The sequence below is a fragment of the Massilia violaceinigra genome, from assembly GCF_002752675.1.
GTDB lineage: Bacteria > Pseudomonadota > Gammaproteobacteria > Burkholderiales > Burkholderiaceae_D > Telluria_A > Telluria_A violaceinigra.
On record NZ_CP024608.1, the window covers coordinates 4655885 to 4713555 of the forward strand.

Annotated in this window: 41 protein-coding genes and 1 pseudogene (2 of these 42 running past the window's edge); 21 read left to right on the top strand and 21 right to left on the bottom strand. The window is 64.6% G+C overall.

The annotated features are described in order from the left end of the window. Positions 1-686, bottom strand: partial view of an IS1380 family transposase gene (locus CR152_RS20390; protein WP_099875410.1) — the 5' portion only. 625 nt of this gene lie to the left of the window's left edge; only the first 686 of its 1311 coding nucleotides appear in the window; it begins with the start codon at positions 684-686; the stop codon falls past the left edge of the window. Between the two features lie 182 nt (positions 687-868). Here CR152_RS20390 and CR152_RS20395 point away from each other — a divergent pair, with 182 nt between their 5' ends. Next, on the top strand, positions 869-1153 hold the full coding sequence (locus CR152_RS20395; protein ID WP_099877786.1) for a hypothetical protein: 285 nt from the start codon (positions 869-871) through the stop codon (positions 1151-1153). A 77-nt stretch (positions 1154-1230) separates the two neighbouring features. Here the strand turns inward: CR152_RS20395 and CR152_RS20400 are convergent, their stop codons facing one another. Beyond that, entirely contained in the window at positions 1231-1575 is a 345-nt protein-coding gene (locus CR152_RS20400; protein WP_099877789.1) for a zinc ribbon domain-containing protein YjdM, read from the bottom strand. A gap of 201 nt (positions 1576-1776) precedes the next feature. Here CR152_RS20400 and CR152_RS20405 point away from each other — a divergent pair, with 201 nt between their 5' ends. From CR152_RS20405 to CR152_RS20415, 3 genes are all read left to right on the top strand, one after another. After that, complete coding sequence (locus CR152_RS20405) at positions 1777-2559, top strand: hypothetical protein (protein ID WP_099877793.1); 783 nt, start codon at positions 1777-1779, stop codon at positions 2557-2559. A gap of 103 nt (positions 2560-2662) precedes the next feature. Further along, a complete protein-coding gene (locus CR152_RS20410) occupies positions 2663-5677 on the top strand; it encodes a putative bifunctional diguanylate cyclase/phosphodiesterase (RefSeq protein WP_229413478.1) in 3015 nt (1004 codons plus the stop codon). Positions 5678-5737: 60 nt separating this feature from the next. Further along, positions 5738-6073 (top strand): hypothetical protein, encoded by a 336-nt coding sequence (locus CR152_RS20415; protein WP_099877798.1) that lies wholly within the window; start codon positions 5738-5740, stop codon positions 6071-6073. A 310-nt stretch (positions 6074-6383) separates the two neighbouring features. Here CR152_RS20415 and CR152_RS20420 read toward each other — a convergent pair whose 3' ends face one another. Then, positions 6384-7328 carry an SRPBCC family protein gene (locus tag CR152_RS20420; RefSeq protein ID WP_099877802.1) on the bottom strand — a complete coding sequence of 315 codons (945 nt, stop codon included), beginning with the start codon at positions 7326-7328 and terminating at the stop codon, positions 6384-6386. Continuing rightward, positions 7325-8029 (bottom strand): phosphoribosyltransferase, encoded by a 705-nt coding sequence (locus CR152_RS20425; RefSeq protein WP_099877805.1) that lies wholly within the window; start codon positions 8027-8029, stop codon positions 7325-7327. Before CR152_RS20425 ends, CR152_RS20420 begins: the two co-directional genes overlap by 4 nt. Before the next feature lie 213 nt (positions 8030-8242). Between CR152_RS20425 and CR152_RS20430 the strand changes: the two genes are divergently transcribed. Continuing rightward, positions 8243-8821, top strand: coding sequence for an HdeD family acid-resistance protein (locus tag CR152_RS20430; protein ID WP_099877808.1), 579 nt, complete (start codon positions 8243-8245; stop codon positions 8819-8821). Between the two features lie 37 nt (positions 8822-8858). Here CR152_RS20430 and fghA read toward each other — a convergent pair whose 3' ends face one another. The 4 genes from fghA to CR152_RS20450 are packed head-to-tail and all read right to left on the bottom strand — an operon-like array spanning position 8859 to position 11136. Next, a complete protein-coding gene (gene fghA / locus CR152_RS20435) occupies positions 8859-9698 on the bottom strand; it encodes an S-formylglutathione hydrolase (protein ID WP_099877811.1) in 840 nt (279 codons plus the stop codon). A gap of 51 nt (positions 9699-9749) precedes the next feature. Beyond that, entirely contained in the window at positions 9750-10331 is a 582-nt protein-coding gene (locus tag CR152_RS20440; protein WP_099877814.1) for a chromate transporter, read from the bottom strand. Next, complete coding sequence (locus CR152_RS20445) at positions 10328-10903, bottom strand: chromate transporter (RefSeq protein WP_099877817.1); 576 nt, start codon at positions 10901-10903, stop codon at positions 10328-10330. The genes CR152_RS20440 and CR152_RS20445 overlap by 4 nt, the downstream gene beginning before the upstream one ends. A 41-nt stretch (positions 10904-10944) precedes the next feature. Next, positions 10945-11136: a hypothetical protein gene (locus CR152_RS20450; RefSeq protein ID WP_099882572.1), complete on the bottom strand. Its 192-nt coding sequence runs from the start codon at positions 11134-11136 to the stop codon at positions 10945-10947. A gap of 252 nt (positions 11137-11388) precedes the next feature. Here CR152_RS20450 and CR152_RS20455 point away from each other — a divergent pair, with 252 nt between their 5' ends. Both CR152_RS20455 and CR152_RS20460 read left to right on the top strand, forming a co-directional pair. Further along, positions 11389-11616: a hypothetical protein gene (locus CR152_RS20455; protein ID WP_229413479.1), complete on the top strand. Its 228-nt coding sequence runs from the start codon at positions 11389-11391 to the stop codon at positions 11614-11616. Between the two features lie 481 nt (positions 11617-12097). Next, entirely contained in the window at positions 12098-14188 is a 2091-nt protein-coding gene (locus tag CR152_RS20460) for an ATP-dependent helicase (protein WP_099877820.1), read from the top strand. A gap of 79 nt (positions 14189-14267) precedes the next feature. On the opposite strand, the gene CR152_RS20465 is transcribed toward CR152_RS20460, so the two are convergent. Both CR152_RS20465 and CR152_RS20470 read right to left on the bottom strand, forming a co-directional pair. Continuing rightward, positions 14268-15179: a PAS domain-containing protein gene (locus CR152_RS20465; RefSeq protein ID WP_099877822.1), complete on the bottom strand. Its 912-nt coding sequence runs from the start codon at positions 15177-15179 to the stop codon at positions 14268-14270. Between the two features lie 316 nt (positions 15180-15495). Beyond that, the gene (locus tag CR152_RS20470) at positions 15496-16116 is read right to left on the bottom strand and encodes a phosphohydrolase (RefSeq protein WP_229413480.1); all 621 of its coding nucleotides are present in this window, start codon (positions 16114-16116) and stop codon (positions 15496-15498) included. 309 nt (positions 16117-16425) lie between these two features. Between CR152_RS20470 and CR152_RS20475 the strand changes: the two genes are divergently transcribed. Then, positions 16426-16713 (top strand): hypothetical protein, encoded by a 288-nt coding sequence (locus tag CR152_RS20475; protein ID WP_157778626.1) that lies wholly within the window; start codon positions 16426-16428, stop codon positions 16711-16713. Here CR152_RS20475 and CR152_RS34705 read toward each other — a convergent pair. Continuing rightward, on the bottom strand, positions 16710-16979 hold the full coding sequence (locus CR152_RS34705) for an EAL domain-containing protein (RefSeq protein WP_099877829.1): 270 nt from the start codon (positions 16977-16979) through the stop codon (positions 16710-16712). The genes CR152_RS20475 and CR152_RS34705 overlap by 4 nt on opposite strands. On the opposite strand from CR152_RS34705, the gene CR152_RS34290 reads away from it, so the two are divergent. Beyond that, positions 16973-18283: an IS1380 family transposase gene (locus CR152_RS34290; RefSeq protein ID WP_099875410.1), complete on the top strand. Its 1311-nt coding sequence runs from the start codon at positions 16973-16975 to the stop codon at positions 18281-18283. The two genes, CR152_RS34705 and CR152_RS34290, sit on opposite strands and share 7 nt — an antisense overlap. Before the next feature lie 174 nt (positions 18284-18457). Here the strand turns inward: CR152_RS34290 and CR152_RS34845 are convergent. Then, a pseudogene (locus CR152_RS34845) lies at positions 18458-21370 on the bottom strand (bifunctional diguanylate cyclase/phosphodiesterase); the annotation flags it as partial. Positions 21371-21503: 133 nt separating this feature from the next. On the opposite strand from CR152_RS34845, the gene CR152_RS20495 reads away from it, so the two are divergent. Next, the gene (locus tag CR152_RS20495) at positions 21504-22490 is read left to right on the top strand and encodes a sulfurtransferase (protein WP_099877835.1); all 987 of its coding nucleotides are present in this window, start codon (positions 21504-21506) and stop codon (positions 22488-22490) included. Here the strand turns inward: CR152_RS20495 and CR152_RS20500 are convergent. After that, positions 22399-23079: a YceI family protein gene (locus CR152_RS20500; protein ID WP_099877838.1), complete on the bottom strand. Its 681-nt coding sequence runs from the start codon at positions 23077-23079 to the stop codon at positions 22399-22401. The genes CR152_RS20495 and CR152_RS20500 overlap by 92 nt on opposite strands. 37 nt (positions 23080-23116) lie before the next feature. Further along, positions 23117-24100 carry a type II secretion system F family protein gene (locus CR152_RS20505; protein WP_099877841.1) on the bottom strand — a complete coding sequence of 328 codons (984 nt, stop codon included), beginning with the start codon at positions 24098-24100 and terminating at the stop codon, positions 23117-23119. 89 nt (positions 24101-24189) lie between these two features. Between CR152_RS20505 and CR152_RS20510 the strand changes: the two genes are divergently transcribed. The 4 genes from CR152_RS20510 (at position 24190) to CR152_RS20525 (ending at position 29594) form a co-directional block, all read left to right on the top strand. After that, positions 24190-24894 (top strand): glutathione S-transferase family protein, encoded by a 705-nt coding sequence (locus CR152_RS20510; protein WP_099877844.1) that lies wholly within the window; start codon positions 24190-24192, stop codon positions 24892-24894. A gap of 17 nt (positions 24895-24911) precedes the next feature. Continuing rightward, a complete protein-coding gene (locus CR152_RS20515; RefSeq protein ID WP_099877846.1) occupies positions 24912-25532 on the top strand; it encodes a glutathione S-transferase family protein in 621 nt (206 codons plus the stop codon). Positions 25533-25709: 177 nt separating this feature from the next. Beyond that, positions 25710-26765 carry an NAD(P)-dependent alcohol dehydrogenase gene (locus CR152_RS20520; protein ID WP_099877849.1) on the top strand — a complete coding sequence of 352 codons (1056 nt, stop codon included), beginning with the start codon at positions 25710-25712 and terminating at the stop codon, positions 26763-26765. Between the two features lie 18 nt (positions 26766-26783). Beyond that, complete coding sequence (locus CR152_RS20525; protein ID WP_099882578.1) at positions 26784-29594, top strand: cation-translocating P-type ATPase; 2811 nt, start codon at positions 26784-26786, stop codon at positions 29592-29594. Positions 29595-29689: 95 nt separating this feature from the next. Here the strand turns inward: CR152_RS20525 and CR152_RS20530 are convergent, their stop codons facing one another. Continuing rightward, positions 29690-30601: a CPBP family intramembrane glutamic endopeptidase gene (locus tag CR152_RS20530; protein WP_229413827.1), complete on the bottom strand. Its 912-nt coding sequence runs from the start codon at positions 30599-30601 to the stop codon at positions 29690-29692. A 115-nt stretch (positions 30602-30716) separates the two neighbouring features. On the opposite strand from CR152_RS20530, the gene CR152_RS20535 reads away from it, so the two are divergent. Continuing rightward, positions 30717-32012, top strand: a complete 1296-nt coding sequence (locus tag CR152_RS20535) for an SMI1/KNR4 family protein (RefSeq protein ID WP_099877852.1) — start codon at positions 30717-30719, stop codon at positions 32010-32012. A gap of 8 nt (positions 32013-32020) precedes the next feature. On the opposite strand, the gene CR152_RS20540 is transcribed toward CR152_RS20535, so the two are convergent. The 3 genes from CR152_RS20540 to CR152_RS20550 are packed head-to-tail and all read right to left on the bottom strand — an operon-like array spanning position 32021 to position 39653. Beyond that, entirely contained in the window at positions 32021-32836 is an 816-nt protein-coding gene (locus CR152_RS20540; protein ID WP_099877855.1) for a CheR family methyltransferase, read from the bottom strand. A 23-nt stretch (positions 32837-32859) separates the two neighbouring features. Then, on the bottom strand, positions 32860-37761 hold the full coding sequence (locus tag CR152_RS20545; protein WP_099877858.1) for a hybrid sensor histidine kinase/response regulator: 4902 nt from the start codon (positions 37759-37761) through the stop codon (positions 32860-32862). Continuing rightward, on the bottom strand, positions 37758-39653 hold the full coding sequence (locus tag CR152_RS20550) for a putative bifunctional diguanylate cyclase/phosphodiesterase (protein ID WP_229413482.1): 1896 nt from the start codon (positions 39651-39653) through the stop codon (positions 37758-37760). Before CR152_RS20550 ends, CR152_RS20545 begins: the two co-directional genes overlap by 4 nt. Before the next feature lie 474 nt (positions 39654-40127). Here CR152_RS20550 and CR152_RS20555 point away from each other — a divergent pair, with 474 nt between their 5' ends. Next, complete coding sequence (locus CR152_RS20555) at positions 40128-40844, top strand: helix-turn-helix transcriptional regulator (protein ID WP_099882584.1); 717 nt, start codon at positions 40128-40130, stop codon at positions 40842-40844. Here CR152_RS20555 and CR152_RS33135 read toward each other — a convergent pair. Beyond that, positions 40819-41109, bottom strand: a complete 291-nt coding sequence (locus CR152_RS33135) for a helix-turn-helix domain-containing protein (RefSeq protein ID WP_157778627.1) — start codon at positions 41107-41109, stop codon at positions 40819-40821. The genes CR152_RS20555 and CR152_RS33135 overlap by 26 nt on opposite strands. Before the next feature lie 142 nt (positions 41110-41251). Between CR152_RS33135 and CR152_RS20565 the strand changes: the two genes are divergently transcribed. After that, a complete protein-coding gene (locus CR152_RS20565) occupies positions 41252-41839 on the top strand; it encodes an acyl-homoserine-lactone synthase (RefSeq protein ID WP_099877861.1) in 588 nt (195 codons plus the stop codon). Between the two features lie 15 nt (positions 41840-41854). Here CR152_RS20565 and CR152_RS20570 read toward each other — a convergent pair whose 3' ends face one another. Together CR152_RS20570 and CR152_RS20575 are read right to left on the bottom strand one after the other, a co-directional pair. Continuing rightward, positions 41855-42877, bottom strand: a complete 1023-nt coding sequence (locus tag CR152_RS20570) for a hypothetical protein (protein WP_157778628.1) — start codon at positions 42875-42877, stop codon at positions 41855-41857. A 406-nt stretch (positions 42878-43283) separates the two neighbouring features. Next, the gene (locus tag CR152_RS20575) at positions 43284-45359 is read right to left on the bottom strand and encodes a prolyl oligopeptidase family serine peptidase (protein ID WP_099877866.1); all 2076 of its coding nucleotides are present in this window, start codon (positions 45357-45359) and stop codon (positions 43284-43286) included. A 210-nt stretch (positions 45360-45569) separates the two neighbouring features. Between CR152_RS20575 and CR152_RS20580 the strand changes: the two genes are divergently transcribed. The 4 genes from CR152_RS20580 to recD all read left to right on the top strand — a co-directional run. Next, entirely contained in the window at positions 45570-48614 is a 3045-nt protein-coding gene (locus CR152_RS20580) for a CHASE domain-containing hybrid sensor histidine kinase/response regulator family protein (RefSeq protein ID WP_229413483.1), read from the top strand. A gap of 144 nt (positions 48615-48758) precedes the next feature. Then, positions 48759-52172 carry an exodeoxyribonuclease V subunit gamma gene (gene recC, locus CR152_RS20585; RefSeq protein ID WP_099882590.1) on the top strand — a complete coding sequence of 1138 codons (3414 nt, stop codon included), beginning with the start codon at positions 48759-48761 and terminating at the stop codon, positions 52170-52172. Then, positions 52169-55813, top strand: coding sequence for an exodeoxyribonuclease V subunit beta (gene recB, locus CR152_RS20590; protein ID WP_099877869.1), 3645 nt, complete (start codon positions 52169-52171; stop codon positions 55811-55813). Before recC ends, recB begins: the two co-directional genes overlap by 4 nt. Next, on the top strand, positions 55810-57671 hold the 5' portion of the coding sequence (gene recD / locus CR152_RS20595; RefSeq protein WP_099877872.1) for an exodeoxyribonuclease V subunit alpha. The gene runs 67 nt beyond the window's last position; 1862 of the gene's 1929 nt are visible here — the first part of the coding sequence; it begins with the start codon at positions 55810-55812; its stop codon lies off the right edge, out of view. Before recB ends, recD begins: the two co-directional genes overlap by 4 nt.

Consider the following 57671-nt stretch of genomic DNA (forward strand, 5'->3'; position numbering starts at 1 on the left):
GAATCGCCGCGCACGATGATGCGGATGCGTGGCCAAGCCTGGCGCAAGCGCCGGGAGATCAATTTGATTAATGCGCTGAGGATACCGGCCGGATCGCGGCTGCTGGGCCGCAAGACGCAGGCGAGGATATCCTGGCCACAGAAGACGTACAGCGGCAAGTAACAGTAATTGTCGTAGTAGCGGTGGAAGTGGGACTTCTCTTGCTCTCCATGCAGCGGCATGTGGGTGGCATCGATGTCGAGCACCAGTTCCTTGGGCCGCTTAGCTTTGCTGGCGATGAACTGATCGAGCAGAACGCCATGCAGGGCGGCCGCCTGCGCGCGCGTGGAGGACGTTTCAAGCCGGCTCAGCGTCGGCGCCGAGGCCAAGTCATCGGCCCGGCCCACTGCCGTTTGCATGGCCAAGTCGCGGCGCAGCACATTGTGGTCACAGACGTCCTCCCAGCCACAGCACAGGCCGTACACGCGCTGCGCGAGCAAGTCGCGCATGCTGTGCGAAACGCTGGCACGACGGCGTCGATCCTCGAATACGCGCGCAATCGCTTTGCTTAAGCCGATGCGCTGATCCACTTGGCGCAGCAGCAGAACCCCGCCGTCGCTGACGATGTCGCCGCCGTCGAATGACGCCTCAACGACGCGCCGTCCAACCCTCCCCAACTTGATCGGTTCATTGGTACAATTTGGCATCGGCGGTCCCCGGTTGTGATTGGCGTCAGATACCAGTAACAACGCGCTTCGGCACGGGATCGCCGACCTCTACTCACGAAATATCCGGGCTAAGCCCGCTTTTGCCAAGTTTTTCTTTTTGCTGGCGCTGATCTCGCTGCCCCGTTCCTGCTACTGTTTTTCTGAAAGCGCGACGTGACAATGTGGGCGAGGTGTTCCTGCCGTATATCTTTGTTTTGAATGATGAGCGCCGCATGAGTAAAGATGATTTTCTGGGCTGGACCGGGCTCCTGAGCGTTATCGCAGGCCTGATGATGTTGCTGATGACCTTCGACCGGCCGGGGTGGGAGTGGCAAGCTGGCGGTGCGCTGCTGGTTCTGATCGGCATCTTGCTGATCTGGTACGGAAGGCGGCGCCGCAGCGACGAATATGGCGATGATCGCGATCTCGCCGGTCTCGATGATGTCAGCAACCTCGACGGCGACTAGACAATCCCCGATGCCGCCATGTCCGCCAACCTGACAGGGCGGCGGTTTGACATTGCTTCGTCTGGCGCTTGCCGGCACTATACTTTCTTGACGAACTCCGACTTCAGGCTCATGGCGCCGAAACCGTCGATCTTGCAGTCGATGTCGTGGTCGCTGTCGACCAGGCGGATATTCTTGACCTTGGTGCCCATCTTGACGGTGCCGCCTGATCCCTTGAGCTTCAAATCCTTGATCACGGTGACCGTGTCGCCGTCCTGCAACACATTTCCCGCCGCATCCCGATAAACCTTGGGGCCGTCATCGGCCGCCGTTGCACCTTCCTGAGCGCTCCATTCGTGGGCACACTCCGGGCACACCAGATTGCTGCCATCTTCGTAAGTAAATTCTGAATTGCATTTAGGGCAGGGTGGAAGTGCGCTCATAGGAAACGTCCTGTTTTGGCTTGAAAGGGCCAGAGTATACAGGGCGTCGGGCTTGAACGACCAGTTGCATGTTGATTTGAGGCAATGCTTCTCGTAAACAGTGATGTAAAGATGGCTCTTCTTCCAGCTTTGAATCCGATGATAACTCTGATAATTGCCTTAGAGAATCAATCGATTCCCACAAGAATGAGGAGCACGACCATGGCCAATATCGTTTTCAACAATACCCGTCAGCCGGCAGCCAATCCAGTCTTCAGCCGCGCCGGGGTAGGTGCCCCGGTCGCCATCGAATTGCTGCCCTTTACCGTGCGGCCGGTACGCACCGAGGCCGACCTGCGCAAGGCCGTGGCCGTGCGTCACGCTGCCTACGCCCGCCACCTGCCGGATTTCGCGCGCTCGCTGGAACAGCCCGAAGCGGCCGACTACGATGGCGACACCGTGATCCTGCTGGCCGAATCGAAGGCCGATGGCAGCGCGCTCGGCAGCACGCGCATCCAGACCAACTTTCGCCAGCCGCTGCATCTGGAAACGTCCGTCGATCTGCCGCTGTGGCTGGCCACCCAGCGCCTGGCCGAGGTGACCCGGCTCGGCATCGTGGAAGGACGCATCGGACGCCAGGTCAAGCTGGCCCTGATCAAGGCGTGCTTCGAGCATTGCGAACAGAGCGGGGTGGACACGGCCGTGGTCAGCGGCCGCGCGCCGGTCGACCGCCAGTACGAGCAACTGCTGTTCACCGATGTGTTTGCCAGCCGCGACCCAGTGACCCTGCGCCATGTGGGCAACCTGCCGCATCGCATCATGTACTTCGACATCGCCAGCGGCCAGGAACGCTGGGAAGCGGCGCGCCATCCCTTGCTCGATTTCTTTTGCAACACGCGCCATCCGGATATCGATCTCGGCCGCCAGGCGCCTGCTGCTTGGAAACATGGCTTGCCGCGCGGTCAGCAGGCGTCGGGCGCTGTTGTTGTTGGGCTCGCCGCGTAGGAAATCAAGCGGGACGGCGTGACAGTTACGATGTATGCTTTGACATGATTGCCGCCTAACAGCAACGAATGGCGGCGCCCAGTTGTGTAGCCGGATGCCGCTCATGTCAACGTCGACTTTTTCGTCCCGCATGCTGCCCGACAGCGTTCAGCACGCTCTCGAAGCGTTGTTACGCCTGCTCTCCTTTTATCTCGTTCCGCTGGGCATTGCGCTGCTCTCGATCGTGGCGCTCGCGTTCTGGAGCAACCAATACCGGGCAACCGCCGGCCAGCCGCTGGCGTTCCAGGTCATGTCGCACGACGGGAGTGAGGTCACGCCCGCACAGATGCGCACGCAACTGGCCGGACTGCCGGAAGTTGTCTACCGCGAAACGCGCATGTCGCCCGATCCGCTCTGGTTCAGCATGGCGCCCGCTGCGCAGGCCGGTACCGTGATCGAATTTCCTTCGCGTCATATGGTCGAGATTGCTTGTTGGGACAGCGACACTTTGCTCCCGCTGGGAAGTTCCACCCGCGCTGTCTCGACAGGTGCGATGGCGCCGCTGATGGCGGGGTTTGCGCTGACCCTGGCGCCGCCGCCCGCGCAAGGACAGGCACTTCCACAGACACAGCCGGGGCCATCGCAGGCGGACGTGCCGGCGCGCCTGCTGTGCCGCAGCGTGCTCATCGGCCCGGCACGCCTGTCGGCCACGCAATGGCAGGCTGGCGAACTCGCCGTGGCGGTGCAGCAGTACCACCGCAAGTCCGGCCTGCTCGACGGCGGCATGATCGTACTGACCTTGTTCGTGCTGACCACGGCCCTGATCAACCGCCAGGCCCTGTACGTGCTGCTGGCCGGCTGGCTGATCCTGAACCTGCGCATGGGGGCGCTCTCGGCCGGCTGGGATATCCAGTGGCTGGGCCAGATCGTGCCGGAGCGCTGGCTGCTGCCGTCGCGGGCGCTGACGATTGCCCTGTATGCAGTCTCGACCCTGACCTTGTACCAGACCCTGTTCCGCGAACGTCTGGCGGCCACGCGCTACCGTGCGCCGCTGCGTTTCGCCGAATGGTGCTGCCTGCCGCTGCTGGCGCTATCGGTGCTCTTGCCGTACCACATATTCCTGCCGGTGATGTGGGGCTTTGTTGCCTACGGACTGGTGTTGATGACGCTCGGGCTGGCCAGCCTGATGTCGCAATCGCCATCGCAGTCCCGGTCGCACACGCGGGTGGCGTTCTGGTTCGCCGCGTCGTTCGCGGTCACGATGATGGCCGGGCTGGTGGAAGTCATCGCGGCCGCGCTCGGTATTCGCGACCTGGCCGGCATGGTCAACAGTGTCACGGCCGCGCTCGCATCCAGCCTGCTGGCGGCGCTGGCGGTGGCCGAACAGATGCGCCAGGAAACCGAGCAGCGCATCGCGGCGCAGGCCGAACTGCAGCACGCCTATGAGGCGATGCCGGTCGGACTGTTCACCCTGGACCTGGAGGGGAAGTTTCTCAGCGCCAACCCGGCCTTGCAGCGGATGGTCGGCGCGGACGGCCCCGTCACTGGCGGCATGAATTTCCAGCATTTTTTCGCCGATGGCGTCTGGGGCACCTTGTTCGCACTGGTGCAGGATCAGGCCGATGCCGAACTGCGCATCGAAAACCGCGACGGCTCGCATTGCTTCGTGGTCCGCGCGACCCTGGCGCGCGGCAAGATCGAAGGCGTGTTGCAGGATACGACCGAGCAGCACAAGGCCACCGAGCAATTGCGCTTCATGGCCAATAACGATGCGCTGACCAAGGTCTTCAACCGGCGCGGCATCGAGCGCGTGTTCGAGAAAGCGTCGATGAAACCGCTGACCTTGGCCTATCTCGACCTGGACCGTTTCAAGCTGATCAACGACCTGTTCGGCCACAGTGCCGGCGATGAAGTCCTCAAGCAAGTGTGCGAACGGATTGGCGCCGTACTCAGCGGGGAACAGCAGATCGGCCGCGTGGGCGGCGACGAATTCGTGATCATCATGCCGGAAACGTCGATCCGGGTGGCGGCGCTGATTTGCCGCTGCCTGGTCGGGCGCATCGGCAACACCCCATACCGCGTCGGCGACAAGGCGTTCCACGTGCGCGGCTCGATCGGGCTGATCGAAGTGCAGCCCGGCATGCAGATGAAGGATGCCGTGTCGACCGCCGACCGCGCCTGCCGCGAAGCCAAGACCGGGCACCGCGATGGGCTGGTCGTGTACGAGCGCGATTCCACCGCCTTTAACGAACGCACGGCCGAGCTGGACCTGGTCGAGCGCCTCTCGGCCAACGATGTGACGGCCTGCATGGTGCTCGAAATGCAGCCGATCATGTCGCTGAAAATGCCGTACGACTCGATGAACTTCGAGGTCTTGCTGCGCATGCGCGAAGCGGACGGCAGCCTGCTGGCCGCCGGGCCGATCATCGCAGCGGCCGAAAAGAGCGGGCGCATGGGCGTGATCGACCGCTGGGTGCTCTCGACCACGCTGAGCTGGATCGAGCGCCACGCCGACATGCTGGTCAATACCCAGTTCGTGTGCATGAACCTGTCCGGCGCCTCGCTTAACGACGAACGCTTCATCCAGGACACCATCGACATTCTGCGCCGTCACCGCGACGCGGCCAGCCGGCTGTGCATGGAGATCACCGAAAGCGTCGCCTTGCACGACCTGAACAACACGCGACGCTTCATCGACCAGGTGCGCAACTTCGGCGTCAAGGTGGCGCTCGACGATTTCGGCGCGGGCTATACTTCCTTCTCTTACCTCAAGGAATTGCCGGCGGACATACTCAAGATCGACGGCAATTTTATCGTCAACATGAATGCGCATCCGGCCGACGTGGCTATTGTCGAAGCCATCGTGAAGCTGGCGGTTAACCTGGGCATGAAGACGATTGCCGAATGGGCCGAGGACGGCGCCACCGTGCAAACGCTGGCCGATATCGGGGTGGATTATGTGCAAGGGTTTGTGATTGCGTCGTCGATGGCGCCCGATATTCTGCTGACGGTCTCGTCGGCCGCCGGCTTTATCGTTGACGAGGAACTCAATCTGCTGGTTGGCTCGCTGGGCGGCGCCGCCAGCGTGCCGGGGCCGGTGGCGGCGAGGGCTGAAGCGCCGGTGGCGGGCCTGCACTGAACTGTTCGGCCCCGCGCCGGTCGAATTCTTCCGATGAACAGCCAAGCGAAGGGGAGCGGAATGATCAATCATGCGGTATTGGGAGTGTTTGATGAGTTCGAGAAGGCGGAGCAGGCACGCGCTGCCTTGCTCGCCGACGGCTTCGGTTCGGATGCACTTGAGCTCAAGGTGCATAACGACGAAGCGGGGCCGGTTGAAGGCAATTTTTTGGTGGGAAATACGGCGATCGAAAGCGAGGAGCATGTCTACGAGCGCAACTATGCAACGCCCGTGCAACGTGGGCAATGCATGCTGATGGTCGCCGCCGCCGACCCCGCAACAGCGGCGCGCGCATCGGCCATCCTGGCCGGGTTTGGCGCGCGCGATCCTGATCAATTGTCGGGTGCGCAGCGTTAAACGATCAAGGCTGGTTTTTCCCGGGAATGGCGCTGCATTCCGGGCGCCGTTGTCCTCTTTCATCTGTTCTTGCCCTTTTGCGCCTCGCGCTTCGATGTTGAACGTCGGTCACGATGCAGCCCCTCACCGCAGCCGGACGTGAACGCGCAAGCGGTACCTGCCGACGGTGGTGTGGCACACCGGTAGGCCGCCACTCGCGTGAATGGAAAAGTTTCGCCGCTAACCGCACTGATAGATCGGCTGCCACCCGCGTTAGCGGAATACCTCAGCCGCTATCCGCCTTGGTGGAGTAGTTCAGCCGTCTCCCGCACTATTGAAACATCTTGTTTTCGCTCGTTTGTTCGCCCTTCTGGGGCGGCGCGCCCTCAAGCAGGTTTTTCATGCGCACGAGGTCTTCCTCAAGTTCGTGTTTCGGGTCGGCGCCGAACAGTGTCGCTACCGCTTCGCCCACAACGCCGGCCGGAGGGCGGTAGGACAGCTTGACCGTGGCCAGCGTGCCGCCATGCGACGGTTCAAAGCGCACCGATCCCGATTGCTCGACTTCCGCCCCCGGTTCGCTGCGCCACGCCAGCCGGCGCGGGCGGACCTGCTCGGTCAACACGGCATCGAAGCTGAATTCGCTGCCAGCCGGTCCCTTGACGACCCAGTGCGAGCGGCGGTTGCCGAGGTCGCGCACCTCGATCACGTTAGCCATGAAGCGCGGGAAGTTCTCGTAGTTGACCCACAGGTCGTACACCTGCTCGGGCGCGGCGTCAATGCGGATGGTTTTTTCGATCTCCGTGGTGTCGCCCCGGCCCTGGTGCCGGGCCAGCCCGGGCAGGGCGCCGTTGTTGACGGAGCGCATCAGCAATGCCACGCCAGCGACGCCCATGAGCGCGGCGAGCGGCATGCGCCGGGTCATCATGCTGGCCAGGCCAAGGGTGCCGCCGCCCATCATGGCGGCACTGCGTGGCGATGAAGACCACAGCGACCGTAGCGGCGATGAGCGACGCTCCGCGACGTCCGCCGCCTGCCGGCCAGCGGACGCCAGCAGGTCTGAAGCGGATGCGTTGGCGCCGATGCGCTCGCCCACGTCGTGCACGACTTTTCCGAGCATGTCGCTGCTCTGGTGGCCCAGCTCGCGCAGCCGTTCGCCGGACCGGGCGCGTCGCAAGCCGCCCCGATCCGGGTCCATCATGTACATGGCGAGCGCGCCGAGCGCAGCCCCGCCCAGCCATTTACCGAGGTGAAGATCGTGTTTGGGCATGTGTTTCATGATTGTCTCCGTTCGCTTGCATTGGTGGATGAATGGTATGCGCGCGCCTGATCGCGCCAGGCGATGGCCAGCAGGTCCTGCACTTCCTCGTCACCGGTTTGCTCGAATTCCCGGTACCACCGGCCGACCGCGCCGAAGTTCGCCGGCTGGCTCAGGCAGACCAGTTCGTCAACCTGCGGGGCAAGCGCGGCGCAGCTGTCCGGCGCGCCAACCGGTACCGCGACAACGATGCGCGCGGCCCCGCGCTCGCGTGCCGCGCGCACGGCCGCGCACATGGTCGAGCCGGTGGCCAGGCCGTCATCGACGAGGATGGCGCTGCGGCCCGCGAGCTCGGGCTCGGCGCGCCCGCCCCGGTACTGGCGCTCGCGCCGCACAATCTCGCGCGCTTCGCGCGCGCATGCGTCATCGATCTGTTCGCGGCCGATGCGGTGTTCGCGGATGGCTTCCATGTTGAGCACGCGCACGCCGCCGCTGGCGATCGCGCCCATGGCGAATTCTTCGTAGCCGGGCAGGCCGAGCTTGCGAACGAGCAGCACGTCGAGCGCAAGCCCGACCGACCTGGCGATGACGAAACCGACCGGAACGCCGCCGCGCGGCAAGGCAAGCACCAGCGCATCCGGGCGGCAGGCATACGGCGCCAGTGCCAGCGCCAGAAGCTTGCCTGCATGCACGCGGTTCTTGAGTTGTCGGTGGATAGCCATGTAGCTTCGACAGGCGAAGCGCACTTCGGTTGCACATTTTTTGTCAAATACTGATGGCACACGCATAAGCGGAGCGGATCGCGCACGGCGCATGCCGCCGCAGCGCATTTGCGCAGTCTTTATGACGCACGATTGATCTATCACAGGCCTGGCGTGTGCGCGCCGATCAAAACCGGGCGGCCGCTGTCTGATTCAGCAGGGAGGAAAGATGCCATGAACGAAACGCTTCTGCGGAACTGGTGGCTGCTTGCCGCGCGCGGCGCCATCGCCATTGTGTTCGGCGTGCTTGCCATTGCCTGGCCCGCCGTCACGCTGCTCACTCTTGCGGCCTTGTTCGCCGTGTTTGCGCTGCTCGGCGGGGCGGTCTGGATATGCGGGGCCGTCAAGAACCGCAGGGACGATCCGCACTGGTGGATGCTGATGCTGTTCGGCGTGGTCAGCCTGGCCGTCGGCGTGCTCGCCACGTTCAATCCAGCGATCACCCTGCTGACCTTGATCCTCCTGATGGGGGCCAATGCCCTCGTCAGCGGCGTGCTCGATATCGTCATCGCCATCCGCGTACGCAAGTTCATCCGCGGCGAGTGGCTGTTGCTGCTCAGCGGCGTGGCGTCGATCGTGTTCGGCCTGATCGCATTGCTGTTTCCGCTCGGAGCCGGCGCGGTCATGCTGGCCACGTTCATCGGCGTGTATGCGCTCATTAGCGGTGTGTTGCTGTTGTGCCTGTCGGTACGCGTGCGCTCCTGGTCGCGCATCAACGCCGCACGCAGCAGCCCGGCGGCGGGCACGATCTGATCACGATCGCGCGGCCGCGCGCCGGCTGTAATGGCCTTTAGCCCAGCTGCGCCCGATGAAAGCGCAGATGGTCGTCCATGAAGGTGGAAATGAAGTAATAGCCGTGGTCGTATCCGGCATGGCGGCGCAGTTCGAGCGGCTGGCGCGTTTTGGCGCAAGCCGCTTCAAAGGCTTCCGGGTACAGCTGCTGTTCCAGGAACTTGTCGGCCAGACCCTGGTCGATCAGGATGCCGCCGGGGAAGGGCGCTTGCATGGTCAGCATCAGTTCGCTTGCGTCGTATTGCTTCCAGGTCTCGCGGTCTGTGCCTAGGTAACCGCTGAACGCTTTTTCGCCCCACGGGCAGCGGGTAGGCGCGGCAATCGGGGCAAAGGCTGATACCGAACGGAACAGGTCGGGGCGTTTCAGGGCCGCGACCAGGGCGCCGTGGCCGCCCATCGAGTGTCCGAAAATGCCGACCTTGGCGGCGTTGACGGGCAGTTCGGCGAGCACCAGCGCATGCAGTTCGAGCAGGTAGCTGAACATGCGGTAATGCTTGCTCCATGGCGCTTCGGTTGCGTCCAGATAAAAGCCGGCACCGGCGCCGAAGTCCCAGGCATCGGTTTCGCCGTCAATATTGGCGCCGCGCGGGCTCGTGTCCGGAGCGATCAGGATCAGGCCTTCGCGCGCCGCCGTGCGCTGGGCGCCGGCCTTGGTCGGAAAAGTCTCTTCGGTGCAGGTCAGGCCGGCCAGGTAAAACAGCGCCGGCAGGGTCTGGCCGGAGGGCACGGCCGGGATGAAGGCGGAAAAGCGCATCGGCAGGCCGGTTGCCGTCGAGGCATGGCGATAAAAACGTTGCACGCCGCCGAAACAGGCGTGTTCTGATAAAAGTTCGAGCATCGGTCGGTCCACGTAGTGAGTGATGGCGCAAGTATGCCTTGTCGCGCAATACTAAACCAGTTGCAGCCAGCCGAGCATGGCGCCGCCGGCCAGTATCCACAGCAAATGCAGTTTGGTACGCCAGATCACCAGGCCGCTCGCCACCGTCAGCAGCCATAGCGGCCAGTCGGTGGCCAGGTGCTGGCTGGCGCTGCCCAGGATCCAGCTGGTCGACAGCAGCAGGGCGATGACGACCGGCGCCATGCCTTGCTTGAAGGCGCGCACGGCCCGCAAATCGCGGTTGCGATGACCCCATTGTGCGGCGAAATAGGTCAGCACGGTCGAGGGAATCAAAATGCCGAGCATGGTCACCGTCACGCCCAGGAATGCGGCGCCGGTGCTGCCGGCGTTCATGCCGACCTGCCAGCCCATCAGCGCGACGAACAGCACGTTCGGCCCCGGTGCGGCCTGGGCCAGCGCAATGGCGTTATTGAACTGCGCCTGGGTCAGCCAATGATGCTGCTCCACCAGATAGCGATGCATTTCGGAAGTGGTGGAGATCGCGCCGCCGACCGACATCAGCGACAGCATCAGGTAGTGTCCGAACAGGCTGAACCAGTCGCTCCAGCTCAACACGATCTGCGGCGCGCTCATGGCCGCAGGCGCCGGTAGGTGAGAAAGCAGGCCAGTCCGCCCACGCCGAACAGGACGTACGCCAGCGGCACCCGGAGCAGCGCCACCAGCACGAAGCCGGTGCCGCACAGGGCCCAGCACCACAGCTGCGGCATCGGGTTCCTGGACAGCGCCAGCGACAGCTTCAGGCCGGTGGCGCCGATCATGCCGGCCGACACCGCCGCCATGCCGCGCAGTGCGCCTGCCACGCCCGGATGATCGACAAAGCGCGCATGGACCAGAGCCAGCAGCAGCACCAGCACCAGCGGCACGGCCAGCATGCCGGCCAGCGCCGAGAGCGCACCGGCCAGGCCGAAATAGCGCCCGCCGATCATCATCGACAGATTGACCACGTTCGGCCCCGGCATGATCTGGGCGACGGCCCAGTCTTCCAGGAATTCCTCATGCGTCAGCCATTGCTTGCGCTCAACGATTTCGCGCTGCACGACCGCGAGCACCCCGCCGAAGCCCTGCAGCGCCAGCAAGGTAAAGGAAACAAACAGGTCGGTCAGCGATTGCGGGCGCGGGCGGGCGGGGAGGGACGGGTCGGTCATGCTGCATTATCGCGCCGGCCCGCCCGCCTGTCCATGCGGGCTCAACCGCCACCAATGCCGCGCATCACGCGGCCCGTGCCGCCGCATTCGGTGCAGGCGCTGCCGTTGGCCAGCTTGCCCTTGCCGCTGCAGGCGTCGCAGATATCCTCGGCCGCGCCTAGCGTACCTGGTTCGGCTTCGTCACCCGGGTTGAGCGTGGGTTCCGTCGTAATCTTTTCAGTTGGAATTGTCATGATGTCCTCGGTCGGCATGGTGAAATGCGCACGCGCGCGTGGCATACGTGCGTGCCGCATTGTATGCCGCGTTGTCATGGGCCGGCGCTGTGTTGCCTCTTTAAAAATGGCACCGAAAAACTATGCCTCAAGCATATTTTTTGCCGTTTCGATGGAACCTTGACATTGACTTTGATCTTTATTGAGGGATACTCCCTAGGCAGTACTGGGTTCCCTTTGCAACGTTTCTGAATGCCTGTAAGGAATCACAAAATGAATCGACAGCAACGTCCCGACAGCGGCGGTCTCGCCCTGGCTGAACCGCCTTACCAACGCCACGACGTGCGCCAGCGCGACATCGTCAACCATGCCATTTCGGTCCAGGAGACCAGCAATACGATGTCTGCCATCGAGTATCTCAAAGCGCAGGATATTGCCCCCGATGTGATCGAACGGGTCTTGCTGGAACCGCAGCGCCGGCGTGGGCCGCTCGCCCATTAAGTGGTGCCGGGTGGTGATGCAGGGCCGGCGCAGTGCGCGCGAGCGATGCTGCAGGCATATCAGAATGTTATCGAACCACCCCTCTCGCGCTGCGTGCAAAACCGGCGGTTATGCACAAAAAAATCTTGTAGGAAATTTCTTAATATTTTTTACCGCCTTCTCCATTGAATTTGTAAGTGCTTGATTTATATGGGTATAATTTCTGCCTCACGAATGAGCATTTTGTTGAAACCCGCATCGTTACACGCTTGCGGACTGTCAAGAGGGGATTATCCACAAAGTTATCCACAGCGATTGTGGATATCCCAAAAAGTACTTTAGAAACGGCTACTTAGCGCGCATAAGGCGATTTTTGACCGCCGCTTTCATGGCTGGCATGAATCGGGGAGCGGTGGCGTGGCGGGAAACCGCCAAGTTTTTTACTTGCGCAATAATACTGGATAAATGTACAGTCATGTCAACCTCAGTTTGATTGCCCGATATGACCGCAGTTCCCCATGCCGCTTCCTCCGACGATCCCTTTGCCAGCCTCAATCCCGCGCAGCGTGCTGCCGTCGAGCATGACATTGGCGTGGCCGCGGGCAGCGCGCGGCCCCTGCTGGTGATCGCCGGCGCCGGTTCCGGCAAGACCAATACGCTGGCGCACCGCGTGGCGCGCCTGATCATGAGCGGCGCCGATCCCCAGCGCATCCTGCTGCTCACGTTTTCGCGCCGCGCCGCCAACGAGATGACGCAGCGCGCCAGCAACGTGCTGCACCGGATCATGGGTGCGCGCGGCGGCCAGCCACCGGCCAGCCTGCCTTGGGCGGGCACCGTCCACAGCATCGGTGCGCGCCTGCTGCGCGATTACGCCGGCCGCATCGGCCTCGAGGAATCGTTCACCATCCACGACCGGGGCGATTCCGAAGATTTGATGGGCATGGTGCGCCACGACATCGGCCTGACCCAGACCGAAAAACGCTTTCCCCTCAAGGGAACCTGCCTGGCCATCTATTCGCGCGTGGTCAACAGCCGTGACACCTTGGCGCTGGTGCTCCAGAGTACCTTTCCCTGGTGCAGTGAATGGGAAGCCCAGCTCAAGACCCTGTTCGGGGCCTATGTCGACGCCAAGCAGGAGCAGAACGTGCTCGATTACGACGATCTTTTACTGTTTTGGGCCGAGATGGCGGCCGATCCCGACCTCGGCGCCCACATCGGCGGCCTGTTCGACCATGTCCTTGTCGATGAGTACCAGGACACCAACCGCCTGCAGGCCGCGATCCTGATGGGCATGAAGCCGGGCGGCGAGGGTGTGATGGTGGTCGGCGACGATGCGCAGTCGATCTATTCTTTCCGCGGCGCCACGGTGCGCAATATTCTCGATTTCCCGAAACAGTTCGCGCAGGAAGCCTGCATCGTCACCCTGGACCGCAACTACCGTTCGACCCAGCCGATCCTGGATGCGTCCAACGCCGTGATCGGCGCCGCGCTCGAGCGCCACGCCAAGACCTTGTGGACCGACAAGGTGTCTACCGTCCGGCCGCAACTGGTGCTCATTCCCGACGAGGCCGAGCAGGCGCGCTGGGTCTGCAACCGTATCCTGGAGCACCGCGAAACGGGCATGGCGCTCAAGGCGCAGGCGGTGCTGTTCCGCGCGGCCAGCCACAGCGCCGCGCTGGAGTTGGAACTGATGCGCCGTAATATTCCCTTCGTCAAATTCGGCGGCCTGAAGTTCCTGGAAGCATCCCACATCAAGGATGTACTGGCGGTGCTGCGCTTTGCCCAGAATCCAAGCGGCCGGGTGGCCGGTTTCCGCGTGGTGCAACTGGTGCCGGGCATCGGCGCCGCCACCGCCACCCGGCTGCTGGACGCGGTCGGCGAGGCGGCCGAGCCGCTGCGCGCGGTCGAGCAATTTGCCGCGCCCGCCAGGAGCGGCGGCGACTGGGAGCAGTTTGTCGCGCTGTTTCGCGCCCTGCGCGCGCCAGGGCTGCGCTGGCCGGCCGATATCGAGCTGGTCAAGAACTGGTACCTGCCGCACCTCGAACGCATGTATGACGACGCCCAGGTGCGCGTGGCCGATGTGGAACAGCTGGCGCGCCTGGCGGGCGGTCATGGCTCGCGCGAAACGTTTCTGGCTGAGATCACGCTCGACCCGCCCGAAGCGACCAGCGACCGCGCCGGACCGCCCCTTCTGGACGAGGATTACCTGATTCTCTCGACCATCCATTCATCCAAGGGACAGGAATGGAAATCGGTGCATGTATTGAACGTGGTGGACGGTTGCATCCCGTCCGACATGAGTACCGGCAATGCCGCCGATATCGAGGAGGAGCGCCGCCTGCTGTACGTGGCCATGACACGCGCCAAGGAGCATCTTCACCTGGTGGTGCCGAACCGGTTTTTCATCAAGCAGCAGGCGCAGATGGGCGACCGCCACGTGTACGCGGCGCGCACGCGCTTCATCAGCCCGGCCATGCTCAAGCATTTCGAGGAAACGGTGTGGATGACGGCCGACACCCAGCAGAGTCGCACACCGATGCCCGACAGCGTGCGCATGCTGGTGCGCGAGCGGGCGCGCAATGCGTGGAAGTAGTTAAGCGCCAGCGAACCTGAGCACCTAAAGCTTGGGAGCCTGAAAGCCGTCGCTCGGCCGTTCGCGGCCGGACCCGTTATCACGCGCCTGGCGTGGGGGAGGGCTCGAACAGCGTCGCCACTGCCAGGTACTCGTAAGGCGCCCCGCCCGGTTCGCTCAGCGCCAGCAGGGCGCAGCGCAAGTGCAGGGCGCTGCCGTCGGTCGCCCGGGTCTGGATATCGCCCGACCACGCACCATCGCGCGCCAGGGACAGCTTGATGTCGTCCACCAGCGCCTCGGGGAACGTTCCGGTATGCAAAGCGTGCAGGTCGCGCCCGATGAGTGTGTCGCGGCGCCTGCCGGTCAGTTCGCACAGGCGGTCGCTGGCCTCGATGATGTGCCCTTTGGGGTCGAGCTTGAGCACCAGCGCCTGCTGGCCGAGCAGCGCCTGCACCTGGCGCGCTTTGTCGAGTTCGGCAGCCATCGCTGCGCGCTCGGCCGCTGCCGCCTGCAGGCTGGCATACGCGCGCAGCGAGGCAATGACCGTGGTGAACAGCTTGCGCGTGGTCAGGTCGGCCTTGCACCAGAAATCGTTGATGTCATAATCGCAAATGATGCTGTGTTCGAGTGCCTGGCCCGGCTGCCCGGTGCGCAGGACGATGCGTACGAGCTCGTTGTGCAGGGCTTCGCGGATCTGGCGCGCCACCCGCAGGCCGGCATCTTCCGTTTCCATGATGACGTCGAGCAGCACCAGTGCGATGTCTTGCGTGGCGCGCAGCGTCTCGATCGCTTCCTTGCCGCTGTAGGCGTGCAGGAAGCTCAGGCGCCGTCCCTGGAATTGGGCATTGCTGAGGGCGAACTTGGTCACCACGTGCACGTCGACATCGTCATCGACGATCAGGATGCGCCAGGGAGTAAGTTCGTGCGTCGGCGATGCGGATACGTCGGACGGGTCGTCGTCCTCGATGATCAGGTCGCCATTCGGGATGTTGTCGGTGGAGGAAGCGGACATGGCTCCACACTAAGCCAGCCGGCGCACTTTGTCAAAGACCACACGAGTTATCCCCCGTTTTGCCTGCTTGTAGGAATTTGCCACATGGACAGTTTGTATGCGCGGCATGGGGTGTTTTAAGTCCCTGATTTCATTCAACTTATTTTTTGCCTGCGGAACGGGCATTTTGTTGAAACCCGCTTAAACCCGGGCGTTAAGCGGCGCCCGCAGGGGCTTATCCACAATGTTATCCACACTTCTTGTGGATATCCTCAAAAACCCTGTGAAATCCGTGGCTTAGGCAAGGCGAGGCACGAGGCGAGCCGGCCGCTGGCGTTCAGACGCTGGCCTTGAGCCGGTTCAGCTCATCGAGAAAGCGCGCGCAGGCCAGCTCGGGCGCCCAGGGTTCCCACGGCGTACCGCCGTAAATGGGGAACAGGGGGTCGTCGATCTGGGGCTTGGCGGAAATTTTGAGGGTATTTTTCACCTCATCCCTGGTCCAGCCGGCCACATGCACCGCTTCGCTGGCGGCGGCGAGGCGGTCGGCGCGCTTGTGGGAAGCATGTTCCGTCATGGTCCAGCTGGGCAGGCCGTAACGCAGGAAGATGGCTTGTTCCAGGCGCAGGGTCAGGCTGCGGAAGGCATCGCCGAGAAAGGGCTTGATGACCGAAATGGCGTCAAATCCCAGCAAGCCTTCCTCGGCATCGTGCAGCAGCTCGCGCAGCTCGGTGAGCGGATCGAGCGGCCCGCGCGCTGCATTTTTTCTCAACTGCATGACGGCAATCGAATGCTGGGCGACCGACAGCGGCAGCGGCCACACCGAATGCCCGCCCCAGCGGTAGGTGCGCGCCAGTCCGATGGCCAGATCGGCGTCATCCCAGTCGAACGGCGTGGGGTTGAGCAGGTCGAGACGGCGGCCCGATGGCATGCGCACCCAGGCACGTGTTTCCCGCATCATTGACAAAGTCGCTCCTTCCATTGGTCGATCAGATCATGCGTCTCCTCCACATGGTGATGGCGTTATCTTACACATTGCCGCCGGCGTCCCGGCGCGAGATTGGCGGGCATGCCATGGCCGGCGCCAGCATGATCGCCGCGCCACCAACCAGGGCGCCTGGGCCGTGCCGCCACGATCACATAGTTGCCCGACCCTAACGCTGTTGACGGTTGTCACCGAATGCGGCCATTTGACTGGTACTTGCGGGTGCCTTGATTTACTGTGATTACGGCAACTTACTTGTCGAACTACTCACTTCGGAGAATCAGCATGGAATCACAAGACCTGGCCTTAACGATGTTTCTCATGTGCATGTGCGGGCTGTACATGATGTATCTGAAGCAGGACGAACAGTTCAGAAGGCTCAAGCGGCTTGAGCGCATGCTCAGTTCAATTCCGGGCGCCGGGTCCGGTGATGACGACCTCCATCCGAAAGTCTTGGCCAAGATTGCCGCCGGCGAGATCAGCACCGCCATCCTCCTCCAGCGCACCATCGAAGCGACCTCATTCGGTGAAGCGGAGGCCGCTGTCAGAAGCTACATCGCGCGGCAGAATTAATCCGACGGCGTGCCACCCGCCACGAGCAGGCCGACGAATTCGTCGGCCGGCACCGGGCGGCTGAAAAAATACCCCTGCACCTCATCGCAGCCCGCGCCGTCGAGATAATCGAGCTGTTCGCGCGTTTCCACTCCCTCCGCCACCACCGTGATCCCAAGGCCATGCGCTAGCCCGGATATTTCGTGAGTAGAGGTCGGCGATCCCGTGCCGAAGCGCGTTGTTACTGGTATCTGACGCCAATCACAACCGGGGACCGCCGATGCCAAATTGTACCAATGAACCGATCAAGTTGGGGAGGGTTGGACGGCGCGTCGTTGAGGCGTCATTCGACGGCGGCGACATCGTCAGCGACGGCGGGGTTCTGCTGCTGCGCCAAGTGGATCAGCGCATCGGCTTAAGCAAAGCGATTGCGCGCGTATTCGAGGATCGACGCCGTCGTGCCAGCGTTTCGCACAGCATGCGCGACTTGCTCGCGCAGCGCGTGTACGGCCTGTGCTGTGGCTGGGAGGACGTCTGTGACCACAATGTGCTGCGCCGCGACTTGGCCATGCAAACGGCAGTGGGCCGGGCCGATGACTTGGCCTCGGCGCCGACGCTGAGCCGGCTTGAAACGTCCTCCACGCGCGCGCAGGCGGCCGCCCTGCATGGCGTTCTGCTCGATCAGTTCATCGCCAGCAAAGCTAAGCGGCCCAAGGAACTGGTGCTCGACATCGATGCCACCCACATGCCGCTGCATGGAGAGCAAGAGAAGTCCCACTTCCACCGCTACTACGACAATTACTGTTACTTGCCGCTGTACGTCTTTTGTGGCCAGGATATCCTCGCCTGCGTCTTGCGGCCCAGCAGCCGCGATCCGGCCGGTATCCTCAGCGCATTAATCAAATTGATCTCCCGGCGCTTGCGCCAGGCTTGGCCACGCATCCGCATCATCGTGCGCGGCGATTCCGGGTTCTGCCGTCATCAAGCTCTGCGCCGCTTCGAGAAATGGGGGCTGCACTATATCGTCGGCTTGCAAAAGAACTCAGCGTTGCTGCAACGAGTAGAGTTGGCCGAACTGGCACTGGCCGAGATGTATCAGAAGGCCGGTTCCAAGCAGCGCATGATTGGAGAATTCACTTATGCGGCGGGGACGTGGGATCGGCAACGGCGCGTCATCGCGCGGCTGGAACACGATGCGCGCGGCGCCAACCCGCGTTTCATCGTCACCAACCTGACTGGGGGTCCCAAGGCACTGTACGAACGCGTGTATTGCGCCCGTGGCGAAGCAGAGAACCGTATCAAGGAGGCGCAGCTCGATTTGTTCGGACGCCGTGCGAGCTGCCATAAATTCCAGGCCAACCAACTGCGGCTGCTACTGGCAGCGTTCGCCTATACCCTGATGATCAATTTGCGCCGCCTGGCTTTGGTTGGCACGGAACTGGCACGCGCCTGCACGGCGACGATCCGCATCAAACTGCTCAAGATCGGCGCGGCCGTCGTGCGCAACACGCGGCGCGTGCGCGTCATGCTCGCATCCCAACATCCACTCAAGCACGTCTTCCTCACTGCCGCCCGCGCGCTGGCACCATAAGCCCGCCAAGTGCTGTCCCCGGCACGCTATAAAGCAACGGGGGTAGGGGGAGTTACGTCTGCAATCAGGCCGCGCGGCAGAACCGACACCAGGAAGCGAGCAATCAACATGCCGCAGCCATGTTCGGCGCACCCCGGCCCTCAGATTGGCAGACTCATGAAATATCCGGGCTAGCGCAATCGTGGCCTTGGCGATCGCCGCGCTCTTGGCGTCATCGGTAATATTGCGCACGAAACTCTGGTCGATTTTCAGTTTGTCCAGCGCAAAGCGGCTCAGGTAGCTGAGCGAAGAAAACCCGGTGCCGAAATCATCCAGCGCCACCGCCACGCCCATCCCGCGCAGCTCGGCGATCTGCGCCATCGCCAGCTCCGCCTCTTGCATCAGCACGCTTTCGGTCAGTTCGATGGCCAAGAAGCGCGCCTCCATGCCGCTGTCGAGCAGGGCGCTTTTCACGATCGCGGGCAAGGTGCCGGCTGTGATCTGGTGCGCCGACACATTCACCGCCACCGGCAGCGCGCGCAGGCCGGCATCCTGCCACGCCTTGTTCTGCATGCAGGCGGTGCGGATGACCCATGCGCCGATCTCGATGATCAGGCCCGAGTCTTCCGCCAGGGGAATGAATTCGGCCGGCGAAATCATGCCCAGCTCGGCGCTGCGCCAGCGGATCAGCGCTTCCGCGCCACACATCTGCTTGTCGGCAAGCCGTACCTGCGGCTGATAGAACAGCGAAAATTCCGCGCGGCCCAGCGCGTTGCGCAAACGGTGCTCCAGCGCCATCCAGTGCAGCGCGCGCGTGTTCATTTCTGATGTGAAATAGCGGAAGCTGTTGCGGCCGCTGTTCTTGACGTGCGACAGGGCCGTGTCCGCATTCCTGATCAGGTCGCCCGCGGTGATGCCATCGAGCGGAAACAGCGCGATCCCCACGCTGCCGGTGACCACCACCTCGTGCCCCAGCAACTGGCAGGGCGCGGCCACCGTGTCGAGCATCTGCTGGGCAGCGGCGTTGACGTCGTCGTTGTCGTCCACGTGCGAGAGCACCAGCACGAATTCGTCGCTGCCGATGCGCGCCAGGGTGTCGCCCGGATGCAGGCGCAGCAGCAGGCGCTGGGCCATTTCGCGCAGCAGCAGGTCACCGGCATCATGGCCGATGCTGTCGTTGACGCGCTGCAAGCGGTCGATATTGAGCAGCAGCACGGCAATCGCGCGCTGCCCCTGGTGCGCCGTCTCGATCGCCTGCTCCAGCCGGTCGTTCAGCAGCGAGCGGTTCGGCAGGCGCGTGAGCGGATCGTGGTTGCCCATGAATTGCAGCTGTTCGTTGGCTTCGGTAATGTCGCTCAGGTCGGTGAACACGCCGACATAGCCGGCCGTGCCGTGCTCCGGGCTCGACACCGCGCTCACCGTCAGCCACTCGGGAAACACTTCGCCATTCTTGCGCCGGTTCCAGATTTCTCCGCGCCAATGGCCGTCGCGCGCGATCGTGTCCCATAGTTGCCGGTAGAAATCGATATCGTGCACGTTCGAGCGCAGCACGCGAATATTGCGTCCTAGCACGTCGGCCTCGCTGTATTGGGTGATGCGCTCGAACGCCGCGTTCACCGCCACGATGGTGCTGGCGGCGTCGGTGACCACGATGCCATCGCGCGTGCAGGCGAACACGCGCGCGGCCAGCTCCAGCTTTTCGTCGGCCTGGCGCCGCTCGGTGACGTCCTGCAGGGTGCCCATCAGCGCCGTCACGTTGCCGGTGGCGTCATGCACGCCCGTGCTGCGCGAATGAAAATAGCGTTGCGGCCCGAGCGCCGGATTGCTGCGCAGTTCGCCCGACCAGTTCATGCCATGCCGCACGGCGGATTCGACCAGATGGCGGTCGTCCGGATGAATTCGTTGCAAGAAAACATCGAGCGGGGGCGGCTGGTCCGCCAGCGGCAGCCCGAGCAGCCGGTACATCTGCTGCGACCACTGGCCACTGCGCGCCACCAGGTCGAGCCGCCAGCTGCCGATCAGCGCCAGTTGCTGCGCCGCCTTGAGCGCATCTTCGCTGTTGTGCAGCGCCTGGTTCAAGCCATGGCGCTTGTGCAGTTCGCGCAGGGCCAGGTAGCTCAGCCCCCCCAGCAGCATCAAAAACCCCAGCGAGACGGCGATGTAGGCGCGCGCCATACTGTACCAGTCAGCCAGCAATTCCTTTTCGCCAAGACCGACCACCACCACCAGCGGGCGGCCGCTGACGCGCTGGTAGAAATACAGGCGGCGGATCTGGTCGATGCTGCTGTCGGCCGTATAACTGCCGGCGTCGGGCGGCGGCGGGATCGCCTCGAAATTGGGGAAGAACGTGAACCGCTTGCCTTCAACCATGTTGGCAGCGGGCATGCGCAGCATCAGCACGCCGTCGGTGCGCACCAGGGCGACCATGCCATCCTTGCCGACCTTGACCGAGTCGTAAAAGCGGCGCAGGTATTTCGGTTCGAGCGCGGCCACGATAACCCCGCCAAAACTGCCGTCGCGCCGGTTGATGCGGCGGCTGAAACTGATGAACGGCACCCCCAGCTTGCTGATGATCGGCCCCTCGATGTGCATGCCATGGCCGGGATGATCGCGATGCATCTTGAAATACGCGCGGTCCGACAGGTTGTAGGCTCCCGGCAATTTCTGGCTGTCGTGAATCATATTGCCGTCGGCATCGAGCATCCAGATGGCGCGGATGAATGGCAGGTTGTCGATGCTGCTGTCGAGCAGTTCATTGACCAGGCGCTCGCTGTCGGCCGGGCCGCGCGGCACCATCTGCACCGCCTTGATGGTGGTCTGCATGGCCAGGTCGACCGCGAACACGCTGTCGACGGCCTGCTCTTCGAGCACCTTGACGAGCACGCGGGCGCTGTTGCTTTTCTGGGTGATGACGTGATCGCGCGCCAACACCAGCTCGAACACGAGATTGGCGATGATGCCGACGAAAAGCAGCCCGGCAAAGCTCAGCACCAGCAAGGTGATGCCGCGCTCGTCGCGATTGGCAAGAAGAGGGTTCATCGAACTGCACCTTGAAAAATTGAGCGGGACTGTGCGGCTCCCGCCGTGGCATTCTGGACCCTGCTGCATGTCTGTTATAGCAGATCATGTATGAGTAATAAAGCACGAATTGCTGGGTTCGAAGCATGTGTGGCCGGGCTGTTTTGGCTTGCCGCCGCGGCGACCCTTTAAAATAGCGGGTTTGCTCCCTGAAGAGTCCGCCGTGAATGCCCGCCAGCCCACCTGCCAACCCATCGCCGCCGTCCGCACAGGTTTGGTGCGCGCGCGCCAGCTGCTTGCGCCCGGCGAGCTGGCGCTGCTTGCGCGGGACGGCGCCGTGCGCCTGCTGGAAGTAGGCTGCGCGGGCGCCGCTGCATTCGAGGCGGCCCACATCGGCGGCGCCGCCTGGCTCGACACGCGGGTTCTGGAAGCGCCGCCCCTGTTCAATAAGGTCGACGATGCCATCCTGCTGCAGGTCCTGCTGGAGCACGGCATCGGCCACGACACCACCGTCATCGTCTATGGGCGCAACGCGCTGGCGGCGGCGCGCGCGGCGCACCTGATGCTGTACGCGGGCGTGCTGGACGTGCGCATGCTCGACGGCGGCTTTGCCGGCTGGTGCGCGGCCGGCCTGCCGTCCGTCGCCGGCCCGGGCCGGGTCCCCGTGGCCGCGCACAGCTTCGGCGCGCCGTTCCCCGGCCGTCCCGACTACCTCACCGATATGGCCCAGGCCCGCCAGCTATTGACGCAGCCTGACGCGACCCTGGTCAGCATCCGTACCTGGAGCGAATTTACGGGCGCGACGTCGGGCTACAGCTACATCGAGGCGCGCGGCGAGATCGCCGGTGCGCTGTGGGGAAGGGCGGGGCGCGAAGGCGACGTGAACAGCATGAGCCATTTCCAGCACGCGGACGGACGTATGCTCGATGCCGGCACCATCGCCGCCCAGTGGCGTCTGGGCGGCATCCATCCCGGCCGCCACAACGCCTTCTACTGCGGCACCGGCTGGCGCGCCTCGCTGGCGTTCTTTTATGCGTGGCTGATGGGCTGGGAGCGCATCAGCGTCTACGACGGCGGCTGGTACGAGTGGAGCGCCGACCCGGCCAACCCGGTCGTTCTTAACGAGGCAGCGGCGTCGCCACGATCCGAAACGCCAGTTCCATCGGATCCCGCACCGTCAGGGCGCCGCCCATCACCGACATCGGCGTGATGCCGAAGTCGCTCTGGAGCAGCGTCAGCGTGCCGCTCGCGGTGACGCCATCGTTGCTGCGTTCAATCGTGGTCGGCACCTCCACCGTGCGCGACTCGCCATGCAGGTTGACGGTCAGGCGCAGCGTGTCGCCTTTGCCGGCGGCGCGTTCGGCATGCATGGTCACCAGCGGAAAGCGCTCGGCTTCCAGTACGCGCGTGAGCATGTTGGTACGGGTGCCGGCGATGGCGTCGTCGTCGGGCTGGGTGGTCAGGCCCGCCTTGGTGCGCAATGCCGTTTCGTCCACGGTCATCTGGTCCAGCCGGAAGCGAAAGTCGGCGCGGCCGGCGTCCGGCGCGACGAAACCTTCGATACTGCGGCTGGCGATGACGTGGTCGTGCCCCATGCGCGCAAACGTGCCCCCGCGCCGCACCGTCACGGTAATGAGCGACCTGGCCGTATCGATGCGCAGCACCTGCTGCGTGCGCGCCGCCTCCTGGTACCAGCTGAACGTGGCATCGGCGGGTGTGGGCACCGGCGGTGGCGTGGGCGCGGTGGCGCAGCCGGCGACGAGGACCAGCAGTGTCAGGTAAGTTCGGATTGGTTTCATAGGTTCGATTGTGGCACGGAACAGCGCAGGGTGCGGTTCAGGATGGCACTACCGTGCTCACCGAACTGCCCAGGATCGCCACCGCCATCCACAGCGCCACGAGCGCGTAGAACACGCGCGGCAGCCAGGCCATCATATCGAGCTGGAAGCGGTTGATCGACTCGCTCTCGCCGGCGGCATGCCGGCGCAGCATGGCGGGCAGGGTGCCGCTTTGTTCGCCCGTCAGCACCAGCGCGTGCAGCTGGCCGGTGTCGGGCAGGCGCAGGGCGGCGATAGCCTGCGCCAGCGTGGCCCCCGACTTGAGCGCCGGCTCCATGGCCGCCAGGTCGGCGCGCACGATGCGGTTCTCGACCGTGGCCAGGGCCTCGGGCAGGGCATCGAACAGCGGCAGGCCGGCCTCGAGCAGCAGTGCGAGGCTGTCGACAAAGTCGCGCATATTGCGGCGCAAGTGCATCGGGCCGAACACCGGGAGCGCCAGCAGGGCGTCTTCGATGCCGGCGCGCGCGCTCGTCTCGCTGCCGGAGCCGAACCAGGCGAAGGCGCGTGCCGCCAGCAGCGCCGCGCCGCCCAGCACCAGCAGCGGCGCAAGCACGCGCCACAGGTAGCCGCCGGCCGACAGCGCGCCGCTCACCAGCGCCGGCAGCGGCTGCACGAACAGGGCGATGGCCATGATCGCGACCGGCAGCACCATGCGCGAGCGCAGCGTGGCCAGTTGCTGCGCCCTGGTGGCGTGAAAATCGGCCAGCCTTTGAAACGTCGCCAGCGGGCTGCCGGCGGCCAGCGCGGCGCGCACCAGGCGCGCCTCGAAGACGGTGAACAGGCCGCTGGCCAGGCCCGCGGCGGCGGGGTCGTTGCGGCGTGCCGCCAGTTTGCGAAATGCGGCCACGCGTTCGCGTCCCGCCGCGCCGAGATCGAGCAGCGCGTACGCCCGGTCGGGCGGCAGGCCGGCCTTTTCCATCGCCGCCAGATGGTGATAAAGCTGGGCGCGCAGCAGGGCGGGAAGAGGGCGGTGGCGGGTCATCCGGCGATTGTGGCACAGCGCGTGCGGGCACGCCAGATTGACGCTATGATGCGCCTTGCTCTTTCGTCATCCAACCGGAAAGGAATGCCATGATCGACCTCTATTCGGCGCCCACGCCGAACGGCCACAAAGTCTCCATCGCGCTCGAAGAACTGGCCTTGCCGTACACCCTGCACACGCTCGACCTGCACCAGAACCAGCAAAAGGAAGACTGGTTCCTCGCGATCAATCCGAACGGGCGCATTCCGGCGATTGTCGACCGCGCCGAAGACAACTTCGCGGTGTTCGAGTCGGGCGCCATCCTGGTGTACCTGGCGGAAAAGACGGGCCAGCTCATGCCCCTTGACGCCAAGGGCCGCTCGCAGGTGATGCAGTGGCTGATGTTTCAGATGGGCGGCATCGGTCCGATGATGGGGCAGGCGAACGTGTTTTACCGCTACTTCCCCGAAAAGATCCAGCCCGCGATCGACCGCTACCAGGGCGAGAGCCGGCGCCTGTTCCGCGTGCTCGACGGCCGTCTGCGCGATCATGAATTTTTGGCCGGCGACTACTCGATTGCCGATATCGCCAACTGGGCCTGGGTGCGCACGCACAAGTGGTCGGGCGTGTCGATCGAGGAATTGCCGCACCTGAAACGCTGGATCGACGCCATCCGCGCCCGGCCGGCGGTGGAAAAGGGCTTGCAGATGCCGCCATCGCCGCGCGACCTGACCAGCGCGAGCGACGAGGAAGCGGCCAGATTCTCGGCCGCCGCGCGCACCATGCTCGAAACCGGCCAGTCGCGCAACAACTAACTTCCTGCAAGGATGTCATGAAACTCTACATCAGCAATTTCGCACCCAATCCGCGCCGCGTGACCATGTTCATCGCCGAAAAAGGCATCACGGGCATCGAGCCGGTGATGATCGACCTGGGCACGAATGAACACAAGAGCGAGAGCTTCGTCGCCAAGAATCCGCTGGCGCGGGTGCCCGCGCTGGAACTCGACGACGGCCGCGTGCTGACCGAAACGCGCGCCATCTGCACCTATCTGGAAGGCCTGCATGCCGCGCCGAACCTGATGGGCGAAGGCTTCGAGGAGCGCGCCTTTATCGAGATGGCCGACCGCCGGGTGGAACTCCATCTGTTACTGGGCATCGCCAACTGCGTGCGCCATACGCACCCCGGGCTGGCCATGCTGGAGCAGCCGCAGTTTCCCGATTTTGGCGCCTCGCAGGGCGAGAAAATGCGCGAGCATGCGCGCTGGCTCGACGGCGAACTGGCCAACCGCCCGTTCGTGGCCGGCGGGCGCTTCACGGTGGCCGACATCACCGCCTGGTGCGCACTTGAATTCGCGCGCGGGCTGATGAAGTTCAAGCCGGGCGCCGAAGGCATGGCCAATCTGCAGGCCTGGCGCGACCGCATCGCCGAACGCCCGTCGGCGGCGCGTTAGATCGAAGGTCCGGCGCACGTTTGGCCCTGTCGCGCACACTCGGTACGGCAGCGTACGGACTGATTCGTCCGATACCGTTATAGTCTTCCCAGAGCTAACTCTCCCGCGCTGCGGTTTGATGTCCCGTTCCATTCATGGGACGGCGCATCCACGTAACACATGCTTGAAGGGCCACCTGTGCGCACCATGAAAGCAGCGGTTTTTATCCGCCCCGGTCGAATCGCGCTTGAAGACAAGCCGATTCCCACCGCGGGACCGGGCCAAGCGGTGATCAGGATCACCACCACCACGATTTGCGGTACCGACGTTCACATCCTGAAGGGGGAATTCCCGGTGCAGCCCGGGCGCACCATCGGTCACGAGCCCGTTGGCGTGATTGCCGAACTGGGTGCCGGTGTGACTGGCTACGCCCTTGGTCAACGCGTCATCGTCGGTGCGATCACTCCCTGCGGCCAATGTTATCCCTGCCTCGACGGCCACCAGTCCCAGTGCGGCGGCAAGGCCGCGGGCGGATGGCGATTCGGCAACACGATCGATGGTTGTCAGGCCGAGTATCTGCTGGTACCCCATGCAATGTCCAATCTGGAAGCCATTCCGGATGGACTGACGGATGAGCAAGTGCTGATGTGTCCCGACATTATGAGCACCGGTTTTGGCGGTGCCGAGAGCGGCGGCATCAAGATCGGCGATACCGTGGTGATTTTTGCCCAGGGTCCTATCGGCCTGTGCGCGACGGCCGGCGCGAAGCTGCGGGGCGCAAGCATGATCATCGCCGTCGATGGGGTGGCAGCGCGGCTCGAGACGGCCAGAAAACTCGGCGCCGATGTCACCATCGATTACACCAAGACCGATCCGCTGACCGAGATCATGCGCCTGACCGGTGGACGTGGTGTCGATGTAGCCATTGAAGCGCTCGGAACTCAGCAAACGTTCGAAAGCTGCTTGCGTGCACTCAAGCCGGGCGGCACGCTGTCCAGCCTGGGTGTCTACTCCGGAAAACTGAGCTTGCCGCTGGATGCCTTTGCGGCCGGATTGGGAGACCACAGAATCATCACCACCTTATGCCCGGGCGGCAAGGAGCGCATGCGCCGGTTGATGAATGTGGTCGCCTCGGGCCGGGTCGATCTGCAGCCGATGGTCACGCACCGCTTCAAGCTCGATCAGATCGAGGACGCCTATGATTTGTTCATGCACCAGCGCGATGGCGTCCTGAAGGTGGCGATCACGCCGTAATTGCTCCGAAAGCAGATCATGAGCGAGCACAATGCACCGGTCCGGCCGGGGCCGGAGCCGGCCTATCGTCAGTCGGTCGAGGCGGTCGCCGCCGCACAGCATACCGACCCGCGGCGCGGGCTTGACGAGGATCAAGCGCAACAGCGGCTCGCAAGCGGCGGGCGCAACGAACTGGCGGCGCCACCCGTGTTGCCGGCCTGGCGCAAATTGCTGGCCCAGTTCACGAATGTGCTGGTCCTGCTGCTCCTGGGCGCCGGCGCGGTTTCCACAGTGCTGTGGTTGCTAGAACGCGAGTCCGCACTACCGTATGAAGCGTTGGCAATTCTTGCCATCGTGCTGCTCAATGCCGTGATGGGATACGTGCAGGAGTCCCGGGCGGAATCGGCGATGGCGGCATTGAACAAGATGTCGGCCAACGAAGCGGTGGTGATACGTGGCGGGGAGCAACGGAAAGTTCCTGCTGCCGAGCTCGTATGCGGCGATCTCATTGTCGTTGAAGAAGGCAGCACGGTGCCGGCCGACGCGCGCCTGATTCAAACGAGCGCGCTGCGGACCGCCGAGGCGCCCTTGACCGGGGAAAGCTTGCCGGCCATAAAGGGCATCGAGCCGCTGGCCGGCGAGGCCGGGCCGGGCGACCGCGCCTGCATGGTCTTCAGCGGCACGGCGGTCAGTTGCGGGCGGGGCAAGGCGATCGTGACGGCGACCGGCATGCAAACCGAGATCGGCCGCGTCGCCGGCATGCTCAATGACGCTGGCGACGACGTCACGCCCTTGCAGAAGGAACTCGACCGGGTCGGCAAGACACTCGGCCTGGTGGTCGTGGGCATCGCCGTGGTGATGATCGGGACCATCATCCTGGTCCAGGACGTGCGCGGCTGGAAGGCATTGCTCGATGTGCTTATCCTCGGCGTTGCCCTGGCTGTGGCCGCGGTGCCGGAAGGCCTGGCGGCGGTGGTGACGGTCGCCCTGGCGCTGGGTGTGCAGCGCATGGCCCGCCGGCATGCCATCGTGCGCCATCTCGCGGCGGTCGAAACGCTGGGTTCGGCCAATGTCATCGCGTCGGACAAGACCGGTACGCTGACCCGTAACGAAATGACCGTGAGTACGGTGCTTACCGCAAGCGGACGCATCAGCATTGACGGCACCGGCTATGAGCCGCGCGGTAAAATTTGCATGGAAGGGGGCGCCGAAGCGGCCGGCGCTCCCGGTGTCGAGCTCGCGCGCGCGCTGGCTGCCGCTTGCCACGTCAACAATGCGGTCCTGCAAGAACATGACGGTTGCTGGACGGTACTTGGCGATCCCACCGAAGGCGCGCTCATCGTTGCCGCCCGAAAAGCCGGTGTGGACGATGACACCCGGCACGCGCGCTTCGAGCGCGTCGCGGAGGTTCCGTTTTCGTCCGAGCGAAAGCTGATGTCGACCTTGCATCGCGACGCCGCGCAAGCTGGACGCCTGATGCTGTTTACAAAGGGCGCTCCTGACGTACTGCTCGAGCGCTGCTCGCATGAGCTGGTCGGCGACCAGCCGCAGCTGTTGACCGATGCGCGACGCGCCCACATTCTGGAAGTGAACGCATCGCTTGCGGGCCAGGCACTGCGCACATTGGGCGTCGCCGAGCGCGAGCTGGACGCGCACGCGGTGGAACCTGCCACGGTCGACGCCAGCGTCGAGCAGGCACTGACCTTCCTGGGTCTGATCGGCATGATCGACCCGCCGCGCGAGGAAGCCAGGCTGGCTGTCGAGCACGCAAAGAGCGCCGGGATTCGCCCGATGATGATTACCGGCGACCACCCTGCCACTGCCTGCGTCATCGCTGCCCAATTGGGTATTGCCACGGACGGGCGCGCCGTCACCGGTGCCGAGATCGAGCACATGAAGGACGCCGAGCTGGCGCGCGTCGTGTGCGAGGTGTCGGTGTATGCGCGCGTCAATCCCGAGCACAAGCTGCGCATCATCAATGCATTGCAGGGCGGTGGCGCCACGGTGGCGATGACCGGCGACGGCGTCAACGACGCTCCCGCACTCAAGAGTGCGGACATTGGCGTAGCGATGGGCATCACCGGCACCGATGTGTCGAAGCAAGCCGCGGACATAATCCTTGCCGACGACAATTTCGCCACCATCGTGGCAGCGGTCGAGGAAGGACGGGCCATCTTCGCCAACATTCGCAAGGTATTGCGCTACCTGCTTTCTTCGAATATTGGGGAGGTGATGACCATGCTGTTCGGCGTGTTGCTGGCGCGGCAGATCGGCCTGCATGGCGAGGCAGGTGCGCTGGCACTGCCGTTATTGGCCACGCAAATCCTGTGGATCAATCTGGTGACCGATGGCGCGCCCGCGCTCGCGCTGGCCGTCGACCGGCCCGCGCCCGGCCTGATGCTGGTCCCGCCACGGCCGCGCAGTGAAGGGGTGCTCACCGGTCGCATGTGGCTGGGCATTTTTTCTGTCGGTGCGGTGATGGCGGCCGGAACCTTGCTGGTACTCGATGCCGCCTTGCCCGGTGGGCTGGTGGAAGGGGATGGGAGCATGCGCCACGGTCAAACCATGGCGTTCACCACCCTGGTGATGTTTCAGCTTTTCAACGTGTTCAATGCGCGCTCCGATGAGCACAGTGCGTTTTGCCGACTATTCCAGAACCCGTGGATATGGGCGGCCGTTGGCTTGTCCCTGGCGCTGCACGCGGCCGTCCTCACGGTACCGCTTCTGCAAAATGCCTTTTCGACAGTAAGCCTGAGCGGCAGCGACTGGCTGCAATGCGCGGCCGTCGCCAGCTCGGTGTTGTGGGTGCGAGAACTGGGCAAGTTGCTGGCGCGGCATCGCCGGCGTTAGCGCAATGCTGATTGGCGTCAAGGCGTGAGCTGGCTGCTCGTCGCCATCGACCTTCCGTGGCAACATCGACCGTTCGGCCACGGCACGTGATTGCGTCAAGGAATTTGCCGAGGAATATGCGCCGGCATGACGCGTCGTTCCCGCACCAGAAAAAACGCTACGCAGAGTGCCGCGATAATAATGATTGCGTAACTGATCGAGCCGTCCGCCACTTCATAACCATGGCGGCCTCCGGGAAAGGCGGATCGCGCCGTGGTGCCGACGGCGTGCGCGAGTATCACTGCAAATAACGAACAACCCGCATTATTGTAGAGCCACACGGTGATCACCCGGAATGCAATCGTCCCCAATAATCCCCAGACGATGAGTTGCGAGGATTGGCCCATCTTGATCATGGATGGCAGATGCCACATCGCCCACGGCACACCGATCATCAGCGCCGTGGCGAGGGGCGAGAACCGCTTTTGCAATGCATCCGTGGCGTAGGCGGAGTAACCGATTTCCTCCATCGCGGCTCCTGCCGAAAACATGGCAAACGCGATAAGCAAGGAAGCTGACAGGTCGAGATGCGCCGCAACCGGAATGCCTGCAATTCGCAACGCCGCATAGGTGATGACGTAAAGGGCCGGCATGAGCAGCAGGCTGAGGATCAGCGCCCCTCTCTTTTTTATTCGGCGGTGGTCGAACAGGCGCTTGAGCAATTCCAGCACGCCCTGCCGGCCATTTTCGAGGTAAATCAGGATGCATGCGGCAATGGCCGGGCTGAGGGTCGCGCCGATGTCGGTCAGGGGAATGTTGTCCGGCAGCGGACTCTTATCCAGAAAGCCGCTCAGTATCCACATGGGGGCGCTGATGGCGATGACGAGAAAGAAGAACGCCGTGGGATGATTTTTTTTCGGTTCTCGTGTAATCATGGGGCGCACATGCTCCGGGTCGAGGGACAGGCTGTGACTTAACTTGATCGGCGTCACCCGCGACAATCTCAACCGGCTAATCTGGCAGGTCATCGTCAAGCAGCTCGCCGACAGTAACATACTCGTGGTTCCGGCACCGCCTTCTGGCAGGGCGGTTTACATATAGAATGGCGCATCCCGGTAGCCCCGACAGCACGCAGAACGGACAATGAAAAAAAACCTCGCCGCCCTGACCGGATTGCTGCGCAAAGCGGGAGTTCAGTTGCGCAAGAAAGACTACGCCGCCAGCCTTGCGTTTGCCGATGCGGCCCTGCCCATACTCGAAGAACTGTCCGACGATGATGCGCTGGACGACGATGACGCCACCTGGAGCGGCTATTTCCAGCTTCGACTCGCCTGCCTCGACAAGCTCGACATGCCCGACGAACTGGCTGTAACCTGCGAGGCCGTGCTGGAGCGTTTTCCCGTCGATGAGGATGACCTGGACGATGAAGAACTCATCACGCTTGCCAATGTGCGCACGGCCTTGACCGGTCTCGCCGTGCTCGCGGCCGCGCGCGGCGATGTCGATGCCGCAGTGGAGTCGATCGAGCGCTGCTTCCGGCTGGTGGCGAGCGACGCCGAGCACGACGATCCATTCCTGGACAAATACCAGCAGCGCGCCATCGTTTATCTGGCCGCATACCGGAGCGCGCCGGATCGCTACCGCGATGGCTTCTTCGCCAGCTTGCACCACCTTCAGTACAAAGCCCGCAAAATCCACGGAGTGAACGTCGACGACGCCGCGCTGGCCGCGTATCTCACGGACCCTGTCTACCTGGCCTTCAAGGCGTCGCATCCCGTCGAACGGCTGCGCACCGCTGCGCCCGGCGAAACCTGGCAGGCGGCGCTGGGGCGATTTCGCGCGATGGCGCACGAGCTGCGCGTGGTGCGGGAGAGTCCCTTGTGGGAGGGGAATTTCACCCTCGAATCCGCGCCGGTCACGGCGGAAGATCTGGCCGCGCGCCAGAAAAAGTGGGGCTGCAAGCTGCCTGCCGCCTTGCGTGGGCTGTATCTTGAACAGGGTAGCGTCGAGGTACAGAATCCGGAGCAGTCAGGCTCGCTGCGGCTCTACCCTGCGAACCACCGGAGCATGATCCTGTTCGGCGGCTTGGTTGACATGATTGTCAACCTGTGGGGCGACCGCCGGGAGTTCGTCGAATATTTCACGGACGCCGAAATTGATTTTCTCGACGCGAATTTTTTCATCTTCGGCCATGTAAAGAATAGCGAAAACAGTTATACGCATCTGTTTTTCGATCGCGAAGGGCGCTTCGGACACATTACGTACGACCAGAACAACTGGAACAAGATGGCGCCTCACGTGAAGGCCATGCTCAAGGGGAAACTGACGGGCACCTTGAGCCTCGATGCGCTGATGTCGGAACAAATCGATGTGGTGATTGACCGCCTGATCGACCGCGACGACGAAGCGCGCCTGAATATCGACCAAGCGACGCGCTAGGCGACGCGCTACGCGACGCGCTTGTACCACGGCTGGTGCGCAAGCACCGGCCGGTAGCTCGACGCCAGCGTGTCGCCGGGCGCCAGCTCACGGTCGATCCCCAGCACCCCGAACAGCGCCAGGCTGTCGTGGAACAGGCGCAGGGTGCGCTGGCGCAGCACGGGGCCAAAATCGGCCAGCGCGCGCCGGCATAAAATCAGCTGGAACTCGTTGAACGACGCATCCGTCACCAGATTGTACTGTGCCCACGTGATGCGGCTGCGCAGCGCCGGCAGCAGCACCGCGCGCTTGCCGCGCACCTCGAAATAATCGGCCAGGTTGGCCGTCCCGCCGCTTTTCAGGTAGTTCTCCTGATACTGCTCCATGCGCTCCATCGGGATGCTGGCCTCGCGCGCTTCGGCCAGCAATTCCTCGTTGGCGACGGTGGCGAAAATCTCGGTCCGATGATCCATCTGCTGCTCGGCCAATAAAATCGCCAGCGACCACGCCTCCTCCGCATGCGCGCACTCGGCCAGCCACACTTTCGGCAGCGCCGACGCGCGCAGGCAGGCGCCAAGCACCTCGCGCGTCTGGCGCACCTGTTCCGGATCGTCGAACAGGTGCGCCGGCTGCACGCTCAGCGCGCGCAGCAGCGCCGCCGCGGCAGCCCCATCGTGCAGCACGCGGTCCTGCAGCAGCGACACCGTGGCCAGATCGCGCTCTTCCATCAACGCCAGCAGCCGGCGCTTCAGGCCCGGACGGTCGTAGGCGCGGAAGTCGAAGCCATAGCGCTGGAAAACGCCCTCCAGCAGCAGGTCGACTTCCAGCTCCTCGGTTGCCGGCATGCCGGCCTGCCTGATTGGGCCGTTCAATGCAGCCACACCCGCATCAGCGACAGCAGCTGGGCCACATCGACCGGCTTGGTGATGTAGTCCGACGCACCGGCGGCGATACACTTGTCGCGGTCGCCCTTCATCGCCTTGGCGGTCAGGGTGATGATCGGCAGCGACTTGAACTTCGGTATGCGGCGGATGGCGCGCATGGTGTCGTAGCCGTCCATCTCCGGCATCATGATGTCCATCAGGACGATCTCGATGGTCGGGTCTTTTTCCAGCACCTCGATGCCGTCGCGGCCGTTTTCGGCGAACGACACCTGCATCTGCTGGCGCTCCAGCAGCGACGACAGGGCGAAGATGTTGCGCAGGTCATCGTCGACGATCAGTACCTTGCGTCCGGACAGGCCGCCATCGGCCGCGTGGATCTCTTCCAGCATGCGGCGCTGCAGTTCCGGCAGCGAGGCGTGCGAGCGGTGCAGGAACAGGGCCGTTTCGTCGAGCAGCCGTTCGGGCGAACGCGCATCCTTGATGACGATGGTCTTGGCATAGCGTTTCAGCTTGGTCACTTCCTTGCGGCTCAATTCCTTGGCGGTGTAGATCACGATCGGCAGGTCGCGCAGGGAAGGGTCCTTGCCGATCACGTCGAGCAGGTCGAAGCCGCTGATGTCGGGCAGGGTCAGGTCCAGCACCATGCAGTCGAAGTGCGAGCCGCGCAGCGCCTCCAGCGCGGCCGCGCCGGTTTCCACGGCGACGATGCGCAGGTCGGCGTCGCCGATCAGCGAGACGATCGAGTCGCGCTGCATCTTTTCGTCATCGACCACCAGCAGGCTGCGTTTGCCGCCCAGCAGGAACTTCTGGATGCGCGTGAATTCTTCCTGCAGCGCTTCGCGTTCGACCGGCTTGCTGATGTACGAAATGGCGCCCTGGCGCAGCGCCCGTTCGCGCTCGCGCAGGCTGGACATCACGTGCACAGGAATATGGCGCGTGCTCGGATCGCGTTTCAGGCGGTCCAGCACCGTGAAGCCATCGATGTCGGGCAGGTCGAGGTCGAGCATGATCGCCGAGGGCAGGTAATCGCGCGCCAGCGACAGCGCCGAATCGCCCTGGTGCGTGACGATCGCCTTGAAGTTCTTCTCGCGCGCAAACTCCATGACGTCCTTGGCGAAGCGCTCGTCGTCTTCGATGATCAGTACCGACGGGTCGCCCGGGGCGATCAGGCCGCGGTCGTCCAGCACCGACGCGTATTCGACCAGCTGCGCTTGCGACGCGGCCGGATCGGCGTGCATGGTGCTGCTGTCGTACGGCGTGACCGTGCTGGCATACACCACGGTCGATGGGGGCGGCGCCAGGCGCGCAGGCTGCGGCTGGCGCGCCTGGTCGTAGTTGATGAAGCCGGCCCGGTTGTAAGGCAGGAACAGGGTAAAGGTGGAACCGGCGTTGACCACCGATTCGACCCGGATTTCGCCGCCCAGCAGGCGCGCCAGTTCGCGCGAAATCGACAGGCCAAGGCCGGTGCCGCCGTACTTGCGGGCGGTGGAGCCGTCGGCCTGCTGGAACGCTTCGAAAATGAGCTGCAGCTTGTCGGCCGCGATACCCACGCCGGTGTCGCGCACCGAGAACGCCAGCACCGCATCGGCATGCACCAGGTTCGGATGGTCGCTGGTCCAGCCGCTCGTCACCAGCGAGATTTCGAGGGCGACTTCGCCATGGCTGGTGAACTTGAAGGCGTTCGACAGCAGGTTTTTGAGCACCTGCTGCAAGCGCGTGGTGTCGGTCATCACGGCGGTCGGCAGGGCGTCCGCCAGCAGCACCGTGAAGCCCAGGTGCTTCGCTTCGGCCATGTGGCGGAAGGTGCGGTCGACGTAGTTGCGCAGGTTCGAGAAGCGGTATTCCGACACATCGAGTGTCACGGTTCCGGATTCGATCTTGGACAGGTCGAGAATGTCATTAATCAGAGTCAGCAAGTCCGATCCGGAACCGTGGATCGTCTTTGCGAACTCTACTTGCTTTCCCGAGAGGTTGCCCTCAGGGTTATCCGACAGCTGCTGCGCCAGAATGAGCAGGGAGTTGAGCGGGGTGCGCAGCTCGTGCGACATATTCGCGAGGAACTCGGATTTGTACTTGGACGACAGCGCCAGCTGGGTCGCTTTTTCTTCCAGTGCCAGCTTGGCCTGTTCCACCTCGCGGTTTTTGCGTTCCACCTCGATGTTCTGTTCGGACAGCAGGCGCGCCTTTTCGGCCAGTTCCTGGTTGGTTTGCTGCAGTTCCTGCGCCAGCGACTGGGACTGGGTCAGCAGCGATTCGGTACGGCTGTTCGCTTCGATCGTGTTGAGCACCACCCCGATCGATTCCATCAGCTGGTCGAGGAAGGAGAGGTGGGTTTCGGTGAAGCGGTCGAGCGAGGCGATTTCGATCACGGCCTTGACCTGCTGCTCGAACAGGATCGGCAGCACCACGATATTGGTCGGCGGCGCCGCGCCCAGGCCCGACGAGACCACGATGTAATCGCGCGGCACGTCGGTCAGCCAGATGCGGCTTTTCTCCAGCGCGCACTGGCCGACCAGCCCTTCGCCCGGCAGGAAGGAGGTGGCCAGCTTGCGGCTGGAACGGTAGCCGTAGCTGGCGATCATGCGCAGGCGCGCGTCGAGCTCCTGCGAATCCATCATGTAGAACACGCCGTGGTGGGCCGATACCAGCGGCGCCAGTTCGGACAGGATCAGTTTTGTCACCGCCTGCAAATCGCGCTGGCCTTGCAGCAGGCGCGTAAAGCGCGCCAGGTTGGTCTTGAGCCAATCCTGCTGCGCGTTTTTCTGCGTGGTTTCTTTCAGGTTGCGGATCATCTCGTTGATGTTGTCCTTCAGGTAGGACACCTCGCCGCGCGCTTCCACCTGAATGGAACGCGACAAGTCGCCGCGCGTCACGGCGGTCGCCACCTCGGCAATCGCGCGCACCTGGTTGGTGAGGTTTGCCGCCAGCTGGTTGACGTTCTCGGTCAAATCCTTCCACGTACCGGCCACGCCGGACACATTGGCCTGGCCGCCCAGCTTGCCTTCGGTTCCCACTTCGCGCGCCACGCGCGTCACTTCCGATGCGAACGAGGACAATTGATCCACCATCACGTTGATGGTGTCTTTCAGTTCCAGGATCTCGCCCTTGACGTCCACCGTGATCTTCTTGGACAGGTCGCCGCGCGCCACGGCGGTGGTCACCGCCGCGATGTTACGCACCTGGCCCGTCAGGTTCGACGCCATGAAGTTCACGTTGTCGGTCAAGTCCTTCCAGGTGCCTCCCACGCCCGGCACGTACGCCTGGCCGCCCAGCTTACCTTCGGTACCCACCTCGCGCGCCACGCGCGTGACTTCCGATGCGAAGGAAGACAATTGGTCCACCATCACGTTAATCGTGTTTTTCAGCTCCAGGATTTCGCCCTTCACGTCCACCGTGATCTTCTTGGACAGGTCGCCGTTGGCCACCGCGGTAGTCACGTCGGCGATGTTGCGCACCTGGCCGGTGAGGTTACCCGCCATCGAGTTCACGCCGTCGGTCAAGTCTTTCCACGTTCCCGCCACGCCGGGCACGTTGGCCTGGCCGCCCAGCTTGCCTTCGGTACCCACCTCGCGCGCCACGCGCGTCACTTCCGACGCGAAGGAGTTCAACTGGTCGACCATCACGTTGATGGTGTTTTTCAGTTCCAGGATCTCGCCCTTGACGTCCACCGTGATCTTCTTGGACAAGTCCCCGTTCGCCACCGCGGTCGTCACGTCGGCGATGTTACGCACCTGGCCGGTGAGGTTGCCCGCCATCGAGTTGACCGAATCGGTCAAGTCCTTCCAGGTGCCGGCCACGCCTTTCACCTGCGCCTGGCCGCCCAGCTTTCCTTCGGTACCCACTTCGCGCGCCACGCGCGTCACTTCCGAGGCGAAGGAGGACAACTGGTCCACCATCACGTTAATCGTGTTTTTGAGTTCGAGAATCTCGCCCTTCACGTCCACCGTGATCTTCTTGGACAAGTCGCCGTTCGCCACCGCGGTCGTCACCGCCGCGATGTTCCTCACCTGGCCGGTCAGATTGGACGCCATGAAGTTCACGTTATCGGTCAAGTCCTTCCAGGTGCCGCCCACCCCCGGCACGTAGGCCTGGCCGCCCAGTTTTCCTTCGGTACCCACCTCGCGCGCCACGCGTGTCACTTCCGACGCGAAGGAGCGCAGCTGGTCCACCATGACGTTGATGGTGTCCTTCAGTTGCAAAATCTCGCCGCGCACGTCCACCGTGATTTTCTTGGACAAGTCGCCGTTGGCCACCGCGGTGGTCACCTCGGCGATGTTGCGCACCTGCGAGGTGAGGTTACCCGCCATCGAGTTGACCGAGTCGGTCAAGTCCTTCCAGGTGCCGGCCACGCCTTTCACCTGCGCCTGGCCGCCGAGCTTACCCTCGGTGCCCACTTCGCGCGCCACGCGCGTGACTTCCGACGAAAACGAGGACAGCTGCTCGACCATGGTGTTGGCGGTGGTGGCCGCGCGCAGGTACTGGCCCTTGAGCGGATGGCCGTCCACTTCCAGCGCCATGGTCTGCGACAGGTCGCCCTTGGCCACCGCGCCGATGACGCGCGCCATTTCGGTGGTCGGGCGCACCAGGTCGTCGATCAGGGTGTTGACGGAGCTGATGATGGTGGCCCAGCCGCCCACCACGTTGGGGACCGAGGCGCGCTGGGTCAGGCGGCCTTCACGGCCCACCACGCGCGAGACGTCGGTTACCGCCTGCACCATCTTTTCCTTGGTCTCGATGATCTCGTTCAAGGTGTCGGCGATCTTGCCCGACATGCCGCTCCAGTCGGATGGCATGCGCGCCGTGAAGTCGCCCTTCTTGAGCGCCATCAGGGTCGATAGCAGGAGCTTGATGTCCAGTTCCTCGGCCAGGTCGGTCATGTTGTTCATCGGCTTAGTCCTCGTTTTTTGGGAGTTGAAGGAGAGGCCCGATTCGGATTCGGGCTCGTTGTCTGGTCGTTCTTGGATTGGTCCCGCAGCAGCGCCAGCATGGCCGGCGCGTGCAGGGGAGGGCTCAGCAGTTCGCCCTGGAATTCGTCGCAGCCGAGCGATTGCAGGACGGCCAGCTGTTCTTCGGTGTGCACGCCCTGTGCCAGCACGCGCAGGCCGAGCGCGCGGCCCAGGTGGACGATGGCGGCGGCCATGTCGGTGCCGCCGTCGATGCCGATGGCGCGCACAAAGGCGCGGTCGATTTTCATGGCGTCGAGCGGCAGTTCGCGCAGCATGGCCAGGGCCGCGCCGGCGCTGCCGAAGTCGTCGACCGTCAGGCGCACGCCGGCCGCTTTCAACTGGCGCAGCACGGCGACGTTGTCGCGCGTGTTGAGCAGCAGGTGCTCGGGAATTTCCAGCTCCAGCCAGCCCGGCGGCAGCTTGCAGGTGCGCAGGTGCGCCAGCACGCGCGCGGCCAGTTCGGGATGGATTTGCAGCAGTGCCAGGTCGACCGCCATCACCACCTCCGGCGCCGGCTGCGCGCGCCAGGCGGCGGCCTGGCTGCAGGCGGCGCCCAGCATCCATTCGCACACCTGTTCGAGCAGCAGGCGGTCGGCCACGTCGGGCAGGAAGCTTGACGCGGCAATCAGCCCGTGGCGCGGATGGCGCCAGTACAGCAGCGCTTCGACCGCGCACACGGCGCCGTCGGCCACGGCGGCGCGCGGCTGGAACAGCAGCTCGAACTCCTTGCGTTCGAGCGCCGCGTGCAGCTCGGCCACCCACTGGGCGCGTTCGCGCTCGCGCGTGTTGAGCTCTTCGCGGAAAAATTCGATGCTGCCGCGCCGGTGCTGCTTGGCGTGGTACATGGCCGTGTCGGCGTTTTTCATCAGCTGCGCCGCGCTGTTGGCATCCTGCGGATACAGGCCGATGCCGATGCTGGTCGAGGTGGCGATGCGCTGGCCGTTGATGTCGAACGGGCGGCTGTGCGCCTGCTCGATCTTGCGCGCCACCCGGGCCGCATTGGCGGGCGCGCCGCGGCCTTCGAGCAGCACCACGAATTCGTCGCCGCCCAGGCGCGCCACCACGTCCGACACGCGCACCGCCGCCAGCAGGCGCGCCGCCACCTGGCGCAGCAATTCGTCGCCCACCTCGTGGCCGAGCGAATCGTTGATCTGCTTGAAGCGGTCCAGGTCGAGGAACAGCAGGGCGAATTCGCCCTGGTGGCGGTCGGCCGCGGCCACCGCATGTTCGAGTTGGGCGATCAGCGAGCGGCGGTTGACCAGGTTGGTCAGCGGGTCGCGGATCGACAGCGCCTGCGCGCGCTCTTCGGCCACCTTGCGCTCGGCCACTTCCTGTTCCAGGGCGCGGTTGATGCGTTCGAGGTCCTGCACGCGCTGCACGCGCAGGTCCTGGTTGAGCAGCGACAGTTCGCGCGTCTTGGCCTGCAGTTCGAGGTTCTTGCGGGTCAGGTCGACGAATACCGCCACCTTGGTTTGCAGTACCTGCGGGATCACCGGCGTAAACAGATAGTCGGCCGCGCCCTTGCTGTAGGCTTCCAGCCGATGGCGCTCGTCGCCGTAATGGGCGGTGATGAAAATGATCGGCACCGCGCTGGTGCGCGGGTGCGAATGGATGGCCTCCGCAGTCTCGAACCCATCCATGCCGGGCATGTTGGCGTCGAGCAAGATCACCGCAAAATCGTGGGTCAGCACCATGCGCAGCGCATCATGGCCGGACGTGGCGGTGAGCAGTTCGTAATGCTGCGCGCGCGCCGCCCCGGTCAGCAGGCTTTCGAGCGCGAGCAGGCTGGCTGCATCATCGTTGACGAGTAAAACTTTCGGAATGATCTGCACGGTGCGGTGGGTCTGGTTGGGAATGGCTGCCGATCATATTGTTTACTACGGAACAGCAACTGTATACCAGTGCGCCCGCCAGTCAAGCACCGGCGCCGCGCGCGGCCCAGGGCGAGAAAAACGTGCAGCTTACCCGTTTTGCATGGCCCCGTAACAGAAAGTGGCCAGAGACTACCCGAGAATAAATTTCCATGACGCACAATTCATTGTGCTCAGGGCCCATGTTGCGATTGCGCTACGGGTTTTGCTGCACCGCGCAAGTCAACCCGACGTAACTATTAGTTTCATTTCTGAAGGGAATTGTCCGTACAACTTGTCCAACATAAGCGTGCGGAAAAGCCTAAAATACTAACAAATAGTTACTTTTCCAGGACTTTTAATTTACGCGAGCATCCCTGCTAGTGTCAGTACGGGATATTTGTGTAAAATAGGCAACTAAAGGGAGTGACGGCAATGGTGAAAATGGGACAACTGATGACGCTGTTAAAAAGCGACCAGGAGAATGGCTGGAGTTCCGCCCTGTTTTCGCTGGCCCACGACCAGGGATTCGACCAGGTACTGTATGGCGCGGTCGGCTCCAAGCATGTGAAGCTGGAGACGGCTTTCCTGCACAGCAATTACGCGCCCGCATGGCGCAGCCGCTACGACGCCGACAAGCTCCACTACGTCGACCCGACGGTCGCCCATTGCATGACCAGCTCGCTTCCCATCGTGTGGGAACCGGATACCTTCCACGCCCCCGGCCAGCGCGAGATGTACGAGGAAGCCTGCGGCTACGGCATCCGTTCCGGCATCACCTTCCCCATCCACGGGCCGAGCGGGGAGTTCGGCGTGGTCAGTTTCGCCTCCGATGCGCCGCCCAACGGCGAGTTCGACAGCACCATCAGCCAACTGATGCCGTCGCTATCGCTGATCCGCGACTATGCCTTCGAGTCCTCGCTCAAATTCGTCGCGCCCAAGCCGGGCGCCGAACCGATTCCCCGCCTGACCAAGCGCGAACTCGAAGTGCTCAACTGGGTCATGGTTGGCAAATCGTCGTGGGAAATCTCCAAGATCGTGCTCTGCTCCGAGGCGACCGTGAATTTTCACATCGGTAACATCCGCGTGAAATTCAATGTCAACACCCGGCAGCAGGCACTGGTCAAGGCCATCAGCCTGGGTATCATCAGCCCGGAAGATCCCCATCGCTGAGCTTGCCCTTGACATACAGCTTGACCAAAATCGCCACCGGCGCCGGGATGCCCAGGCCGGTTTCAAAGCGGCTGCCGCTGGACTGGGTGACGCCGAAGCGTCCCCAGAACTTTTCCTGGCTCTCGCGCTTGCTGATCCTGAAGCGTTTTAATTCGCTGTGGGGCGTGCTGGCCGTGCTGCCTGCCTGTTGGACGCCGCTATCGTGATCGACCTCACCGCGCTGTTCTGCCACGGCCGTCGTCTGGTAATTGAAATCCTGAGCCATACCGTTTCCTCGCAAACAAAAGGGCAGTATTCCATTCACTGTGCTTACGGGCCACCTAGCAACTCTACTAGTTATGTTAATGACTTTTTTGCATGATTCTTCATGCAAGTTGCATAACTTTTTATAAAGCGAGGTACCTAAGATGGCTCTGCATATTCGAATCGCCGCACGGCGCGAATTTAAATCGCGTGACCTGTGGGAGATGCATACACTGCGCGCCAAGGTCTTCAAAGACCGGCTCGGCTGGGAAGTGCCGATCATGAGCGGCATGGAGATCGATGGCTACGATGCCCTCGAACCGCTCTACATGATGATCCGTGAACCGGGGGGAGGGGCCCTGCGCGGCTGCTGGCGCCTCTTGCCGACCGAAGGCCCGTACATGCTCAAGGATTCATTTGCGCAGCTCCTGCACGGCCAGGATGCCCCTCAGAACGCACGCATTTGGGAATTGTCGCGTTTCGCCATTGAAACTGACGGCAACCAGAATTTCGGTTTTTCCGACATTACGATGGAATCGATCGGCGAAATCATCAGCCACGGCCATCACGCCGGGCTGGACCAGTACGTGACCGTCACCACCACCGCCATCGAGCGCCTGCTGCGCCGTGCCGGGGTGCTTACCACGCGCTTCGGCGACCCGGTGCAGATCGGGGTCGAGCGCGCCGTGGCCCTGTATATCGACATCGCCGGCACCTACGAAGCGATGTTCGAGTCGCGCCTGGCCTCCTGAGCGGCGAGCGCCGGCTCAGTCGGCCGGGGCCTGGGGAAAGGTGGCGATGCGCGCCGCCAGGGTGCGCCAGGCGGGCAGGGCGGCTTGCAGCTGGGCATGGGCCTGGCCGCTGACGCCGGGGCCGGCCAGCAGCACGTTTTTCAGTTCATCGAGCTCCGCGCGCAGGGCCCGCGTGCCGGCCGCCACGGTGCGGATGCCGGCGCCGATCCGGTCCATGCCGCTCAGATAGGCGGACAGGGTCGGCAGCAAGCCCTGCAGATAGGTCGCCTCGGCCATCATGGCGCTTTGCCCGTTCCGGATATGGTCGAGCTGGCGCGTCACGCTGTCGAGCGCGCCGTTGTGCCGGCCGATATCGTTGCGCGCTTCCTCGGCCTCCGGCCCGAGCAGCCAGTGGCTGTGGCGGCGCGCGCGCGCCTCCGCCAGTTTTCCCTGCAATGTATTGACCTGCTGCGCCAGGATGAAGGCGTGCACATGGTCGGCCTGCAGGCGCTGGGTGACCAGCACCGTATCCGTTTCCAGGTCGGCCGAGGCGCGTGCCATTTGCGCCAGGTAACTGCCGACATCCTGGTCGATTGTGTCCAGCGCCTGGCTGGGAGCGGCCAGGCGCCGCACCAGGCCGTCGATCAGGCGGACCGCGCCCGCGCCGCCGTCCGAGGGGCGGCCGTGGAACATGTTCAGCAGCGCCGCGGACAGCGGCGCGGCGTCCTGCGCCAGCAAGCTCTCGCCCAGGTAGCGCAGGCCGTCGAGCGCGGCGTGCAGGCCCGGCCGGCTGCGCGTGGCCCAGGCGGCGGCCAGGGTTTTGACCATGAACAGGTAATGGGTGACCATCGGCCGCACGGCGCCGGCGCGTTCGGGCAGTTGGGCGATGCGCTGCGAGAGGCTGTCGATGTCGGCGGACAGTTCAAGGATGATGCCCGCGCCGAGGCCGATGCCGGGACTCCAGAACCTGCCGCCGCCGATGATACGCGGGGTGCTCTCTCGCAACACTGCCGGCTGGGCGGGGGAAACCTGGGGGGGTAGTGAGACGAGGTGTTCCATGGTGATGTTTCCAGTCATGGTTCGGGTTGATCGGCAGGTAGATGAGTTCGTTTGACGAACTATTACAATCCGGACGACCGGAGCGGGGTAGCTGGCAGAAATAGCAGGTCGGGGAACGGGGAAATGGGGGCGGAAAGGGCGTGGCGCGGCGCCGGGAATGGCGACGGGAGGGGAACTATATTAAGAAAGTTTGCGCTAATCGATATTCGAAGCGAGTGTGTTTGGTGTGAATGAGACAGAACCCGTTGGTACCCGCCCTCCGTGGTGTCGACCACCTATCCGATGTTCCCGTCACCTACCCGTCGTTCCGGCCACCTACCCGTCGTTCCCGCCACCTACCCGTCGTTCCCGCCTTCGCGGGAACGACGGTGGTGGTGAAACGGGAACGCCGGTCGGAGGCTTGCCCTTAACGCAATTGCTCCAGCAAAAACGTATAGGTCAGCGCCCACATCTGCGCCTGCTGGTCGTTATTGGCCGCGCCGGCGTGTCCCCCCTCCAGGTTTTCCCAGTACAGCACGTCATGTCCCTGCGCTTCCATCAGGGCCACCATCTTGCGTGCGTGCCCCGGGTGCACCCGGTCATCCCGGGTCGAGGTAGTCAGCAGCACGCGCGGATAGCGCTTGTCGCTAAATACATTGTGATACGGCGAGTAGCGCCGGATATACTCCCACTCGCCGGCCACCTCCGGGTCGCCGTACTCGCCCATCCACGAGGCCCCGGCCAGCAGCTTGTGATAGCGCCGCATGTCCAGCAGCGGCACCTGGCACACGACCGCGTTGAACAAATCCGGCCGCTGCGTCATCGCCGCCCCCACCAGCAAGCCCCCATTGCTGCCGCCCATGATGCCCAAATGCGCCGGACTGCTGACCTTGCGCTCAATTAAATCTTGCGCAACGGCGATAAAATCATCGAACGCGCGCTGGCGCTGGTCCTTGAGCGCCGCCTGGTGCCAGCGCGGCCCGAATTCGCCGCCGCCGCGGATATTGGCCAGCACGTACACGCCGCCGCGCGCCAGCCACGCTTCCCCGGTCACGCCGCTGTAAAACGGCTTCATCGAAATCTCGAAGCCGCCGTATCCGTACAGCACGGTCGGATTCCTGCCATCCATGCGCGTCTTGCGGTCCATGACCACAAAGTAGGGCACGCGCGTGCCATCTTTCGACACCGCTTCGAACTGCCTGACGATATACGGCTTGGCCGAGAAAAAGACCGGCATCGCCTTGAGCTCCTGGCGCCGGTCGCTGCCCACCTGGCAAAGATACAGGCTGGTCGGCGTCAAAAAATCGCTCACGGTCAGGAAATACTGGTCCGACCCCGCCGGATCGAGCGCGCTCACCTCGAGCGCGCCGAATTCCGGCGCCGTCACCTCGCGCCGCTGCCACTGGCCGCGCACATGGCGCAGTTCGACGATGCGGTTTTTCACCTTGTCCAGTTCCGTGAGCAGCAGGGCGCTGGCCGTCATGGCCACGCCGTCGAGCGAACTGGTGGCGCTCGGGGTGAACAACACGGCGAACTCGCGCTCCCCCTGCATGAAACGGGCAAAATCGGCCGCCACCAGCGCTCCTTGCGGATACGTGCGCCCGCCCACTTGCCAGTCGGAACGCAGTTCGATGACGAGCTGGTCGCGCACCGTGTAGGCATTGGCGTCGTCCGGCTTATCGATGCGCGCGAGCGCCGCGCCGCTGCGCAGAAACAGCTCGCTGCTGTAAAAACCGATCTGGCGCTCCACGAACTCGTGCTCGAAGCCGGGCGTGAACACCTTGTACGCCGACACGCTCAGGTCATCGGCGCGCGCCTCGAACAGCGTGCTGGCCTCGGCCAGGGGCGTGCCGCGCCGCCACTCCTTGACGATGCGTGGATAGCCCGACGCCGTCATGCTGCCGGGGCCGAAGTCGGTGGCCACCGCCAACCGATCGGCATCGAGCCAGCGCACGCTGCATTTCGCTTCGGGCAGGGCGAAGCCATCGGCCACGAAGGTCAGGGCGTCGAGGTCGAATTCGCGCACCACATGGGCGTCGCCGCCGCCGCGCGAGAGGAACACCAGGCAGCGCGCGCCGGCCGGGCGCAGGAAGGAGGCGCCGGCCCAGACCCAGTTCTCCTGCTCGGCGTGGGCCAGCAGGTCGAGGTCGAGCACCGTATGCCAGTCGGGTGCTTCGGCGCGGTAATCGGCCAGGGTGGTGCGCCGCCACAAGCCGCGCACATGGGTGGCGTCGCGCCAGAAGTTGTAAACATGGCCAGCATGCTCGCTGATCCAGGGAATGCGCGCCTTGTCGTTGAGGATGGTCCCGAGCCGCTCGCGCAGGGCGGCAAAATCCGCCTTGCCTTCGAGCTCGCGCTCGCACACGGCGTTGCGCGCGCGTACCCAGTCCAGCGCGGCGGCCGAGGTGACTTCTTCCAGCCACAGATGCGGATCGTCCGCGCCGTCAGCCGCGTGCGCCGGTTTCACCGTTTCCGATATGCTTTCGCCAATCAAATGTCGCATTCCTGCTCCTGTTTCCTGTACTGCTTTCGCGGCCGCACTATGGCGCCGGCGCGACAGTAAAATTTATCAATTGCATGTTCTCTTGCTGCAAAGTACCCTTGAGGGGGTGAGTCGGTCGGCGGGTCCGCGCGCGCCTTCCATTTCATTAATAGTATGCTGCCTGCACGGTGGTTTCCAAGTGCGGCCGAGCGAAAATAACGGGGTTGGACGATGACGCAAGCGATCAAGCGCACCATGGCAGGCACCGTCGGCGGCCGTTCCGGAGCGCGCCTGGCATGGTGGGCTGCGGGGCTGTCGTTGTCGGCGCTGGTGGCGTCCTTGCTGCACATGGGCGCGACCAGGACGGTCGACAGCGATGCGCGCCAGCGCTTCGACGCCTTTGCGCGCGGCGCGCAATCGAGCCTGTCGACCCGCATCAAGTCCTATTCCGACCTCGCGCGCGGCATGTCGGCCCTGTTCCAGAGCGCCGAGGCGCCCAGCCGCCTGCAGTTTCACCGCTACGTGCAGGCGCTCGGCATGGGCACGCATTACCCGGCCATCGAAGGGGTCAGCTTCGCGCGCTACGTCACGGCGGCCGAGCGCGAGGACTTCATCGCCTCGGTGCGCGCCGACCGCAGCGTGGACGCGGGCGGCTATCCCGACTTCAGCATCCGTCCCGAGGGCGAGCGCGCCGGCTACACGGTGCTCACGTATATCGAACCGCAGGCGGCGCGCGCCGGCAGCCGCATGGGCCTCGACATCGGCGCCAGTGCGACCGCCCTGGCGCACCTGGACGAGGCGCGCGACAGCGGCAGGATCAGCGCCTCCGGCATGCCGATCATCGTCAACGAACCGCGTCCGCACGTGGCGCTGGGCATGCGCATGCCGGTGTACCGCAGCGGCGCGCTGCTCTACACCGCGCAGGCGCGCCGCGCCGCCTACATCGGCAGCGTGGGGATCGGCTTTTCGGTGCCGGCGCTGGTCGGCAGCGCACTCGAGGAAATGCCGCAGCGCCGTCTCAGGCTGGCCCTGTATTCCGACGGCGGCCCCGATCCCGAGCAGCGCACCCTGGCCCTGGGCAAGCTCGACCGGCTGCTGTACAACGATCACGACCCGGTGGCCGCCGGCGGCCATGACCCCGATACCTATTTCGACACCGTGCTGCCGGTCGACTACAACGGCAATCTGTGGAAGGCGCATTTCCGGGTCGCCCGCGCGGACCTGTACAGTGCATTCGACGTGCTGCTGCCGCCGATCACGTTCGGCGCCGGCTTTTTGGTCACGCTGCTGGCCTACGCCTACTTCTATACCCTGTACCGCTCGCGCCGCGCCGCCATCGAACAGCGCGTGCTGCTCGATTCGGTCCTGAACAGCATCGACGCGCACGTGTACATGAAGGACAGCGAGCGCCGCTACATCTACATCAACGCGCGCACCGCCGAAGCGATGGGCCAGCCGGCCGAAGCGATCATCGGCAAGCTCGATCGCGAAGTGATGACGCCCGAGATGGCCGATTTTTACTGGAACCAGGACAGCAAGATCTTCACCGACGGCGCGCGCCACGCCAGCCAGGTTGAATTCACCGAGCCCGATGGCACCGTGCGCCAGCTGTGGACCGTCAAGGTGCCGGTGCTGCTCGACGGCGAGGTGAGCGCCGTGATCGGCCTGTCGACCGACGTGACCGAACTGCACCAGCTCAAGGCGCAGGCCGACGCCGCGAATCAGGCCAAGAGCAACTTCCTGTCCAATATGAGCCACGAGATCCGCACGCCGATGAACAGCATCATCGGCATGTCGCACCTGGCGCTCAAGACGGTGGCCAATCCGAAGCAGCGCGACTACCTCGAAAAAATCTATCATTCGAGCCAGCACCTGCTCGGCATCATCAACGACATCCTCGATTTTTCCAAGATCGAAGCGGGCAAGCTCGAACTCGAAGTGCTCGATTTCGGCCTGCGCGCGCTGATGCAGAACATCGCCAACCAGCTTGGCGACGCGGCCGCCAACAAACACCTCCATCTCGACTTCGAGATCGACCCGCATCTGGCGCTGCAGTTGCGCGGCGACCCGCTGCGGCTGGAGCAGGTGCTGCTCAACTTCACCTCGAACGCAATCAAGTTCTCGGAAAACGGCAGCATCCGCGTGCGCGCGCTGGCGGCCGAGGAAGGCGAGAACGACTTCGTGGTGCGCTTCGAGGTCATCGACGCCGGGATCGGCATGAACGAGGCCGAAATCGCCGACCTGTTCAAGTCCTTCCACCAGGCCGACCCGTCGACCACGCGCAAATACGGCGGCACCGGCCTGGGTCTGGTGATCAGCAAGCAGCTTGCGGAACTGATGGGCGGCACGGTCGGCGTCGACAGCACCCCGGGCCAGGGCAGCACCTTCTGGTTCACGGCGCGCCTGGGCAAGGCCCTCAACTTCCTGCCGGGCGACCGCAGCGCCGTCGATCCGGCGGTGCTCGAGCAGCTGCGCGGCGCCTACATCCTTCTGGTGGAAGACAATATCTTCAGCCAGCAGGTGGGGCAGGAACTGCTCGAAGAAGCCCAGGCCACGGTGGTGGTGGCCAACAACGGCAAGGAAGCGATCGACCTGATGCTCAAGGAGCGCTTCGACTGCGTGCTGATGGACGTGCAGATGCCGGTGATGGACGGTTTCGAAGCGACCCGCATGATCCGCTCCGACCCGCGTCTGCGCGACGCGCTGGTGATCGCCATGACCGCCAACGCCGGCAAGGACGACCAGGCGCGCTGCCTGGAAGCGGGCATGAACGAATTTGTCACCAAGCCGATTGCGCCCAAGCTGCTGTTCGAGGTGATCGCCAGGTGGCTGGCCACGCGGCCGGCGCGCAACGGACGGCGGCGCGTGGCGGCGGTGGCCGACCAGGCCCCGACCCGCATGTCGGCCGCGCCGGTGGCTTCGAGCGACGCCGGCATGCTCGATATGACGGCGCTGTCGCTGACCTTCGGCGCCAATCCGGTCAAGATGCGCAAGTACGCATTCATGTTCCTCGACTCGGCGCGCGACGGCCTGGCCGACGTGAGCGAAGCGCTCGACCGCGCCGACCTCGATCGCATGGCCGACCTGGGGCACCGCATCAAGGCATCGGCCAAGGCCGTGGGCGCGATGCGTTTCGCCGACCTGTGCCAGGACCTGGAACGCCTGCGCGAGGGTGCCACGGTGGACCAGGCGCGCACGCTGGTGGCCAGCATGTACACGCTGCTCGACCAGTTGAACGAGCACATCGCGCAGGAACTGACCGAATCCGCTAGCTGAGAGCGCTTGTCGATAATGCATGCTTGCAGTATTCGTACCTCCGTCCGTTCCGTATCCCCGATTGCTAAAGATGAGCCCGCTTTGAACCGTTGACCGCACGTATCACCCTACCGCGCCCAGCCCAAAGCTAGTATGCTGTGCGCCATGTCTTCTCCCGTCACGCCCGGCCTCCTTATTCTTCATGGCAACCAGATGGAGCAACTGCGTGCCGCGCTCTTCGCCTGGCTGCGCAGCCACCCGCTCGACCCGCTCGAAACCGAAATCATTCTGGTGCAATCGAACGGCGTGGCCGAGTGGCTCAAGATCGCGCTGGCCGAAGAAATGGGCGTGTGCGCGGCCACGCGCGTGGCGCTGCCCGCGCGCTTTTTGTGGGAAGCCTACCGCGGCATGCTGGGACGTGAACGGGTCCCGACCCGCTCCCCGTACGACAAGGGCCCGCTCACCTGGCGCCTGATGCGCCTCCTGCCGCACCTGCTGGCCGACGACGCCTTCGCCCCCCTGCGCCATTTCCTGGGCGACGGCGACCCGGAACGGCGCCTGCAACTGGCCGAGCGCCTGGCCGACCTGTACGACCAGTACCAGGTGTACCGCGCCGACTGGCTCGACGACTGGAGCGCGGGGCGCGACCGCCTGCGCACGGCGCGCGGCGAGGTGATCCCGCTCACGCCCGACCAGCGCTGGCAGGCGTGCCTGTGGCGCGCCGTGAACGACAGCCTGCCGCCCCAGTTGCGCGACTCGGGCCGCGCCACCATCCACCAGCAGTTCGTACGCGCCAGCGAGAGCGGCGAGGCGCCGGCCGGCCGCCTGCCGCGCCGGGTGGTGCTGTTCGGGATGTCGGCGCTGCCTTACCAGACCTTGCAGGCCATCGCCTCGCTCTCGCACCACACCCAGGTGCTGCTGGCCGTGCCGAACCCGTGCCAGTTTTATTGGGGCGACATCATCGAAGGGCGCGAACTGCTCAAGGCCGCCCACAAGCGCCAGCGCCAGCGCGGCGGCATTGACCTGTCAGGCGTGCCGCTCGAAGAACTGCACGCGCACAGCCATCCGCTGCTGGCCAGCTGGGGCAGGCAAGGGCGCGATTTCATCCGCATGCTCGACGAATTCGACACCGAGTCGGGCGAGCGCGCCGACAAGCTGCGCATCGACCTCTTTAGCGACGGCGAGGGCGAGACCCTGCTGGCGCAGGTGCAGGCGGCGGTGCGCGACATGCTGCCGCTGCGCGAGCATCCCTGCGCCAGGGGCCTGGCGGAACCCGGCGCGGTTGCCAACCCTGCGCCACGCGACCGCTCCATCGAATTTCACCTCGCCCACAGCGTGCAGCGCGAAGTCGAGGTACTGCACGACCAGCTGCTGTCGTGGTTCGGCGCGCCCGGCGCCAGGCTGCGCCCGCGCGACGTGGTGGTCATGGTGCCCGACATCGACACCTTTTCGGCCGCGATCCACGCCGTGTTCGACCAGCACAAGCGCAGCGACCCGCGCTTCATCCCGTTCGAGATCGGCGATGTGAAGGACCGCAGCGTCAATCCGCTGCTCGTGTCGCTCGAATGGCTGCTTCGCCTGCCGCAGCAGCGCTGCCGCCAGAGCGAAGTGCGCGACCTGCTCGACGTGCCCGCGCTGGCCGCGCGCTTCGGCCTGTCGGAAGATGAATTGCCCATCCTCGGCAACTGGATCGAAGGCGCCAGCGTGCGCTGGGGCCTGGATCAGCAGCACCGCGACGGCCTCGGACTCGGTTCGGCCGGCGAGCAGAATGCCTGGATTTTCGGTGTGCGCCGCATGCTGCTCGGTTACGCCAGCGGCGCCGGCGGCAGCTTCCGCCAGATCGAGCCGTACGCCGAGGTGGGCGGACTCGATGCCGCGCTGGCCGGCTCGCTGGCGCAACTGATCGAAACCCTGCTGGCCTGGCGCGCCGCGCTGGCCGAGTCGCGCACGCCGGCGCAGTGGGGCGAGCAGGCGCGCGCGCTGCTGGCGGCGTTTTTCGCCGCCTCCGAGGAAGGCGACCGCCTGACCCTCGCGCAACTGCACGACGCCCTGCAAAGCTGGCTGGAGACCTGCGACAGCGCCGGTTTTGAGGAAGAGGTGCCGCTGGCGGTGCTGCGCGAAGCGTGGCTGGGCACCCTCGACGAGCCGACCCTGAATCACCAGTTCGTGTCCGGCGGGGTGACCTTTTGCACCCTGATGCCGATGCGCGCGGTGCCGTTTCGCGTGGTGTGCCTCCTCGGCATGAACGATGGCGATTTTCCGCGCCGCACGCGGCAGGCCGACTTCGACCTGCTGGCGCTGCCCGGCATGGCGCGTCCGGGCGACCGTTCGCGCCGCGACGACGACCGTTATCTGATGCTAGAAGCCGTGCTGGCGGCGCGCGAGAAGCTGTATGTGAGCTGGGTCGGGCGCAATGTGCGCGACAACAGCGAGCAGCCGGCCTCGGTGCTGGTGTCGCAACTGCGCGACTACCTGGCCGAGGGCTGGGACCTGGACCTGGCCACGATGACGACCGAACACGCGCTGCAGCCGTTCAGCCGGCGCTATTTCGAGCAGGGCGGCATGCTGACCTACGCGGCCGAATGGCGCGCCGCGCATGGAGCGGGCGACGCCCTGGATGACGCGATGCTGCCGCCGTTCGAGCTCGAACCCGAATACCGCCTCAAACTGGGCGAGCTGGCGAACTTTTTGCGCCAGCCGGCGCGCTATTTTTTCCGGCGCCGCCTCGGCGTGGCGTTCGGCGACGCCCAGGCTGTCGGGGAGGACGAGGAACCGTTCTCGCTCGACGCGCTGGAGCGCTATTTTTTAGAGGACAGCCTGCTCGACGACGCCAGCACGCCCGAGGAGCTGCACGAAGTGCGCGACAGCTTGAGTGCGCGCGCCGAGCGCCTCAAGCGCGAAGGCGTGCTGCCGATTGGCCTGGTCGGCAAACAGTGGCAGGAGCAGCTGGTCGAGGGCCTGGTGCCGGTGCGCACCGCCTGGCTGACCCTGGGCGCGCGCTTCGATGAGGTGGCGCCCAAGCTGGCCGTGAGCCTCGATCTGGGTGGCGTGCACCTGGAAGACTGGGTCGACAAATTGCGCAGCAACGCCAGCGAAACGGCCTGGCTGCTGCAAATCTCGTCGAAGGTGCTCGATAAAAAAGGTGCACCGCGCGGCGACAAATTGATCGCGCCGTGGCTGCGCCAGTTGGCCGCGGCTGCGGTCGGCCAGCCGGTCACCGGCTACCTGGTCGCGCGCGACGCCATCGTCATGCTGGCGCCGCTCGAACGCGAGGAGTCCTACGCGCAGTTGGCCGAGCTGGTGGCGCTGTGGCGCCGCAACATGGATCAGCCGCTGCCGGTGGCCTGCAAGACGGCGCTGGCCTTATTGCAGCAGGGCGAACCGCGCAGCACCTACGACGGCGGCTTCGAGCTGTCGGGCGAAGTGCTGGACCAGTGCCTGGCGCGCCTGTGGCCCGATTTTTCGGCCCTTAACGCCAGCGGCGAGTTTCCGGCCGTCGCCGAAGCGCTTTATGGCCCATTGGCGCGCTGGCTCGGCCAGCACATCGAGATCGCCGCCATGGACAGGGACGTCGCATGAGCCAACTGCTCGACCCCCTGCATTTCCCGCTGTCCGGCACGCGCCTGATCGAGGCCAGCGCCGGCACCGGCAAGACCTGGACCATCGCCGCCCTGTACCTGCGCCTGGTGCTCGGCCACGGCGGCGAGAACGGCTTCGCGCGCGCGCTGCTGCCGTCCGAAATCCTGGTGATGACCTTCACCCGCGCCGCCACGCGCGAACTGTCGAACCGGGTGCGCGAGCGCCTGGTCGAAGCGGCCGGCTTTTTCCGGGGCGAGCTGGAACTGGACGACCCGTATCTGCACCAGCTGGCCGACGCCTGCGGCAGCGAAGGCGAACGGATGGTCGCCGCGCACCGCCTGATGCTGGCCGCCGACACCATGGACGAAGCGGCCATCTTCACCATCGACGCCTGGTGCCAGCGCATGCTGCGCGAGCACGCCTTCGACAGCGGCAGCCTGTTCGACGAAGAACTGGTCAGCGACGAACATGCGCTGTTCGAGGACGCGGCGCACGATTACTGGCGCCAGAATGTGTACCCGCTCGACAGCGGTGCGCTCGGCGCGCTGCTGGCTTGCTGGCCGGACGTGCGCGCGCTTAAAAATACAGTGCGTGAACTGGTGCGCCGGGTTGCGGTGCTGGGCGATCCGCCCGACGAATCGCTGGAAGAAGCCATCGACCGGGTCGAACGCACGCAGGCGGCCGAACTGGCGAAGCTGAAGGCCGGTTGGGCCGAGCGCGCCGACGCCATGGAACAGTGGATCGCCGCCCAGCGCGAGATGGCCCCCAAGTGCTTCAACGGGAACAAGCTGCGCGCCGATTCGCTGCTCAAGTGGTTCGAGGCGCTGCGCGTCTGGGCGCGCGCGCCCGCCATGCTGATGCCCGCGCTGACCGATACGGCCTGGCACCGCCTGACGCCGGACGGCATCACGGATGCGTTCAGCAAGGGCTTCAGCGTTGACATTCCACCGTGCTTTGACGCGACCACCGACCTGTGGGAAGCGCTCAAGGCGATCGACCCGCTGGCGCACGCGCTGTACCGCCACGCCGCCTTTCATATCGCGCGGCGCATGATGGAACTGAAACGGCGCAAGCGCCAGTTCGGCTTTGCCGACATGCTCGAGCGCCTGAAAAGCGCGCTCGAAGGCGCCAACGGCGAAGCCCTGCGCCAACGCATCGTCGACCAGTTCCCGGTCGCGATGGTCGACGAATTCCAGGACACCTCGCCCGACCAGTATGCGATCTTCAACCTGCTGTACCGGGTGGCCGACAATGACCCGTCACGCGGCCTGTTCTTGATCGGCGACCCGAAACAGTCGATCTACGGCTTTCGCGGCGCCGACATTCACAGCTACCTGGATGCGCGCCGCGCCACCGAAGGCCGCCACTACCAGCTTGGCACCAACTACCGCTCGACGGCGGCGCTGGTGGAAGCGGTCAACCAGCTGTTCCTGCACGCCGAAGGGCGCGACGGCCATCCTGGCTTTGCTGCCGGGGCCTTTCGCTTTCGCAAGGGCGGCGTCAATCCGCTGCCGTTCGACGCGGTCGCCGCCAAGGGCCGCGCGCAGCAACTGGTCGGCGTGGACGGGCCGTACCAGGCGCTGGCCATCTGCAGCACCAACCGCGACGACCTCAAGGCCGACGATTACCGCGAATTTTTCGCCCACCACAGCGCCGAGCATATCGTCAGCCTGCTGAACGACCCGCATGCGGGTTTCAGCGAAAACGGCACGTTCACGCGGCTGGTGCCGGCCGATATCGCCATCTTGGTGCGCGACCGGCGCGAGGCGACCGCGATCCGGCGCGCGCTGGCGCAGCGCAAGGTGCCCAGCGTGTACCTGTCCGACAAGGATTCGGTAATCGAAAGCGAGGAGGCTGCCGACGTGCTGCGCTGGCTGCAGGCGGTGGCCAATCCGCTCGACGGGGCGCTCGCGCGCGCGGCCTTTGCCACCCGCACGTCCGGCCTTTCCTTGGGCGAACTGGCGCGCCTGTCGTCGGACGAACTGGCGTGGGAAGTGCGGGTTGAACAGTTGAAGGGTTTGCACATCGTGTGGCAGCGCCAGGGCGTGCTGGCCATGCTGCGCCGCTTCATCCACGACATGCGCCTGCCGTCCGCACTGCTGCGCCAGGCCGGCGGCGAGCGGCGCCTGACCAACCTGCTGCACCTGGCCGAGCTGCTGCAAAGCGCCAGCAGTCAGCTCGAAGGCGAGCAAGCCCTGATCCGCTGGTTCGCCGAACAGCTGGCCGGGGTGGGCGAGGGCGGCGACGAGCGGGTGCTGCGGCTGGAAAGCGACGCGGAGCTGGTCAAGGTCGTCACGGTGCATAAATCCAAGGGGCTTGAATACCCGCTGGTGTACCTGCCGTTTGCCGTGACGGCGCGCACCACCGACCGTCGCAACCGCAGCTTCTTCGAATTCGTCGGGCGCGATGGCGTGCGCCGCATCGACCTGGCGCTGTCGGACGAAGCGTTGACTGCCGTGGACCGCGCGCGCATCGAGGAAGACTTGCGACTGCTGTACGTGGCGTTGACGCGCGCGCGCCATTTTTTGTGGCTGGGCGTGGCCGCGGTGACGGCGCGCAAGGCGGGCGACAACAAGCTGCACGAGTCGGCGCTCGGCTACCTGCTCACCGGCGGGCAGCCGATCGGCGCGGCCGATATCCAGCCGTACTGGGAAAAGCTGCGCGGCGGCTCGCAAACGATCGACCTGCGCTCGCTCGATACGCCGCAGGGCATCACCATGCTGGCGCGCGACGAGGCCAGGCCGGCGCTGGTCGACGCTGCGCCCTTTGGCGGCAGTTTCGAGCGCAACTGGGCGGTCGGTTCCTTTACCTCGCTCACGCGCCAGACCAGTGCGGCGCCGATGCGCGCGCAGGAAGAGACCTTGTTCGACGAGGAACAGCAACAACAAGCGCCGCGTACCGAGGACGCACCGTGGCACCGCTTCCCGCGCGGCTCCGTGCCGGGAAATTTTTTGCACGAACAGCTTGAGTGGATGGGACAGGAGGGCTTTGCCATCGCCGACGACGGGCAGTTCGCCGCACGCCTGGGCCAGCGCTGCGAGCGCGCCGGCTGGGGCCATCGCCAGGATGATGCTGTGACGTGGCTGCGCGCGGTGGCGACCACGCCGCTGCCGCAACTGGGCGCGCCGCTGGCCGCCATCGGGCACGTCATTCCCGAAATGGAGTTCTGGTTCCCCAGCGAGCAGTTGAACAGCGCGGCGCTCGACCGCCTGTGCAGCACGCACCTGCTGGGGAAAACGCCGCGTCCGTCGCTGCCCGAGCGCTACCTGCACGGCATGCTCAAGGGCTTCGCCGACCTGGTGTTCGAGCATGAGGGCCGCTACTGGGTGATCGATTACAAATCGAATGCGCTGGGCACCGGTGACGCCGCCTACGGCAAGGCCGCGATGGCGGCCGGGATGGCGGTGCACCGCTACGATATCCAGGGTGCGATCTACATGCTGGCATTGCATCGCCTGCTCAAGAGCCGCCTGGGCGATGCGTACGACCCGTCGCGCCAGCTGGGCGGCGCGATTTTCCTGTTCCTGCGCGGGATCGCCAATGCCAGCACGCGCGGCTGCTATCTGCTCGAACCGGACATGGTGCTGCTCGATGGCCTCGACGCGCTGCTCGGCGTTTCTCCGTCGCGGGAGGATGCATGAAGAGTGCTCCTGCGCTCGACGCCCTGTGGGTGCAGGTCGCCATGCTCACTGAAGATGGCCAGCTGCGGCGCCTGTCCGGCACCTTTGCGCGCTTTGTCGGCTCGCTCGGCACCGCCACGCCGGCGCTGATGCTGGCCTGCGTGCTGCTGTCGGAACTGGAAGGGCGCGGCCACAGCTGCCTGATGATCGACCAGCTGGCGCTCGATCCGGCCACGCTGATGGCCTGGGACAAGGAGCAGTGGGATGCGCTGGCCCGCTCGGCCGGCACGCTGCCCAGGAACCGCAAGGGCTGGATCGACCAGTTGACGGCGTCGGACCAGGTGTGGCATGTGGGCGATTTCGATTTCGACCAGCCGCTGGTGCTTGACGGCGAGCGCCTGTACCTGCGCCGCTACTGGCGCGACGAAACCCTGGTCGCGCACACGATCCGCGCGCGCGCCGGGCTGGTGCGCGAGGTCGATGCGCCGTCGGTGCGGATCTGGCTCGACATCCTGTTCGCCTCGGAGCGCCGCACCAAGGGACCGGACTGGCAAAAGCTGGCCTGCGCGATCGCGCTGCGCGGCTCGATTGCGATCATCACCGGTGGCCCGGGGACCGGAAAGACCTACACGGTGGCGCGCCTGCTTGCACTGCTGTTCGCGGTGGCGCCGGACGCGGGACGGCAGCGCATCGCGCTGGCCGCGCCGACCGGCAAGGCGGCGGCGCGCCTGAAGCAATCGATCGACAAGGCGCTGACCGAACTGGCCGACAAGGTCGGCACCACGCTGCCGCTGCGCGACCTGACGGCGCGCATGGGAGCGGCGCGCACATTGCATAGTTTGCTGGGCGCGCGTCCAGACACCCGCACCTTTGCCCATAACAAGGGCAATCCGCTCGACATCGACGTGCTCATTGTCGATGAAGCGTCGATGGTGCACCTGGAGATGATGGCCTCCCTGCTCGATGCGCTGCCGGTGGGCGCGACCCTGATCCTGCTGGGCGACAAGGACCAGCTGGCGTCGGTGGAGGCGGGGGCGGTGCTCGGTGATCTGTGCCGCGATGCGCAGGCGGGCGGGTATTCGGCGGCCACGATGGCGTATGCGCTGGCGGCCAGCGGCGAGACCATTCCCGCTGAATATGGCGGCGCCGGCGGAGCGCTGGCGCAGCAGACCGTGATGCTGCGCAGCAGCCGCCGTTTCAGTGGCCCGATCGGACAACTGGCGCTGGCGGTGAACGCCGGGGACGTCGCCCGCGCCGAGGAAGTGCTGCGCGCTGGCGACGGCACGGTGCGCTGGATCGAGCATGGGCACCAGCAGCATGTGGTGCAGCTGGCGTTCGACGGCTACGCGCCGTATCTGTCGCTGTTGGGCGAGGGCGATGGCGGGCAGGCGCACGAAACCTGGGTGCGCGCGGTGCTGCATCGCTTCGAGGCGTTTCGCGTGCTGTGCGCGGTGCGCGAGGGCGAGTGGGGCGTGGGCGGCTTGAATGACGCGATCGAGCAGCGGCTTGACGGGGCGGGCCTGATCCGGCGCCGCGGCGAGTGGTATGTGGGGCGGCCGGTGATGATCACCCGAAACGACTACGGCACGGGCGTATTCAATGGCGATATCGGCTTGACCTTGGGCGATCCGGCCCGTCCGGGGTCATTGCGCGTGTATTTTCTGGAGGGCGACAAGGTGCGCAGCGTGCTGGCCACGCGTTTGCGGCATGTGGAGACGGCATTTGCGATGACGGTGCACAAATCGCAGGGATCGGAGTTTGCCCACACGGTGCTGGTGCTGCCGCGCGAACGCGGGGCGATGATCGCGCGCGAGCTGATTTATACGGGCATTACGCGGGCCAGCGCGCAGTTCACGCTGGTGTCGCCGCTGGCGGCGAT

Coding starts and splice junctions, on each gene's coding strand:
- CR152_RS20410 (WP_229413478.1), top strand. CDS start 2,663: ATGTCAACGTCGACTTTTTCGTCCCGCATGCTGCCCGACAGCGTTCAG.
- CR152_RS20415 (WP_099877798.1), top strand. CDS start 5,738: ATGATCAATCATGCGGTATTGGGAGTGTTTGATGAGTTCGAGAAGGCG.
- CR152_RS20510 (WP_099877844.1), top strand. CDS start 24,190: ATGATCGACCTCTATTCGGCGCCCACGCCGAACGGCCACAAAGTCTCC.
- CR152_RS20545 (WP_099877858.1), bottom strand. CDS start 37,761: ATGAACAACATGACCGACCTGGCCGAGGAACTGGACATCAAGCTCCTG.
- CR152_RS20535 (WP_099877852.1), top strand. CDS start 30,717: ATGAAAAAAAACCTCGCCGCCCTGACCGGATTGCTGCGCAAAGCGGGA.
- CR152_RS20540 (WP_099877855.1), bottom strand. CDS start 32,836: ATGCCGGCAACCGAGGAGCTGGAAGTCGACCTGCTGCTGGAGGGCGTT.
- CR152_RS20565 (WP_099877861.1), top strand. CDS start 41,252: ATGGCTCTGCATATTCGAATCGCCGCACGGCGCGAATTTAAATCGCGT.
- CR152_RS20445 (WP_099877817.1), bottom strand. CDS start 10,903: ATGACCGACCCGTCCCTCCCCGCCCGCCCGCGCCCGCAATCGCTGACC.
- CR152_RS20450 (WP_099882572.1), bottom strand. CDS start 11,136: ATGACAATTCCAACTGAAAAGATTACGACGGAACCCACGCTCAACCCG.
- CR152_RS20440 (WP_099877814.1), bottom strand. CDS start 10,331: ATGAGCGCGCCGCAGATCGTGTTGAGCTGGAGCGACTGGTTCAGCCTG.
- CR152_RS20405 (WP_099877793.1), top strand. CDS start 1,777: ATGGCCAATATCGTTTTCAACAATACCCGTCAGCCGGCAGCCAATCCA.
- CR152_RS20555 (WP_099882584.1), top strand. CDS start 40,128: ATGACGCTGTTAAAAAGCGACCAGGAGAATGGCTGGAGTTCCGCCCTG.
- CR152_RS20575 (WP_099877866.1), bottom strand. CDS start 45,359: ATGCGACATTTGATTGGCGAAAGCATATCGGAAACGGTGAAACCGGCG.
- CR152_RS20400 (WP_099877789.1), bottom strand. CDS start 1,575: ATGAGCGCACTTCCACCCTGCCCTAAATGCAATTCAGAATTTACTTAC.
- CR152_RS20525 (WP_099882578.1), top strand. CDS start 26,784: ATGAGCGAGCACAATGCACCGGTCCGGCCGGGGCCGGAGCCGGCCTAT.
- CR152_RS20460 (WP_099877820.1), top strand. CDS start 12,098: ATGACCGCAGTTCCCCATGCCGCTTCCTCCGACGATCCCTTTGCCAGC.
- CR152_RS20580 (WP_229413483.1), top strand. CDS start 45,570: ATGACGCAAGCGATCAAGCGCACCATGGCAGGCACCGTCGGCGGCCGT.
- CR152_RS20475 (WP_157778626.1), top strand. CDS start 16,426: ATGGAATCACAAGACCTGGCCTTAACGATGTTTCTCATGTGCATGTGC.
- CR152_RS20505 (WP_099877841.1), bottom strand. CDS start 24,100: ATGACCCGCCACCGCCCTCTTCCCGCCCTGCTGCGCGCCCAGCTTTAT.
- CR152_RS20465 (WP_099877822.1), bottom strand. CDS start 15,179: ATGTCCGCTTCCTCCACCGACAACATCCCGAATGGCGACCTGATCATC.
- CR152_RS20570 (WP_157778628.1), bottom strand. CDS start 42,877: ATGGAACACCTCGTCTCACTACCCCCCCAGGTTTCCCCCGCCCAGCCG.
- CR152_RS20425 (WP_099877805.1), bottom strand. CDS start 8,029: ATGGCTATCCACCGACAACTCAAGAACCGCGTGCATGCAGGCAAGCTT.
- CR152_RS34290 (WP_099875410.1), top strand. CDS start 16,973: ATGCCAAATTGTACCAATGAACCGATCAAGTTGGGGAGGGTTGGACGG.
- CR152_RS20530 (WP_229413827.1), bottom strand. CDS start 30,601: ATGACCTGCCAGATTAGCCGGTTGAGATTGTCGCGGGTGACGCCGATC.
- CR152_RS33135 (WP_157778627.1), bottom strand. CDS start 41,109: ATGGCTCAGGATTTCAATTACCAGACGACGGCCGTGGCAGAACAGCGC.
- CR152_RS20515 (WP_099877846.1), top strand. CDS start 24,912: ATGAAACTCTACATCAGCAATTTCGCACCCAATCCGCGCCGCGTGACC.
- CR152_RS20420 (WP_099877802.1), bottom strand. CDS start 7,328: ATGAAACACATGCCCAAACACGATCTTCACCTCGGTAAATGGCTGGGC.
- recC (WP_099882590.1), top strand. CDS start 48,759: ATGTCTTCTCCCGTCACGCCCGGCCTCCTTATTCTTCATGGCAACCAG.
- CR152_RS20430 (WP_099877808.1), top strand. CDS start 8,243: ATGAACGAAACGCTTCTGCGGAACTGGTGGCTGCTTGCCGCGCGCGGC.
- CR152_RS20500 (WP_099877838.1), bottom strand. CDS start 23,079: ATGAAACCAATCCGAACTTACCTGACACTGCTGGTCCTCGTCGCCGGC.
- recB (WP_099877869.1), top strand. CDS start 52,169: ATGAGCCAACTGCTCGACCCCCTGCATTTCCCGCTGTCCGGCACGCGC.
- CR152_RS20455 (WP_229413479.1), top strand. CDS start 11,389: ATGAATCGACAGCAACGTCCCGACAGCGGCGGTCTCGCCCTGGCTGAA.
- fghA (WP_099877811.1), bottom strand. CDS start 9,698: ATGCTCGAACTTTTATCAGAACACGCCTGTTTCGGCGGCGTGCAACGT.
- CR152_RS20470 (WP_229413480.1), bottom strand. CDS start 16,116: ATGATGCGGGAAACACGTGCCTGGGTGCGCATGCCATCGGGCCGCCGT.